At 52.5% G+C, this 57671-nt stretch carries 48 protein-coding genes and 1 pseudogene (2 of these 49 running past the window's edge); 13 read left to right on the top strand and 36 right to left on the bottom strand.

All coding sequences use genetic code 11. From position 1 onward, the window contains the following. Positions 1-43: the final stretch of a lipase family protein gene (locus tag NST04_RS16385; protein WP_341185106.1), read on the top strand. 755 nt of this gene lie to the left of the window's left edge; the window shows 43 of its 798 coding nt (coding positions 756-798); the start codon falls outside the window, past its left edge; its stop codon occupies positions 41-43. Here NST04_RS16385 and NST04_RS16380 read toward each other — a convergent pair. From NST04_RS16380 to NST04_RS16295, 17 genes and pseudogenes are all read right to left on the bottom strand, one after another. Next, the gene (locus tag NST04_RS16380) at positions 40-1362 is read right to left on the bottom strand and encodes an ABC transporter substrate-binding protein (RefSeq protein ID WP_341185105.1); all 1323 of its coding nucleotides are present in this window, start codon (positions 1360-1362) and stop codon (positions 40-42) included. The two genes, NST04_RS16385 and NST04_RS16380, sit on opposite strands and share 4 nt — an antisense overlap. A gap of 556 nt (positions 1363-1918) precedes the next feature. Beyond that, positions 1919-3970: an iron ABC transporter permease gene (locus NST04_RS16375; protein WP_341185104.1), complete on the bottom strand. Its 2052-nt coding sequence runs from the start codon at positions 3968-3970 to the stop codon at positions 1919-1921. Beyond that, positions 3967-4968, bottom strand: coding sequence for an ABC transporter substrate-binding protein (locus tag NST04_RS16370; RefSeq protein ID WP_341185103.1), 1002 nt, complete (start codon positions 4966-4968; stop codon positions 3967-3969). The genes NST04_RS16375 and NST04_RS16370 overlap by 4 nt, the downstream gene beginning before the upstream one ends. A 203-nt stretch (positions 4969-5171) precedes the next feature. Continuing rightward, entirely contained in the window at positions 5172-6875 is a 1704-nt protein-coding gene (locus NST04_RS16365) for a response regulator (protein WP_341185102.1), read from the bottom strand. A 1-nt stretch (position 6876) separates the two neighbouring features. Beyond that, on the bottom strand, positions 6877-8676 hold the full coding sequence (locus NST04_RS16360; RefSeq protein ID WP_341185101.1) for a cache domain-containing sensor histidine kinase: 1800 nt from the start codon (positions 8674-8676) through the stop codon (positions 6877-6879). Positions 8677-8782: 106 nt separating this feature from the next. Beyond that, entirely contained in the window at positions 8783-9595 is an 813-nt protein-coding gene (locus NST04_RS16355) for a carbohydrate ABC transporter permease (protein WP_341185100.1), read from the bottom strand. A 15-nt stretch (positions 9596-9610) separates the two neighbouring features. Beyond that, a complete protein-coding gene (locus NST04_RS16350; protein ID WP_341185099.1) occupies positions 9611-10534 on the bottom strand; it encodes a carbohydrate ABC transporter permease in 924 nt (307 codons plus the stop codon). Between the two features lie 94 nt (positions 10535-10628). Continuing rightward, on the bottom strand, positions 10629-11939 hold the full coding sequence (locus tag NST04_RS16345) for an ABC transporter substrate-binding protein (protein WP_341185098.1): 1311 nt from the start codon (positions 11937-11939) through the stop codon (positions 10629-10631). Positions 11940-12205: 266 nt separating this feature from the next. Continuing rightward, entirely contained in the window at positions 12206-13849 is a 1644-nt protein-coding gene (locus NST04_RS16340; protein ID WP_341185097.1) for a family 16 glycoside hydrolase, read from the bottom strand. Between the two features lie 142 nt (positions 13850-13991). Next, positions 13992-15761 carry a glycoside hydrolase family 2 protein gene (locus tag NST04_RS16335; protein WP_341185096.1) on the bottom strand — a complete coding sequence of 590 codons (1770 nt, stop codon included), beginning with the start codon at positions 15759-15761 and terminating at the stop codon, positions 13992-13994. Between the two features lie 202 nt (positions 15762-15963). Continuing rightward, positions 15964-16887 carry an ArsR/SmtB family transcription factor gene (locus NST04_RS16330; protein ID WP_341185095.1) on the bottom strand — a complete coding sequence of 308 codons (924 nt, stop codon included), beginning with the start codon at positions 16885-16887 and terminating at the stop codon, positions 15964-15966. Between the two features lie 301 nt (positions 16888-17188). After that, complete coding sequence (locus tag NST04_RS16325) at positions 17189-17914, bottom strand: MOSC domain-containing protein (protein ID WP_341185094.1); 726 nt, start codon at positions 17912-17914, stop codon at positions 17189-17191. Positions 17915-17957: 43 nt separating this feature from the next. Continuing rightward, a pseudogene (locus NST04_RS34030) lies at positions 17958-18308 on the bottom strand (Rpn family recombination-promoting nuclease/putative transposase); the annotation flags it as partial. A gap of 154 nt (positions 18309-18462) precedes the next feature. After that, positions 18463-20406: an ABC transporter permease gene (locus NST04_RS16310; RefSeq protein ID WP_341185091.1), complete on the bottom strand. Its 1944-nt coding sequence runs from the start codon at positions 20404-20406 to the stop codon at positions 18463-18465. Continuing rightward, positions 20403-21158 carry an ABC transporter ATP-binding protein gene (locus NST04_RS16305; RefSeq protein ID WP_341185090.1) on the bottom strand — a complete coding sequence of 252 codons (756 nt, stop codon included), beginning with the start codon at positions 21156-21158 and terminating at the stop codon, positions 20403-20405. The genes NST04_RS16310 and NST04_RS16305 overlap by 4 nt, the downstream gene beginning before the upstream one ends. 98 nt (positions 21159-21256) lie before the next feature. Further along, positions 21257-22261, bottom strand: coding sequence for a sensor histidine kinase (locus tag NST04_RS16300; protein WP_341185089.1), 1005 nt, complete (start codon positions 22259-22261; stop codon positions 21257-21259). Further along, positions 22258-22947, bottom strand: a complete 690-nt coding sequence (locus NST04_RS16295; protein WP_341185088.1) for a response regulator transcription factor — start codon at positions 22945-22947, stop codon at positions 22258-22260. Before NST04_RS16295 ends, NST04_RS16300 begins: the two co-directional genes overlap by 4 nt. 47 nt (positions 22948-22994) lie before the next feature. On the opposite strand from NST04_RS16295, the gene NST04_RS16290 reads away from it, so the two are divergent. The 6 genes from NST04_RS16290 (at position 22995) to NST04_RS16265 (ending at position 29846) form a co-directional block, all read left to right on the top strand. Further along, entirely contained in the window at positions 22995-23327 is a 333-nt protein-coding gene (locus tag NST04_RS16290) for a DUF6199 family natural product biosynthesis protein (RefSeq protein WP_341185087.1), read from the top strand. Positions 23328-23410: 83 nt separating this feature from the next. Continuing rightward, the gene (locus tag NST04_RS16285; RefSeq protein ID WP_341185086.1) at positions 23411-23992 is read left to right on the top strand and encodes a LysE family translocator; all 582 of its coding nucleotides are present in this window, start codon (positions 23411-23413) and stop codon (positions 23990-23992) included. A 16-nt stretch (positions 23993-24008) separates the two neighbouring features. Further along, on the top strand, positions 24009-24782 hold the full coding sequence (locus NST04_RS16280; RefSeq protein WP_341185085.1) for an AraC family transcriptional regulator: 774 nt from the start codon (positions 24009-24011) through the stop codon (positions 24780-24782). 255 nt (positions 24783-25037) lie between these two features. Next, positions 25038-26144 (top strand): ArsR family transcriptional regulator, encoded by a 1107-nt coding sequence (locus tag NST04_RS16275; protein ID WP_341185084.1) that lies wholly within the window; start codon positions 25038-25040, stop codon positions 26142-26144. Between the two features lie 29 nt (positions 26145-26173). After that, positions 26174-28021, top strand: a complete 1848-nt coding sequence (locus NST04_RS16270; RefSeq protein WP_341185083.1) for an ABC transporter ATP-binding protein — start codon at positions 26174-26176, stop codon at positions 28019-28021. Beyond that, the gene (locus NST04_RS16265) at positions 28011-29846 is read left to right on the top strand and encodes an ABC transporter ATP-binding protein (RefSeq protein WP_341185082.1); all 1836 of its coding nucleotides are present in this window, start codon (positions 28011-28013) and stop codon (positions 29844-29846) included. The genes NST04_RS16270 and NST04_RS16265 overlap by 11 nt, the downstream gene beginning before the upstream one ends. Positions 29847-29887: 41 nt before the next feature. Here the strand turns inward: NST04_RS16265 and NST04_RS16260 are convergent, their stop codons facing one another. The 3 genes from NST04_RS16260 to NST04_RS16250 form a co-directional block, all read right to left on the bottom strand. Then, positions 29888-30568: a hypothetical protein gene (locus tag NST04_RS16260; protein WP_341185081.1), complete on the bottom strand. Its 681-nt coding sequence runs from the start codon at positions 30566-30568 to the stop codon at positions 29888-29890. 297 nt (positions 30569-30865) lie between these two features. Beyond that, complete coding sequence (locus NST04_RS16255; protein WP_341185080.1) at positions 30866-31420, bottom strand: hypothetical protein; 555 nt, start codon at positions 31418-31420, stop codon at positions 30866-30868. 107 nt (positions 31421-31527) lie between these two features. After that, entirely contained in the window at positions 31528-32070 is a 543-nt protein-coding gene (locus NST04_RS16250) for a GNAT family N-acetyltransferase (protein ID WP_341185079.1), read from the bottom strand. A 502-nt stretch (positions 32071-32572) separates the two neighbouring features. Between NST04_RS16250 and NST04_RS16245 the strand changes: the two genes are divergently transcribed. After that, positions 32573-33520 (top strand): serine hydrolase domain-containing protein, encoded by a 948-nt coding sequence (locus NST04_RS16245; RefSeq protein WP_341185078.1) that lies wholly within the window; start codon positions 32573-32575, stop codon positions 33518-33520. Here NST04_RS16245 and NST04_RS16240 read toward each other — a convergent pair. The 6 genes from NST04_RS16240 to NST04_RS16215 form a co-directional block, all read right to left on the bottom strand. Beyond that, positions 33513-34586 (bottom strand): GerAB/ArcD/ProY family transporter, encoded by a 1074-nt coding sequence (locus NST04_RS16240; RefSeq protein WP_341185077.1) that lies wholly within the window; start codon positions 34584-34586, stop codon positions 33513-33515. The two genes, NST04_RS16245 and NST04_RS16240, sit on opposite strands and share 8 nt — an antisense overlap. Before the next feature lie 35 nt (positions 34587-34621). After that, positions 34622-34846: a hypothetical protein gene (locus NST04_RS16235; RefSeq protein ID WP_341185076.1), complete on the bottom strand. Its 225-nt coding sequence runs from the start codon at positions 34844-34846 to the stop codon at positions 34622-34624. Then, entirely contained in the window at positions 34843-36045 is a 1203-nt protein-coding gene (locus NST04_RS16230) for a Ger(x)C family spore germination protein (protein ID WP_341185075.1), read from the bottom strand. Before NST04_RS16230 ends, NST04_RS16235 begins: the two co-directional genes overlap by 4 nt. A 2-nt stretch (positions 36046-36047) precedes the next feature. Beyond that, on the bottom strand, positions 36048-37547 hold the full coding sequence (locus tag NST04_RS16225) for a spore germination protein (protein WP_341185074.1): 1500 nt from the start codon (positions 37545-37547) through the stop codon (positions 36048-36050). Positions 37548-37948: 401 nt separating this feature from the next. After that, positions 37949-38131: a hypothetical protein gene (locus NST04_RS16220; protein WP_341185073.1), complete on the bottom strand. Its 183-nt coding sequence runs from the start codon at positions 38129-38131 to the stop codon at positions 37949-37951. Positions 38132-38510: 379 nt separating this feature from the next. After that, entirely contained in the window at positions 38511-39269 is a 759-nt protein-coding gene (locus NST04_RS16215) for a CPBP family intramembrane glutamic endopeptidase (RefSeq protein WP_341185072.1), read from the bottom strand. A gap of 167 nt (positions 39270-39436) precedes the next feature. On the opposite strand from NST04_RS16215, the gene NST04_RS16210 reads away from it, so the two are divergent. Then, positions 39437-39805, top strand: coding sequence for a hypothetical protein (locus tag NST04_RS16210; RefSeq protein WP_341185071.1), 369 nt, complete (start codon positions 39437-39439; stop codon positions 39803-39805). A gap of 81 nt (positions 39806-39886) precedes the next feature. Here NST04_RS16210 and NST04_RS16205 read toward each other — a convergent pair whose 3' ends face one another. Genes NST04_RS16205 through NST04_RS16190 form a run of 4 tightly spaced genes read right to left on the bottom strand, consistent with a single transcriptional unit; the run spans position 39887 to position 44191 of the window. After that, positions 39887-40168, bottom strand: coding sequence for a hypothetical protein (locus NST04_RS16205; RefSeq protein ID WP_341185070.1), 282 nt, complete (start codon positions 40166-40168; stop codon positions 39887-39889). Then, positions 40143-42134: a chemotaxis protein CheW gene (locus NST04_RS16200; protein WP_445667922.1), complete on the bottom strand. Its 1992-nt coding sequence runs from the start codon at positions 42132-42134 to the stop codon at positions 40143-40145. The genes NST04_RS16205 and NST04_RS16200 overlap by 26 nt, the downstream gene beginning before the upstream one ends. 18 nt (positions 42135-42152) lie before the next feature. Beyond that, entirely contained in the window at positions 42153-42578 is a 426-nt protein-coding gene (locus NST04_RS16195; RefSeq protein WP_341185068.1) for a chemotaxis protein CheW, read from the bottom strand. A gap of 23 nt (positions 42579-42601) precedes the next feature. Continuing rightward, positions 42602-44191: a methyl-accepting chemotaxis protein gene (locus NST04_RS16190; protein ID WP_341185067.1), complete on the bottom strand. Its 1590-nt coding sequence runs from the start codon at positions 44189-44191 to the stop codon at positions 42602-42604. A 309-nt stretch (positions 44192-44500) separates the two neighbouring features. Here NST04_RS16190 and NST04_RS16185 point away from each other — a divergent pair, with 309 nt between their 5' ends. After that, complete coding sequence (locus tag NST04_RS16185; RefSeq protein ID WP_341185066.1) at positions 44501-45838, top strand: MFS transporter; 1338 nt, start codon at positions 44501-44503, stop codon at positions 45836-45838. A gap of 380 nt (positions 45839-46218) precedes the next feature. Beyond that, positions 46219-46974, top strand: a complete 756-nt coding sequence (locus tag NST04_RS16180) for a PIG-L deacetylase family protein (protein ID WP_341185065.1) — start codon at positions 46219-46221, stop codon at positions 46972-46974. Between the two features lie 555 nt (positions 46975-47529). Here the strand turns inward: NST04_RS16180 and NST04_RS16175 are convergent. Further along, on the bottom strand, positions 47530-48360 hold the full coding sequence (locus NST04_RS16175; protein ID WP_341185064.1) for a GNAT family N-acetyltransferase: 831 nt from the start codon (positions 48358-48360) through the stop codon (positions 47530-47532). A gap of 139 nt (positions 48361-48499) precedes the next feature. Here NST04_RS16175 and NST04_RS16170 point away from each other — a divergent pair, with 139 nt between their 5' ends. Beyond that, the gene (locus NST04_RS16170) at positions 48500-49537 is read left to right on the top strand and encodes an asparaginase (RefSeq protein WP_341185063.1); all 1038 of its coding nucleotides are present in this window, start codon (positions 48500-48502) and stop codon (positions 49535-49537) included. Here NST04_RS16170 and NST04_RS16165 read toward each other — a convergent pair. Then, entirely contained in the window at positions 49534-50913 is a 1380-nt protein-coding gene (locus NST04_RS16165; RefSeq protein ID WP_341185062.1) for a sensor histidine kinase, read from the bottom strand. The two genes, NST04_RS16170 and NST04_RS16165, sit on opposite strands and share 4 nt — an antisense overlap. Positions 50914-50942: 29 nt before the next feature. After that, complete coding sequence (locus NST04_RS16160) at positions 50943-51650, bottom strand: response regulator transcription factor (RefSeq protein WP_341185061.1); 708 nt, start codon at positions 51648-51650, stop codon at positions 50943-50945. 157 nt (positions 51651-51807) lie between these two features. Here NST04_RS16160 and NST04_RS16155 point away from each other — a divergent pair, with 157 nt between their 5' ends. Next, complete coding sequence (locus tag NST04_RS16155) at positions 51808-52479, top strand: hypothetical protein (protein ID WP_341185060.1); 672 nt, start codon at positions 51808-51810, stop codon at positions 52477-52479. 97 nt (positions 52480-52576) lie between these two features. Here the strand turns inward: NST04_RS16155 and NST04_RS16150 are convergent, their stop codons facing one another. The 3 genes from NST04_RS16150 to NST04_RS16140 all read right to left on the bottom strand — a co-directional run. Further along, a complete protein-coding gene (locus NST04_RS16150; RefSeq protein ID WP_341185059.1) occupies positions 52577-53218 on the bottom strand; it encodes a cupin domain-containing protein in 642 nt (213 codons plus the stop codon). Positions 53219-53323: 105 nt separating this feature from the next. After that, complete coding sequence (locus tag NST04_RS16145; RefSeq protein WP_341185058.1) at positions 53324-54190, bottom strand: methyl-accepting chemotaxis protein; 867 nt, start codon at positions 54188-54190, stop codon at positions 53324-53326. Positions 54191-54246: 56 nt separating this feature from the next. Next, positions 54247-57671, bottom strand: the 3' portion of a protein-coding gene (locus NST04_RS16140) for a diguanylate cyclase (protein WP_341185057.1). It continues 1999 nt past the right edge of the window; the window shows 3425 of its 5424 coding nt (coding positions 2000-5424); its start codon lies beyond the right edge, outside the window; the stop codon is at positions 54247-54249.

Here is a 57671-nt window from a genome sequence, read left to right as displayed (position 1 = left end):
CGCGAATCCCCGCTTCTGCCCGGTCCCGGAGCTGATCTCCTAGTTCGCCAGAATCTCGTTCAGACGCTCCTCCAGCTGCTGAAGTCCTGCTTCCGGCTGAATCCGGCTGTGGACGATATGCTGCAGCTCCTCGGACACGGCCGTGAACAGCGCCGCATATTTATCTGTCTGCGGTGCCGGTTTCACCTGGTCTCTGGCCTGAATGAACAGCTCCCGGTAGGGCAGGGCGCGGTATGTCCTGCTCTGTTCTATCATAAGATTCGCCGGGACATGTCCTGCTTCGCCCCAGATCATACTCCCCACCTCTGAGAAGTATTTCATGAAGTCCATGGCAGCCTCGCGCTGCTCTCCGTTCACATAGGCTGGGATTACAAGCGTGTGGGAGCTTCCCCACTGACCGTTGCTGCCGAAGACAGGCGGAAGCGGCATCATACCGATATCCTGTGCCTTATTGTCCAGATGATGGCCCGCCTCCCATACCCCGCCGAACCACAAGCCCGCCTGCCCTTTGTCAAAAGAATCCCAGGGCGTATTATCGCCCAGGTCGCTTAATCCCTCGTCAAACAGCCGCTGATAGAAGCTCAGCACCTGCACGGATTTCTCATTATAGATGGCGGCCCGCTTCCCGTCCCGGCTAAGCAGTTCCCCGCCCGCCTGATAATACAGATCAAGGAAGGATTCCTGGAAATAGGGCGTATTGACCGCCATAGGCTGCACACCCGGCACCCGTTCCGCGATCTGCCGCAGCAGGCGGATGAATCCCTCTGGCGTGTCCGCTTCAAGCAGCGGCTGCCCGTCAGGAGATAAGACGCCAGCCTTCGCCAGGATTGTTTTGTTGTAATAGAGCATATGGAAGTGGGTATCCAGAGGCACTGCATAGTATTGCCCTTCATAGCTGACACTCCGGAGATTCTGTTCCCTGATGCCGCTAAACTGGAATCCGGCTTGTACAGCGAGATTATCCAGCGGAGTGATCTGCTTCGCCTTGATGAACGGCGACAGCCGGTCGGCATGGATGACCGCCACATCCGGCCCCTTGCCGAAGGACAGAGCGGTGCGGAGCCGCGCATAATATTCGTTCGATTCCAGCCTGAGCTGCTTGACGAATACTTCAGGCTGCGAAGCGTTGTAATCGCGGATGATCCGCTCCACGAACTCGCCTTCCCCTCCGCCAAACGGATTCCAGAAGGACACCGTGACCGGCGCTCTGGGCTCCGGGGGCTCCGGGTCCCCGGAAGAGAGGTCTGTGCAGCCTGTGATCAGGAGCAGGCTTAACAGCAGAGCAGCAGGCAGGAAAGCAGGCCGGAGGGCGGGCCGTTGAGCGCGTGGATGGGCCGGCAACATTGATTTTATTTTGTTCATCCTCTCCTCCTTAATTCCTCTGATTTCACCATATAGCCCACTTTCAGCTCCACTAGTTCCTTCAACTGATCTAGTGGAGCACCTGAATTAAATAAGTAATTTTATTCCATAAATGAGATTAAGATACCCACTAAAGCATCAGCTTTAAACCTGTAAGATTGAAGCTCAGGGATGTTAAAGGCTGGAGCCTGAACATAGAGCTGATATTGGACTGATCCTGCACCCGTTACCGATTTCTGCTCTTACATTCCAATAGGTGATTGTATTTCCTACAATAGAAAACGCATAGCTGACCATAAAATGAGATTCTATTGTAGTTCATACAGTAGAATGTTGGGTTTTGGGTGAAAAATAGCCCTTTTTCAACATTCAATTGTACGGAATACAATAGATTCTATTTCGACGCCTTTTTTACAGCATTCTATTGTATAAACTGCAGTTACTATCGTTCCTGCGCCTACAGCATCTGAATGACTGCTCTGCGAATGAGACGCTGGCATGTTAAAGTCCGGTAATGGTCATATTCACAATGCTACAGTAGGGTTTTGTGCTTTTTTTATTTGACCGCTTTGCGCCAATTCGAACGGTACATCAGGTACAGGAAGTAGGGTGTGCCTATGATTGCAATCAGAATACCTGACGGTATTTCGGTTGGAGCCATTACCGTTCTGCCTATCGTATCGGCGAGCACCAGCAGAACGGCCCCGGCCAGTGCCGACAGGAACATGGACTGTCTCAGCTTGTGGCCTGTTAACAGCCGGACCATATGCGGTGCAATCAGACCGATAAATCCGACCGTACCTACACAAGCGACGGCGCCAGCCGCAAGCAAAACACCCGTTGCCATCGCGAGCAGGCGGGTACGCCGTACGTTCATGCCAAGCCCGGAAGCGCTGTTGTCATCAAACACCAGCAGCTCGAATCTGCGGGCAAGCCACCAGGCGACCGGAATCAGAATCAGCAGGAAGAGGCCAATGACCTTGACCTGTTCCCATGTACGGGCATACGTACTGCCTGTAAGCCAGATGTAACCGCTGCTGCCGTAGACGGCTCCGCGTACAATCAGAATTTGAATGCCCGCACCAGCTATAGCTGACATGGCAATCCCCAGCAGTACAACTGCGGATGGATTCAAGCCTTTGGTCCATGAGAGCGAAAATACAACGGCTGCCGCAAGGGCTGCGCCCGCGATAGCCGCAGCAGGCAGCATATACATCGGCAGACCAGGCCAGAGGATGAACACCATCATTGCTCCCAGCCCTGCACCCGAAGATACTCCGACAATGGAAGCATCAGCCAGCGGATTACGCACTGCCATCTGGATCAGTACACCGCTGACGGCGAGAGCAGCCCCTGACCCTGCAGCCACCAGCGTTCGCGGGATGCGAAGCTGCACAAGTGTAGAGAACATGCCATCGGACTGGAACAGGCTTGGCAGCAGCTCTGCTAGAGGAATACGCATTCCGCCAAACATCGTACTAAGCAACAGCAACAGAATCGTAATCGCTGAGAAAAGAATAGCCAGCGGCATGAAGGCGAAGCGGCGCACACGTCCGCCAGTGCTCATAGATGTGGTCATGCCCCCGCCATTCCCGGCTTTCATGCGGGTAAGCACCAGCCAAATCAGCCAAGGCGCACCAATGATGGCCATAACCGCACCTGTTGGCAGCTCCATGCTGGAGTTGTGTATCATTTTGGCAAGCACATCCGCCCCAACCAGCAGCGCTGCCCCCCAGATGAATACACCAGGGATCAACAGCCGATTGGAGCGCACACCACTCAGACGGACCAAATGTGGAGCCACCAGACCGACAAAGCCGATGGGGCCAATGACACTGACAATCACAGCAGCCAGAATAACCGCAATGATGAGTCCGCCCGCCCGGGCAAGTCCAACTCTCTGGCCGAGCGAGGAAGCAGTAGATTCATCCAGCTCCAGCATATCCCATTGCTTGGACAAAAGCAGCGCGAGCAGCGTTACTCCCGTAACCCACGGCCAGGCATATTGAACACCCGTCCAGTCATTTTGAACAAGTGTCCCTGAACCCCACAGAAATAACCCCTGTGTCTCCATGGAGTAAAAAATATGTAATGCGCTCGTAAATGAACCCAGTATCATCGACACAATCATACCGGACAATGCCAGTCTTACCGGAGTGGATTTCCGTCCGCCACCCATAAAATAAGCGGCAAACGCAGCGAACAGGCCACCCATGGCAGCAAAAAGAAATGGCGACTGACTGAGTACCCCCGGAAAAAGAATAGCGCCGAGCACAACGACAAAGTAAGCCCCGGCATTGATACCAAGCGTGTCTGAAGCAGACAGCGGGTTTCGCGTAATCGTCTGCAGCAATGCTCCAGCAACAGCAAGCGCTCCACCGGCAAGAATGCCAATAACGGTACGCGGCATACGCAAATCCCAGATCATATTATGCTCAAGCGTCCCTTGTCTGTTCGTAAGCGCACCCCAGACGTCCTGCAAAGAAATGGCGGCCTCACCATAACATAAACTTACAAAAAAAAGCACGATAAGGGCGGTCAGACCGCCCCCATAGATGCTTAACATACGCCAGCTCACTGCTGGCTTGGCTCCTTGAAGCGAGCTCATTTGGTAATCGCCTCAACTACACCGTCAACCAGCACTTTGGAAGAAACCGGTCCGCCAAAGGTCCATGTGGTACTCCCCAACTGGTACGTCCGTTTTTCCTTCACAAAGTTCAAACCGTTCCATACTGAATTATTCTTCATCGCCGTTCCAAACACGTCATCATCCGGTTGTGTAATATAGATAAAACTACTGTCCTGTACAGCGGATAAGGATTCGATGCCCACAGTAGAGAAACCGTAATTTTCAAGCTTGTCCGGCTGCCAATCATTGACCATGCCGATCTTGTTCAGGGTACCTGCTACGACCGAATTATCCGAGAACATCCGCAAGGAAGCCGCGTTTTGATAGGTGAATGCCTGTGTCAAAACATAGTGGAAATTTTCTTTACCGGCTGCAGCCAGCTTTGCTTTGGCATCCGCATAGTGCTGATCCAGACCGCTCAGAACTTCCTTCGCTTGATCTTCTTTGCCCAGAACGGCTGCAATGGTATTAAAAATGGTCGTCATCTTATCATAGTTATAGCCTTCACCATCGTATGGATCAAATTCGAGCGTTGGAGCAATCGCGTTCAGCTGATCATACACATTCTTATTGTTGTCCGCATTAGCAATAATCAGATCCGGCTTGAGTGCAGCAATAGCCTCCATATTCGGTTCACTGCGTGTTCCGATATCGGTTACGCTGTCATCCAGAGCAGCTTCATCGGTTACATACACTTTATAGTTTGCATTATCGGCATTGCCGACAGGCTGAACCCCCAGGGCAACAACATCCTCTGTATACGTCCATTCCAACGTGACAACACGTATAGCAGGCTTGTCCAGTGTAAACTCTCCACGCTTATGCTGCACCGTAATCGGACCAGCAGTCTCTTCAGCAGGCGCACCGCCGGAAACAGTCTCTTTGCTCGGTTCCGGTGCAGTAGCTGCCTTACCGCAACCTGCCAGCACCAGGATAAAAGTCATCATAATCAATAGTACGTGAATCCCTTTTCTCATATCTCTTGTCTCCCCAGTATGTATGTATTTAATTGATAACAATTATCATTATCACTAACGAGTGCTATTTTGTCAATACTCTTGCCTCTGTCTTTCCACTGTTTCACCACAGCAAAAAAGGAGTGGCATGGTTTGCAGTCCATCCTCTCCCAGCCCCTCCTAAAATATGCAATCGCTTTCAGTTAGTTCCGCCGGCCCCCGCCTCACTGCTCTTTCCGGGCCAGTGCGCGAAATTCCGAGGGAGACAGGCCGGTAATTTTTTTGAACACCTTGGAGAAATATTTCGGGTCCTGGATACCGACCAGGCTGCCTACGTCCCCGGCCTTCAGCTCTCCTGTCAGCAGCGTCATGGCCTTCTCGATGCGGATGCGGGTGAGATATTCGAGGAAGCTCTCCCCCACTTCCTTGCGGAACAAATTGGCGAAATAGTTCTTACTGAGATGGACCAAACGGCTGATCGACTGCAGCGTGATCTCCTGGTGATAATACTGCTGAATATACTGGGTCGCCTTAATAATGCTGTTACGGTCGCTATTATACATCTCTTTCATATGCGAAATAAGCGCCTGAAAAGCCTGCAGGAACCATAAACGGTTCTCTTCCAGCGTCTCCAGCTTCGACAGCTCGTCGAAATACTGCTTCTTCAGCTCCAGCACCTGCTCGGCGTCTCTTGACACATCCGGCCACAGAGTGGTTAGAATCATCAGCAGCTCCAGCGTAATAATCTGCACCAGCTCAGCATCCCGGCGCATGGCAAGCTGTCCGAATAGCTGCTCCAGGTATGCTTCCAGCTCCCTGGACTGGAATGCATAGACCATCGACTGAATCTGCAGACTGCTGATTTGAAGCGATTGAGCCTGCGGCTGAAGCTGCGTTGCGTCAGGGTGCGATCTATGGATATGAGTCTGTTGCGCTTGAGGCTGTGCCATTTGGAGCTGTGTCCCCTGCGCCCCAGGCCCCTCCTGCGCCAGCAGCTCCGGACTCCCGTGAACCAGCACACGCCCGGTCCCCAAGAACAGCTTCATCCCGGCAGCTCCGGCGGCCTCTTCATAAGCGTCCTTGAGCGCTCCCCACTGCTCTATAGGCCCGCTAATACCGATGGTCACTGTCCAGCCGTATTGTTCGCACAAGCGCTGAATGAGCTCTTCCCCCAAGCTCCGCAAGCGCCCGAGAACAGCCGGGCCGTCCGCCTGCCCGTTCATCCCGGCAGTCACGATCAATTGAACGGCGCCCTGCCTGTCAGGGATCAACTCGTACCCAAAGGCAGCATCCTGCCAGAGCTCTGCCAGAACGCTACGGATAGCGGCCGCACCCCGGGCGTACCTTAGCTCAGAGCCACTGCCCGGCACCACATGCAGCAGATAGAGCGGCGGCACCCCGGCCAGCCCCGCCTTCACAAGCGCCTCACGGCTGGCCTCCAGCCCATGGACTGCCCCACGCTCCAGCAGCTCCAGCAGCAGACTCTCCTTGTGCACAGCTACGGCCTCCGCCTGTACAGGTGCGGCATGAACCAGCACAGGCTTCAGCGCTTCATCCAGTCCTTGCTTCAGCTTCAGCAGTACCTGCTCGAAGTCACGCGGCATCATATCCGATTTGATAATATAATCGGATACGCTGTGCCTGATCGCTTCCTTGGCATACTGGAAATCCTCCAGGTTACTGAGGATAAGAATCTTCAGGTCCGGGGACAGCTTACGCACCTCGGCAATCAGCTCAATGCCGTCCATGACAGGCATTTTGATATCCGTAATCAGGATGTCGGGCAGTCCGGCGGCCATCAGCTCCAGCGCCTCCCGGCCATTCCCGGCCTCTCCGGTGACCTCCATCCCGATGGCTTCCCATTCAATCATCGACCGGATGCCATATCTCACGATAAATTCATCTTCTACGATAATGACCCGGTACATATCAGAGGTTCCCCCTTATATCATCTGTCATGAGCGGCAGCTTGACCCGTATCGTCGTACCTGTGCCCGGCTCACTGTGAATTTCGATCCCGTACATTTTGCCACAAATCAGCTTGACCCGTTCATCCACATTCGCCAGCCCGATGCCCCCCGGCTTCTCCTCTTCCCCTGCTTCCCCGTCTAGCAGACTGCTGGCCAGCGCCGGGTCCATGCCTTTGCCGTTGTCCGTGACCTCGAACCACAGCAGATTGCCCGCCGCCTTGGTGCAAGTGATGCGGATGATCCCGCCGGACTCCATCTCTCCAAAAGCATGGATGATCGCATTCTCCACAATCGGCTGAAGAATCAGCTTCGGTGTCCGCAGGTTGCGCACATCTTCATCTATCTCAACCACGGTGTCAATATTGAAGTTGAAGCGGAATTTCTGAATCCCCAGATAACACTGGACATGCTCGATCTCTTCCTCCACCGTCACCGTCTCTTCCCCCCGGCCCAGGCTGATCCTGAGCAGACGCGACAACAAGCTGACCATCTCTGCCGCGTTGTGAGCCTTCTGAATGAGTGCCGTCCATTTAATAATATCCAGCGTGTTGTATAGAAAATGGGGGTTAATCTGCGCCTGCAGCGCCTTCAGCTCTGCCATCCGTTTTTGCTCCTGCTCCAGATATACCGCCTTAAGCAGTCCGTCGATCTGTATCACCATCGTGTTGAAATTATCGCCGAGGATATCAATCTCGTCATGTCTGCTTTTCGCTTTGTAGCGCACGCTGAGCTCACCGGACATGACTTGGCGCATCAGCCGGATCATTTTTAGAATCGGGTTCGTAATTGAATTCGCCAGCACTAGTGCAGCAATAACGGAGAACACAATGCAGAGCAGCCCGACGAAGATGAAAATCTGCAGAAGACGGTTGGAATCCTGAAACAGCGCAGCCTTGGAGATCACATTCACAACCACCCAGTCATTCGTATGCAGCTTCTTGGCATTCACGATTAGACTGTCTCCCTTGTAAGCGAGCGGGAATCTCGTTTCCTCCTGTCCGGTACGCACGAGCTGCTCATATCCGGTCTGACCCAGCACCTCGCTCACGCTCCGGCCGATCAGCCCGCTGTCCGGGTACGAGACGAGCCTGCCTCCGCCATCGATCACGAAGCTTTGCAGATCACGGTTGTTGCTGACCGCCTTGGAGACCAGCTCCTTAATCACATCCTCACGGATATCCAGCACCGCTACAATCTTCAGGGGACTGTCATCGGATATTTTATAGAGCTGCTTGGCGACGGAGAAGACATGGGTGCTCTGCGAATTGAGACTATCCACATAAGTACCGTATCGGGTCGGATACCAGCGGAAATTGCTGCCGCCTGTAAGGGTCTCAAGGAACGGCTCCACCTCGGCGGGCGTACGCGTGCTCCAGCGGTAGATGCCTTTGATATAATGCTTATCCGATACGAAGGAGATGGACTGCACATCCTGATTAATCGCCACAATCGTGGACAGCTTCGTCGTCAGCGACAGACTATCCACATCATAGCTGGCCGGACCGGCCCCATCGAGGGCCCGCAGCATCCCCACAATCTCATGATTGTTCAGCACCTGCATCAGCATATCCTTGTAGATGCCCAAGCGCGTATCGAGATTATCAGCGGTTTGATCCAGCAGATGCTCCGAATACTCGGTGGCCTTGTCATTAATGGTAGATTTCGAGATGGAAAAAGAAATAATCCCCATGACCACCAGCGGTGTCAAGGAGAAGAGAACAAGCAGCAGCATCCACTTATAGCGCATGCTGCTCTTCATTTGAATGATCCAGGATATCAAGCGGAGCCGCAGGGACCTGGCAGAACTCTCAGGAGATGTACGCATGCTCTATATCCTTTCCCGTTATATAATCTGGTGGTTCAGGCTAACCCTTAACCCCTGACATGGCAACGCCCTGAACAATCTGACGCTGGAGCAGGATAAAGACAACAATCGTCGGAATCGCCGCAATGGCACTGGCTGTCATAATGAGATTGAGCGACATATTATTATTCGACAAAAAGGTGGGCAGCCCTGCCGACAGAATCATATTCTCCTCCGAGGTAATCGCCAGATAAGGCCACAGGAAGTTGTTCCACGAGAGGATGAAAAAGAAGATCCCCACCGACACCATCGCGGAGCGGGTCAGCGGCAGGCAGATACTCCACCAGAGCCGGAAGCTGCGGCTGCCGTCGATTTGAGCGGCTTCAATATAATCCTTAGGCACGCCGTCCATGAACTGCTTCAGCAGCAGAATACCGATCGGGTTGGTCAATCCCGGGAGAATAATGGCCCAGATATTATCGATCAGCTCCAGATGCAGGGCAGTTTCATAGAGCGGAATCAGAATGGCTTCTGTCGGAATCAGCAGGCCCGAGACAATCAGCACATAGAAGATGCCCCGTGTGCGGAATGGCAGCTTGGAGAACGAGAAGGCCGCCAGCGAGCTCAGCAGAATGGAGATCAGGGTAGTAAGCACGCCGATCACCAGACTGTTCCAGGTCCAGAGCAGAATCTGCGAATCCCTAATGACTTTTACATAATTACCGGTATTCAGATCCGACCAATCCACCCAATCGGCCAGCGTATAGACATTCACGCCATCGGGCTTCAGGGAGGTGAGAAACATCCAGATCAGCGGAAAAACAAACAGCAGGGCAAGCACCGTCGCCGCAGCATTTAAACCAAGCTTCTTCATGAATCTTCTCCTCTCCTATCCGTCCTTGCGGTCTGTAATTTTGAATTGAATCACGGCGATCAGCAGCATGATGAGGCAGAACACCATGGACTGCGCTGCAGCCATGCCGAACATATCCTTTTTGAACCCCGTGACATAAATGTATCGGATCATCGTATTCGTGGAATCGCCCGGACCTCCGCCGGTCATAATCTGTACCTGACCGAACAGCTTGAGACAGTTGATAATCTGATAAAAGATCTGGATCTTCATCACACTGGACAGTCCCGGCAGGGTAACGCTCCAGAATCGCTGCCAGGCATTCGCGCCGTCGATCTTCGCCGCTTCATAATGATCGGTCGGGATCTCCTGCAGCCCGGCCAGAAAGAGGACCATGACAAATCCCACGCTCCACCAGTCGGTCGCCAGCGTAATCGCCCACCAGACAAACCGGTGATCCGTAAGCCAGTTAATGTCTGCATGAATGCCAAGCATATGTAAGGCTGCATTGACCGGGCCGTTCTTCGCATCCAGCAGCCGCAGCCAGATGAAGCTGACCACGGAGACTGACAGCACATACGGCAGAAAGAACACCGAGCGGATCAGGGTCCGCAGCCAGATTCGCTGATTAATAATAAGGGCCAGCAGCAGCCCCAGGATAATGACTGTAGGCGCGCACAGCAGCACGAAATAGAACGAGTTCCACAGGTACGCATAGAAATCTGAATTCGTCAGAATTTTTGCATAGTTCGTTAGAGCCACGTACTTCTGCATCCCTTGAATGCCCCACACATGCAGGCTCATCCAGGCTCCGCGGATCACCGGCCACAGATAGAACACCGTGAACGGAATCAGGAACGGGATCAGATAAAGAATCGCCTTCAGTTCAGTCAGCAGATGTACAGGCTCTGCTCTGCGAAGAGCCGCAGCCGACCTTTTCTCACTCAAGCTCCGCTCCATTGTTATCTCTCTCCTTCAGGTGAAATGAATCATGAGCCGGATCGGGGCTGACCTGCCTCCCGGCAGGAGTTCCTCCCAATCCGGCCGGATAAGGCTAGTTCTCCAACACCTCGTTAATCTGTTTCTCCAGCTTAGCCAGGCCATCCTCCGGCGTCTCGCTGCCGAAGATAATGTTCTGCAGTCCTTCCGACACAGTGGTGATAATCGTCGTATATTTATCGGTTGGCGGCGCGAACTTCACCGTCTTCTGCGCCTCGATGAATTCACTGCGGTAAGGTAAGCTCTTGTAGGCTTCGCTCTCCGTAATCTTGCTGTTCGCCGGCACATGGCCCGCCTGACCCCAGATCTCCCCGCCCACTTCAGAGAAATACTTCATGAACTTGGCTGCGGCCTCTTGCTTCTCGGGAGTGACATATGACGGGATGACCAGCGTATGGGAGCTGCCCCAATGCGTCTGGCTGCCGAAGAACGGAGGCAATGGCATCGCGCCGATATGGAGTGATTCGTCTCCCAGCAGCAGCCCTGCTTCCCAGACCCCGCCGAACCAGAAGGCGGCTTTGCCGTTATGGAAGGTATCCCATGGCGTCTTGTCATTGAGATCGGCATATTTTTTATTGAAGACATCCATATAGAAGTTCAGCACATCCAGCGCCTGCGGGTTGTTGATGCTCGCCTTGGTCATCTCCGGGTTCAGCAGCTCGCCGCCGGCTTCATAATACAGATTAAGGAACGGCTCCTGGAAATAAGGCGTGTTCACCGCCATCGCCTGGACATCCGGCACCTTGGCTTGAATCTCAGAGAGCGTCTTCTCAAAGCCTGCCGGGTTTATATCGCCCAGCTTCGGCGTACCGTCCTCTTTCAGCAGATTGGCCTGTTTCAGAATATCTTTATTGTAGTAGAACATATGGAAGTGAGTATCCAGCGGAACTGCGTAAGGCTTGCCTTCATAAGATACGCTTTTAATATTGGAATCCGAAATCTGCTTCAGGTCGAATCCTACCTTGGAGGCCAGCTCATCCACCGGTACAATCTGCTGGGCTTTCACGAACGGCGAGATCCGCTCCACGTGAGCGACCGCGACATCCGGGCCTTTGGAAGACGATAGTGCTGTACCAAGCTTCGCGTAATACTCATTGGATTCCAGCCGGAGCGGCTTAACGGTCACCTCTTGCTGCGAGTCGTTGAAGTCCTTAATAATCTGGTCCACGAACTCCCCTTCTCCGCCGCCGAACATATTCCAGAAGGAGATTTCCACCGGACTGCTGCTTGTGCTCCCTGTTGCCGCCGGTTCATCCGATGCCTTGGCCCCTCCGTTCTCTGTATTTCCGGAAGAGCATCCCTGCAGGACCAGAGCCAGCGCCAGCCCGGCCGTAGCCACACTTGTTAAGCTTTTGTTCATCCTCATCTGTACAACCCTCTTCTCCGTAAAGTTTATGCAAGGAAAGCCGTCACCGCTTGATGTAAGGGCTTTCTTACCTCTAACTTTACAGCGAACACTGCTGTGCTTGAACCGACAAACCGCCGCTCCTTGGTGAACAAACGACAGATGTTAACCGGGCTAAATCCGCGGACAGGTAGACGATCTTACTGAGGGTGGAGAATCGACCGGTAGAGAACGCTCGTGTTCGCATGCAAAGAGGGACCTCTTGAGAGGTCCCCCTGAATTTCCAGTTAATTCACTGTAAAATTGTCGAAGCTGACGCTGTTGCCGAAGCCGCCGCGTACCCCAACCGTGCCTGAAGCGTATACCGCTTCATTGCGTTCAATCTTAGGCACCGTCATATCTCCGACATATACCTTGATGTTACCGTTATTGACCACAACCTTCATGTGGTACCAGGTATTGACGGCAATAGGGGTATTTACGGTCTGGAGAGAGGTCCAGTTATTATTGAACCGTCCAAGCCAGACCTCACCGGCAGAGTCAATCCCTGCTGCGTAACCCTTTTGCAGATCGGCCCCGGTTCCCGGACCGGTTACATTGAACAGAAGACTGCCCTGGCCTGCATTATTCAGCCGGATGTCGCCCTCCAGCGTATAATTCATTTTGGAAGGATACGGGGTGAGCAGCGATTTGTCGGCATTCACTGAATTCAGGTTATAGGTGCCGCCGCTCACCGCCCATGATCCGCCATAACGGGCCCATCCGTTGTCATTCGCCGAGAAATCATTGCTGTACGCGCCGCTGAGCGTCCCGAACCGCACCTGGACATTATGCCCGCCGACACTCCGGTCGACCGAATCCACGAAAGCGATCTCATTCGCGCCCGTCTGATACATCGCGGTCCACCATGAATTGCCAAAGGCCGGAATATCATTGTCCACCCAAGTATTCCCGTAATCGTTGCTAAGGGACAGCACGTTGGAGTTGGAGCTGAGCAGGAGACGCCCGTCCGCCAAGGACAGGATGTAAGGACCGCCCTGCTGGTTAGTGGAGACCTGGGTGCCGATGCCGCTGGACCAGGTCTTGCCATCCGCACTTTTTTTGGTGAAAATTCTGCAGTTCTGCGTCCCGCACACCTCAAAAGCTACAATATACTGCCCATTCGCCATCTTGGTCCAGACCGGCATCCCCGGGCGTGCCCCGGAATTGGACGGGTCCCAGGCCACATAGATTTCATTCCCCCAGCTCGCACCCCCATTGGTGGAGATTTTCTGGGAGATGATCTGGCTGTACGACGGATTCTCTGTCACGTGCTTCTCGCTTGCATACATCACGGCGACCGAGCCGTCATTCAGGAGCTGCATATGCGGCTCGTACACGCCTTTGTCGGGATTCCCCAGCGCGCCGGGAGCGCCGTTGTTCTCGTCGATGGTGCTGAGGAAGCTCCAATTCGCCCCTCCATTCGTGCTTTTATACACTCTTAGCTTGTACGATTCCTGCCAGCGGACAGAACGCATCGCCAGCAAAATATCGCCGCTCGGGAGCTGCACGAACTGCCCGTTGTCCAGGTCACGGCCGTCCTCCCACAGTGTGGACATCAGCGACCAGGTGCGGCAGTTGTCGGTGCTGCGGAAGACCTGGAGCCGGGTGCCGCCCCAGGACACCTTGGTATATCCGTTGTTGTCGTAGATGGCGGCGACCGCCAGCCAGTCCCCGTTGGCCAGCTTGATCATCCGCGCATATTCGGAACCGAAGGTTCCGGGCCTGATTCCGCGGGCATCGGGACCCGCATCGGTGAACGTGTTAATGTTGGTGATGGTGGACGAAGTCCCCCACACCACGGGACCATTCGCGGCCAAGGCCGGAACGGCGGCAAAAACCAGCAGCAGACACAGGGAAGCGGACAGCGAGATGAACCATTTTTTGAACACGTAAGCCCTCCTCTTAATCTTCATTGGTGAAGCCTGTTGAACAGCACCAGAATGAATGTAAGTGCTTTCACCAAAGATTCTAAAGGGCATCCCGTTGTCATTGAACCGATAATTCACCGCTATTTAGGCCACAATGTTACGATTATCTGCCCGCCTGCCGGTTAATCTTACGAATCTCTTCCAGTGGAATCTTCGGTGTCCGGTCCGCCGTCAATAGTCCGTTCACTTCCTGCTGCACATCCGTAACTTGGGTATAGCAATAACCGCAGATGTATGGGGTATCCTTGATCGCTTGTGTGATGCTGCGGAACCGCTCGATGAACGCCTCTGTGCTGCCCACCTGCTCTCCATAGCCCCACCCTTCGCCGGTGTCGAAGGCAATACCCCCGAATTCACTGACTATGACAGGCTGACCTCTGTATTCATAGCCCTGGGCCATCGCGTATTTCCAATTGTTGAACGAGGAACTGCCGCCAAGCAGACTGCCAGAGTCTGCATAACGTTCTAGTAACGCAGCACCGCTCTCCTCATAGTCATGTAAGGTTATAATATCGCTGATCGTATGCTCCCAGCCGTCATTGACGATCACCGGACGATCCGGGTCCATCGCCTTAGTCAGATGATAGATGCCCTCAGTGAATTGCTGTTGCCGCTTATTCGTGTAGACCTGCGGAATCCCCCAGGATTCGTTAAAAGGCACCCAGGTAATCACCGAGGGATGATTATACTGCTGCCGGACAATCTCTGTCCACTCCTTCGTGAACTGCTCCACTGCCTCATCGCCAAACTCATAGGTGGCCGCCATCTCCGACCAGACCAGCAGTCCCTTCACATCACACCAGTACAGGAAGCGCGCATCCTCAATCTTCATATGCTTGCGGACCCCATTGTAGCCCATCGCCAGAATCGCGTCGATATCAGCAATCAGCGCCTCCTCCGAAGGCGGGGTCAGATGGCTGTCCGGCCAATAGCCCTGGTCCAGAATCAGCTTCTGATACACTGGCGTATTGTTGAGCAGCACCTTGCCCTGTTCGATGGAGATTTTGCGGAGTCCGAAGTAGGAGTAGACCCGGTCTATTACCTGCTCCGCCTGGTACAGAACGAACTCCACCTCGTACAGCACCGGTGCCGCAGGCGACCAGGATTGGAGCTTCCACGGCCCGTTTGCTTCATGCGTCAGCTCTACATCCAGTTGCAACGAGGCCCGGTCTGCCTGCAGCGAGACCTGCTTGAAGGTCTTCTCCCCGGTGCTGATCCGGGTCTCCAGCCGGAGATCAGTGCTTGCCCCATGGGTGTTGTATTCAAAATGGACCGAGCGGTTATCGAGATCCGGGGTGATTTTGACAGACCTCAGGTACGAAGGGGATACATACTCCAGCCACACACTCTGCCAGATTCCCGTGGTCTGCACATAGAAGCACTCGAAATTCTCATCCACCCAGCGCTGCTTGCCCCGTGGTTGTGTACAGCTCTGGCTATCCTCAGCCTTGACCGTCAGACGGTTCACTGCTCCGGCTCCCGTGTTGAGATAATCGGTAATATCCAGTGTAAAAGCCGCATACCCGCCTTGGTGCCCCCCGGCATAGCTGCCGTTCACCCACACCTTCGCGATGTAATCCACCGCCTGAAAATTCAGCAGCACCCGCTTGTTGCCCAAGCTGCCAGGTAGTTGCACCTCCCGCTCATACCATACATATGGATGGAACGCGGTCTCACCGATTCCGCTCGCCTCCGTCTCATACGTGAACGGAACCTGAATCTTCAGATCGCCGTGCAGCTCCTCATGCCATCTCTCCCGTTCCCCCGTGTTGTCATCGTCATAGCGAAAATCCCATTCTCCGTTCAGACTCTGCCAGGCTTCACGGACGAACTGCGGCCGCGGATAATCCTTGATATAATGCCGGGTTGTCATGGAACAATGCACACTCCTTATAAACAATAATTTTGTTTTAATACAATAAATATGTATTAATTATTGCAGAATCCACTGAAATGTCAATGCACAATGCTTATCAGAACAAAATGCCTGCGCCATCGCCAATTTCTAATCAACAACGAAAAAGAACCCGCCGGAAGCAGCAGGTTCTTCACAATAAGCCCAATTCGTGTTCCTGTTAGGCCTTCACACTATAAAAAATCTTCATCACCAGGTCCTGCTCATGGTCGCCGAACTTCTTGCCGAACAAGTTCATTCCGCCCTTGTACCTGGCATCCTCCTTCACGCCCAGCCGCAGATCCACATGGCTCCGCCGGGGGAGGTTAAGCTGCTTCAGAGTCACAGCGGATAGCTCCTGATGGTCAATGGCGCTGCGGGTATGATCTACGCTCCAGGTCTTGAGTGCACCGAACTGGGTGCCCGAATCGATCCACCAGGCAGGGTTCAGCTTTCCGCGCCTGCCGCCGAAGTCGCCCGGTGAGGTCCAGGTGCCCACCTCAACCCCGTTGATCCAGAGCGTAATATCCGAAGGCCAGTCATTGGCATAATTCGGCGCTTCCGAACAGATCTCCATTGAGAACTGGATCTCGCGGATCTCTGCCCCTGACGGAATCTCCAGCGGGTAGCGGTATTCGAGATAACCCTTGCGCAGCCAGAGTAGCTGGGCCTGTACCCGGTCCGGGTGAAAGAACCCCGCCGGCGAGTCCTCCGTAATAATCGGCCCCGTCTCACTGACCATGCCGCAGGTCGGCGCCACCTCGCAGGCGGTGAAATTGCCGATCGGCATGGCAATCTCGTAGCAATACTCGCCCTGGCCGGCCTCAGCCAGGGGCTGCGGGGCATTGATGATGATCTTGATATCATCATAGATCCGGCTGCAGACCTTCATCGCACCGCGTGAAGCAGGCAGCAGCTCAGTCACGATTAGCCCGGCCTGCTCCAGCACCTTCACATTGGAGGCCGCTGTCGATACCGGGATCTCCAGCGCCTCCGCCAGCTCCGCCACATTCATTCTCCGGGTGTTGAGCAGCGCAAGCATTCTTAACCTAAGTTCCGTAGACAACGCATGTGTCACCTTCACCAGCTCATCCGCATGTTCCATGGATAGTTCCAGTATCTCGCTCACCCCCTTTAACTGTCCATAATTACATATCCTGCAATCCTGCACTAATTGCAACATTCCCCGGATCGAACACCCGCTAACCCGAGAATATTGCATAAAATGCAGCAATTCCTTCGCATAAGGCAGCTATTCCGGACAGTTCCTGCAATCTGTGCAACAATTCTCCCAACGGTGCCGCTGCTGAGATATCAAAGTTGTAAAACTTACAACATTATAGTCGCAAGAGTCATTATGTAGGTGACCGCTCACCTTTGACAGGAACGTAGGACGTCTGTCCAGCTTAGCTATCCAGCATCACAACCTGATCACCGAGCCGAACCTCTCCTGGAGTGATGACTGAAGCATAGACGCCGAACTGCTGCTTCAGCTCTTTGTAGACTTGCTTCAGCAGGGAGCTGTCCCGTTCGAGGGTATCCGGGTTCGTGGTAATCATCACACAGCGTTCACAATAGCTATCCACTTGCAGTACTGTACTGCCTATCGACAGACGGCGGCCGAGCCACTCTTCCTCCCCGAACGAGTCCTCACTTACTTCCACGAGGAAGTTGCCCCGGAAGCGGCGCTGATCGACCGGCTTGCCCCACAACGCCTCCAGCTTCTTCAGGCTCTTATCGGTCACCAGCAGAATACTCGCCCCATCTACCGATAACAGCTCCGGGTGCTTCTCCTCCGGGTGTGGTGCCATGAACTCAGACATGGTAATTTCCGTGGAAGTCAGGCTTTGAATTTCATCCAGCAGCTCCTGATCCCAGCCGAACACGCGGCCATCCGCAGCCGTCACCCGGATATCTTCACCCGTATATTCCGCCTTATAGGACATCATCTTGGGAATCTTCCGGGCAGTGACATACTGCGACCAGTCTTTTTTGGTCATATCATAAAAGGAACAATACCGGTCCCCCTCCACTCCGTAAGATACAACCTTACAAGACTCCAGCGCCTCCCCCGCAAAGGATTTCACCGGATAACGGTTAATTGATTTAATCTCCCCAACTGTAACTGACACGCCCCCACCTCTTCTGTCTATAATCTACAGTCCCTGGCTACTTTTACTGTATCGTCCTTAACTTCTGAATCTCTTCTATGGAAAGGCCCGTTGCCCCGGCGATTACAGATAGCTCTATACCTAGAACAAGCAGTTTATGAGCTGTTTCTTTTTGAGCGTCTGCTTTGCCTTCTGCTATTCCCTTAGCTATTCCCTTTGCCATTCCCTCGGCTCAACCCTTAGCCTCGGCCACCTTAGCCGCTTCATACATCGACGCTTCGTCATGCAGATAGCGTTGACGCGCTTCGTATTGTCTGCGCGCCTCCTCCTTCTGACTCAGAAACTCCAGCGTGTTCATGGCTTTTTTCAGCACAGGTTCGTTCATCGTAAGCACCTCCCATTGGGTTGGGTCTGCTACGTTTCAGCCTTATTATACCATTATCGCTGCCTGTTTTGCGTAAGGCAAGAGGAGGGCCCTTATGGATTGCAACAATATGATAATATACACGCAAAAAGAAAAGGACAGCCCGAAGGCCATCCTCTTTAATTCATTTTTTCACTTCATCTCTTTACAGCGACTCCCGGATCACCCGCTTGTAATACAGGACCGACAGGAGGCCGAAAATCGAATACAGCACGGTATATAGCCCCATAACTACGAACATCGGGGTCAGCATCTCGGTTCCAAACAGGAACCAGCCGGATTTTACCGCAAAATAACTGTGACATAAGCCGACAATCAGCGGAATACCGAAATTGAACAGCTGCTTGAACTGGATACCTCGCAGAAGGTCCCCTTGGGTGAAGCCCAGCTTGCGCAGGATCGTATATCCCTCCCGCTCCTCCTCGCTCTCGTCCATCTGCTTGAAGTAGAGAATACAGCCGGAGGTAATCAGGAACGTCAGGCCCAGGAAGCCGACAATGAACATAATCAGGCCCATACTGGTCCGCTGGTTGAACTCAAACTCATATTGCGAGAAGCTTTGCAGCTCTGGCTTTTGCTGCTTATAAATCTCGTACGCCTGCTTGACCTGCGAAGATTCCCTAAGGTTTAGACCGTAATAAATCCCTCCGCCTTTCACTCTTTTTTGCTCATCCGGGTCTTTATGCTGGAGTAATTCCTGGAAGACAGAATCATCCACCACGAACACCCCCAAGACTCCCCCGCCAAAATAGAACGGCAGCACAGTCTCCTCTGATAAACCCGCCAGCTGCTGCTTAATCACACCATCCCTAGTGGAGAATTTGAGTTCTCCCTTGTTCTTGAGCTGATGCATGGTTTGCTTCGTAGTCGTATATCCCATAATTCTTACCTCACCCGGCTGCAAATCCATGTCCTTCAGACTGCTGTCACTGATCACAGTTGCAGAAAGATTGGTGTCATTGTTGGGGTAATTTTTAGTCTCCAAAACTTCCTTAAGATCCACTTCTACCTGAACCGTTGGAATCTCCAGTGTGGTATAACCTATGCCGGCCTTGTCGAGCGCCCCCCGGAATCCGGCCTCATCCGCCTTCTGAAGGAAGCCGTAATCATCCGGTGAACTCTCTCTGGCAGAGGCTCCCACCGAATAATAAGAGATATAGCTTAGAGAGAGCAGGCCGATCGCCAGCGCAGATACCGTGGTGATGACCGTCAGCAGCAGGGCGTTCGATTTCATCCGGAACATAATGGAAGAGAGCGATAATACCTCCCGAATGGACAAGTAGCCCTTTTTGCTGCGGCGGATGAGATTGAAAAGAAAGCTGACCGAGCCTTTGTAGAACAGATAGGTTCCGATAATTACCAGTGTGAGTATGGCAATCATTGCATACATCAATCCGTTCATGCCCGTGAATTTGCCGCTGAACAGCTCCCCGGAGATATAATATCCCCCGAATATACTGCCGATCCCAAGGACGCCGATCACAACCTCCCACAGCGACATTCGCTGAATACGCGTCTGGGAAGTGGCCCTAGCCTTGAACAGCGACAGAATGCTCTGGGCCCGGATGAAGGTGTAATTCATGATCATAATCAGCACGTACACGGCGGCAAAAACCAGCACCGTCCGCTGCAAAGCCTCGGGGGAGAAGCGCAAGGCCGCCAGCCGGTCGACCTCCAGAATTTTGAACAGAATCATCAGGATCAGCCTTGACATCACAAACCCTGCACCGATTCCCGCGAACATCGATCCGAAATACAGAATCAGATTCTCGGCGCTCAGCAGCATGAAGATTCTGCTCTTGGTCAGCCCGATTAGCTGGAACAGCCCGATCTCCTTACTGCGGCGCTTGATGAAGATGGTGTTCGCATACAGCAGAAAGATAGCCACAATCGCAACCAGCAGGACGGAGGATGCGCCGATGGCAGCCCCGCCTTTGACGGAACCCTTGACCTCATCCATGGAAGGATCGAACTGAAGAGTCACGAAGGAGAAGTACAGGGCCACACTGAAAATAAGCGCGAACACGTAGAGATAATAGTTTTTAATATTCTTTTTGAGATTCCGCAGGATAATATAATTCAGACTCATTGCGTGACACCACCAAGTACGCCCTGCGTGCTGATAATATCACCCAAGAAGGATTGCCGCGATTCCTCCCCCTTGTTCAGCTGGGTGTAGATTTGCCCGTCCCGGATGAACACCACGCGGCTGCAGTAGCTTGCGGCAACGGCATCATGCGTAACCATAACAATGGTAGCTTCGCGCTTGCTGTTCATGGCAGCCAGCTTGTTCAGCAGATCGGACGCAGATTTGGAATCCAAGGCTCCCGTAGGCTCATCGGCAAAAATAATGCTCGGATCATGCACGAACGCCCGCGCCGCCGACGTACGCTGCTTCTGCCCGCCGGAGATTTCCGCCGGATATTTGTCCTTCAGCTCATGGATTCCCAGCTCACCCGCTACCTGGTCGAATTTCTGATGCGCCTCCTTCTTGGACATGCCTGTAATCGACAGCGGCAGCATGATATTCTCCTTGACCGTCAAGGTGTCGAGCAGATTATAATCCTGGAAAATAAACCCGAGATGATGCTTGCGGAACTCGGCCAGCTGCTTCTCCTTCATCCCCGTGAATTCCTTGCCCTCAATTTCGATCGTGCCTTTGCTCACCCGGTCAATTGAGGAGAGTACGTTCAGCAGCGTCGTTTTACCTGAACCGGAGGGTCCCATAATTCCTACGAACTCGCCCTTGTCGACCTGAAGATCAATGCCCTTGAGAACTTCCTGTTTATTGAATTTGTTGCCATAGGTTTTATAGATTTTGTTAGCCTGCATGATAAGCATCTGTTCCCCACTCCTTTTCTATAGCTCTATCATAAGCGGGTGGATGATCATTTTCCTGCGCTTCGCCGAACAAATGGAACAGGCATGTGACAATAGTGTCACATGCCGGTCAACCGCTGAAAGTCATTCTCCCTTGGAAAAGTCAGCGTAAATACACTTCCCTGCCCAAGTATGGAAGCAGCGTGAAGTCTGATCATCAGCGGCTCCGCAACCTGCCGGGTCAGGTACAGTCCCATGCCGGTAGCTGCCCCCTCCTGGCGGAAGCGCGATGAGGTGAAGCCCTTATCGTAGATCCGCGGCAGATCCCTGGGATCAATCCCTTGTCCGCTGTCTTCAATGACGAGCACAACATGGCCGCCCTCTTCACAGCACCTGATCACAATATCGGAAGCTTCGCTGTATTTCACAGCATTGGTCAGGAGCTGCCGCAGCATGAAGGCCAGCCATTTGCCGTCTGTCAGTACAGTCTCGGCTTCAAGCTCCACGTCGAACCCGATGCGTTTGGAGATGCACCAGGATTTCAGTGCCCGGATCTCCTTATTAAGAATAGGAGCAAGACTGACCTTCTCAATGAACAGATCATTGCGGATGAAGGGAATCCGCTTCTGATGCAGCTGCTGGTCAAGCAGATGGTGGATGCGCAGCCATTCGTACATCATCTGTCTTTGCAGAGTCTCATCCGGCAGACGCTCTATCATGAGCTGCATAGCAGTCAGCGGAGTCTTGACCTCATGTATCCAGGCCAGCAGCTCGTCCTTCTCCGATTCCAGCAGCTGGACATTCATGGAGGATTCACGCTTGTAGCGGTCCGTCTGGGCGCTCACCGCCTCATGGACCAGCCGCTCCATCGGACTACCCGGCTCGAGGACCGCCTGCAGCTCATAGATCTGATCCCAGGAGGCAAGGCTCTTATAGAAACGGGTCTCCCGGGAATAGCGCAAGAAAACGAAAGCCAGGCAGAGCAGCGTATTGAGGAGTACAATGTATAGGACCGGCAGCAGCGGAATGGCAGAGTCAATATAGGCCACGAATAGAATAATCAGCTGGAAGACTGCCAGCAGGAGCAGCCAGCTCCGCTTCTCTGTGATGTATTTCCTTATCATTGCTCCGCCTCTTCTGTCGCCATATACCCTTGCCCGACCTTGGTCTCAATGTACGTATCCAGGCCGAGCGGCTCCAGCTTCTTGCGCAGCCGGTTCACATTCACAGTCAGCGTATTATCGCTGACAAAATGCTCGTTGTCCCACAGACTGGTGATGATCTCCTCACGCTCTACAATGGTGTTTTTGCGCTCCAGCAGGATTTTGAGAATCAGCATCTCATTCTTCGTGAGCAGCGCCGCTCCCCCGCTCCCCGTAACCGTATTCTTCACGAACTCAATCGCCGCTCCGCGCCAGGTCTTCAGCTCCGTGCCTTCCATGCTATAATTATAGACCCGGCGGAGGATAGCCTGAATCTTGGCAATCAGCACCTCGAAATGGAACGGCTTCTGAATGAAATCATCGGCCCCCAGTTGCATCGACATCACCATGTCGCTCGGATGGTCCCGGGAGGAGAGGAAAATAATCGGCACCTTGGAGTGGCTGCGCAGAATCCGGCACCAGTGGAAGCCGTCGAACTGCGGCAGCTGGATATCAATCACCACCAGATCCGGCTTCACCTCCGTGAATTCCTGCAGGACCTTGCCAAAATTCGTAATCCCGTACACCTCGTAGGACCACTGGGCGAGCCTTTCTTTAATCTCCCCGAACAGGGTGATGTCGTCTTCGATCAGCATAATTTTGAACAAACCGGACTCTCCTTCAGAAGAATTACTATCGGACTATTATACTTCACATGTATTACTTTTGTGAAACCTGCCCTATGCCAAGTAACGTATTAGATACTGACATCCAAAAATTTAAACATATCAGGGAGCTGATTATCATCGGAACGTTTAGCGCAATCTTCTTCTTGTTATTCGGAATTGCCATCAACTTATTTAGCTTATATGTACGCCGAAATCCCACTTTCACCTGGCAGTCGAGTGAAAGCTGGAAAATGAAAGGCGACGGAGAACCCAGTGACGCCTACATCAGCTCCATGCGTTTCAGAGGGGCCGTGGGCTTATGGATCGGATCATTCGTGATGGTGATGGGGATATTGACACTGTGGAGTTCTCTTAGCTAAAGGAATAGCAGACTGCAATAATGTACTATAGCGATTCGCAGACCCGGTGTATATTCATAGAACTACTTTCACCGGAGGTCATCATGAATATCCTTTCCTTTATTATCTATTGTATTGTGGTTACCTTCACACCGGGCCCGACCAATATTGTGATCCTCTCCTCTGTGCAGCACCATGGGGCCAGAAAAACAATGGGATACGTCGGCGGAGCCACACTCGCGTTCGGACTGCTCCTTGCCGCATCCGCTCTGCTGAACCGCCTGCTTACGGGCATTCTCCCGCATATTCTCGGTGTCATGCAGATCATCGGCAGCTTGTACATGCTCTACCTCGCTTATCAGGTGTACAGAATGGGCCGTTCTGACGCGGCAGGCCGGCAGGCCTCCGGTTTCCGCTCCGGGCTGCTGATGCAATTCGCCAATCCGAAGGTGCTGCTGTTCACGCTGACCGTGATCCCAACTTATGTTATGCCCTATTATAGCTCACCCGCAGCAGCCTTCATCTTCGTCATCGTCATTACTGTGATTGGTTTCCTGGCCTTTATGGCCTGGGTTGTATTCGGCTCCGTATTTAAGAGCTTTCTGCAGCGGCATCAGCGGGTGATGAATAGTATAATGGCTCTGTTTCTTGTATACTCTGCTGTAATGGTATCCGGTATTTTATAGAACGGCGGTGATTCAGGTGGAGCAATTCAATTATAAAAAGTCAGCAGAGATCCTCGCCTTATCGGCCAGCATGACGGATTTCACCTACAAAAAGCATTGCCACGAAGAATACGCCGTCGGCGTTACCCTGCGCGGCATTCAGCAATATACACTGGACGGCAGCCGGCAGGCTTCGCACAGGAATGGGGTCATGCTGTTTAACCCCGAGCAGATTCACGACGGAAGCTCCTATGACCGTGCAGGCATTGACTATGTCATGCTGTATCTTAAGCCTGACCTGATGGCAGAGCTTCTGGGCAAACAGGAACTGCGCTTTACCACTCCCATCGTCTATGACAGAGAGCTGGCGCAATGCATCTGCAACCTCAGTCACGCTGTCCAGAGCGGGGCCGATGAGTCACTGGGCAGCGAGCTGCTTGTTCAGCTATCCAACCTCTTGTCCCATACGGAAATTCAGACCCCGCGGCGGATGAACAATGCTTTTGTCACCAAAGCCAAAGAAATGATGTACTGCAGCCTGGGCCAGATACTGCGGCTCGATGACCTGGCGCGGGAGTTCAATTTATCCAAATATCAATTCATCCGCGAATTCAAAGCCCATACCGGAACCTCCCCCTATCAATTTTTCCTGAACTGCAAGGTCGAACATGCCAGACAGTCCATCGAGAAGAATAAGGATATCTATTCCGCAGTGGCTACATTCGGCTTCACAGACCTGACCCATCTGAACCGTCATTTTAAAAGTGTCTTCGGCATTACGGCTTATGAATATATGTCGCAGTTGACATAACTGTTCCCTGTCTCCTCCATTAAAACTCTTCATAATCCGCAACTCAGCGGTCGAACTGGCTCATCCAAGTCCTACGTAGGGCTTACGGTGAGGCAGTTTTTTGGCGTTCCACCCGTTTGCTGAATGAAACACACCTAATTTCCACTTTACAAACTTCTTTTTTTAGCTTATTTTAACATTAAGTCATTACTGAATGTTGACGATGAATAATTAATATTCAATATTTTTATTACAGAGTACAAAAGGGAGGAACAAATGAACGATTCTTTGCAAGAGACACTACTGAAAAATATCCGTTTTGCGTACAACGAGGCTATTGAGTTTATTCTTTCCATGGGAATGTTGGCCTGTGAGGATCAGCTGGCAGATCTGGCAGCGGAATATAAAATCGAAATTGATGAGCTGCTGGGAACCTATTTTGAAGATGCCCGCAAGTTATTGTCACCTCATTTCACTCGTGAGCTGATGTTTTTTTTCCGCCACAACTTTTTTCACAATGCACTGGATTTCCCGTTATATGAATCCGCCTGTTCCTATCCAGAAGCGCAGACTGCCGAAGAATGGATCAACAGACTGGAGAAAAGCCCTGCTGAGCATATCGTTTCAGAGATGGTCTATGGCGTCTACCACGATAATTTGGAGGCATTGTTGAAGGGCAACGATTGGGAGGTGGTCAAAAAGGATCTCAATAAGCTCTTAGAACTTGCTTCCGACACGCATCCTCAGCCTGAGGTGGTAGAAGCCCATGGTCCCCTGCTTGAATGCCTTGCACGTCCGCAAGAAACCAAGCAGCGTTACATACAACTCCTGCGTCAATTCCATCAGGATGTTTTCATTCACTGGAAAGACCGGATTCAAGCAATTTCTGAACAGGCCTCATTCCGTTATGAGGCCCAGTTCCGTAGTAATCCGGAGGTTTTTATTCGTGAACTTCATAAGAATGAGCCTGCAATCTTTGACTTCCCTGCCACCTTCCATGTCAGCTTTGTTTCACAGGTGAACAACAGCTTCTACAATTTCCATACAGAAACCGGGCAGATAGGCTGGGTCATCTTCGGCGTACACAATGACCGCGTATACGGACCCGTTGCCGACCGGGAGAAGACCGAACTGTTCCTCAAAGCCTTCTCAGATAAACGGCGCCTGGATCTCCTGCTTCTGCTCAAACAGCGGCCGCACTATGGTAAGGAAATTGCGACTGCGCTCGGTATCACACCTGCTGCTGTGAATTATCATGCCAACTTCCTGTTTTTCCTGGATCTTCTGGACATCGAACGGGTGGATCACCGCCTGTATTATGTGCTCAGAACCGATACTTTGCGCAATCTGCTTGCCTTAACAACAAAAGTCATGCTGGACTAAGACCCAATTATTAACTGGAGGGGTTCCCCTTGATTCGGACCACTAATACCGGAGCAGTACCACTAGATAAACAGCCCGCCGCTGCCCAGAATATCTTTATCCGTATGCTGAAGCTAGGCAAACCTTATACTGGCTGGTATATCATCCTTTGTTTTTTTGCAGCCATCACCTCACTTACAAGCGTAGGTATTGCTGAAATTCTACGGCGTATTATTAATGCGGCTACACACCATGACACTTCCGGTCTTGCAGCCGCGATGACTTTGGCCGTTGTCATTATAGTTATCGATGCTGGAGTCCACTTTCTGAATACCTATCTCTCAGGACTGCTGGAGATCAAATCCACCTCCAGGCTCCAGGTCTCCCTGCTGACAAGATTAATGAACATTCAGATGAAAGAGCTGGACCGTTATCATTCCGCCGATCTGATCAGCCGGATGAACGATTCTGCGCCAGCCGCCCAGCAAGGAATTAACAGGAAGACCATCGAACTAATCAGCAATCTATTGCAAATCGCATTTCTGCTGACTTATCTTCTGTCTCTGCAGTTTGTTCTAACCCTAGGTACTATACTCATCTGTTCGCTAGTCCCGCTGGTCATGCTCCCCTTTACCTCCAGGCTTCGCAGGATGAATGAGCAGCGCCAGAGTATCGAGAGTGAACAACAGGCATTCGTTCAAGATTCGATACAGGGCGCTGAGGTCGTGCGTGCTTTCTCCCTTGCTTCCCGCCTGCTAGGGCAGTTCAACTATAGAGTCCGTCAATTTAACACTGTTCATTCGTCAGTCTCACGTGTTGAAGCCGTAGGATACAATATGCCTCTGGCCGTTACCCTCGGCGGATTACTCTATGTTCTCTCTTATGGTGGCTATTTGGTAGTCGGAGGCCGGCTTGATGTAGGGGCCGTTGCCGCTTTTCTTATCTGTTTTGAGCAAATTTCTAACCCGATATCCAAGCTTGCCAATCTATGGACTGAATTACAAGCTTCACTGGCACAAGGTAAACGTTTATTTGAGATTATGGATCTGCCCTTGGAAGGCGAGAGCCCGGCTAATACAGACGCTGCAGAACAGCACTCTGAAGCATGGACTGAAGATAATCAGCCTGTAGCCGGTCAGCTGCCCCTTGTATTCCGTAATGTCACCTTCGGGTACGGACAACACAAAGTATTAACCGGCATCCATCTGCGGATTGAGCCCGGAAAAGTAACTGCCTTTGCAGGTGCGAGCGGCAGCGGCAAAAGTACCATTCTTCAGCTAATGCTTGCAGCTTATGTGCCTGATGGAGGGAGCATTCATCATGGCGGCATGCCTTTACATACGATTCCACCGCATAGCTGGTGCAGACATATCGCCTACGTATCTCAGGAGCCTTATCTATTCTCCGGTACGCTATACGAGAATATTGCTTGGGGACGACCCGGGGCGTCCCGTGAAGAAGTTATATCCGCTGCCAATAATGCGGGTATTCACGAGTTCATTATGGGAACTCCCCTGCAATATGAGACGATTATCGGTGAAAGGGGGCTTACTTTATCAGGAGGTGAACGTCAGCGGCTATCCATTGCCCGGGCCTTCGTCCGCGAACCGGGGCTGTTGCTGCTTGATGAGCCTACTGCTGCCCTTGACAGCCATAATGAGGAGGTTGTTCAGCAGGCTTTGCAGGTGCTGATGATGAACCGGACCACGGTGGTGATTGCTCATCGGCTGTCAACCATCAGGCATGCGGATCATATTTACTTCATGGAAGCAGGAGCGATTGCTGAACAAGGGACACATGAAGAACTGATGGCCATGCAGGGCAAGTACCACGCTATGGCCCAGGCAGGTGTCCAGACAAAGGCAATTGCCGGAGGAGGATTACAAAATGAATGCTAATTTATCTTCAACTGGGCGAATCCGGCTTCGGGAAGCGCTCAAGCGGCTACTCCCTTATATCAAGCCATACCGGCTCGGATTTCTGACAGCTGTAGTATTGCTCACAGCCAAGCTTGCTCTGGATGTAGGGTTTGCAACGATTCAGCAGGTTTTCATTGATACTATTAACAATACCGATATGCAGTCCTTGACAAGGATAACCGTCATTTGTTCTCTGGCTTGTCTAGTGACTATCATCTGTCTTATGCTGCAGCATTACCTCCGCTTCACCATTCACAGCCGTATGTCCTGGGATTTCCGGGCAAAGCTCTTTGACACCAGTCACCGGCTGCCCTATAGCCAGCTGCAAGCTATGCACTCCGGCGATCTGACCTCGCGTAATACTAAGGATGCGGGAACAGCCATGGGAATGATCAGTAGTCTGGTTTACGATCTGGGTTATAATCTATTGCTCTGCCTGGTAGCATTTCTGTATTTAGCCAGTATGGATGTATGGCTCGCACTGCTTGCCCTTGGCACGGGACCTGTGGTCTTTCTGTCAGGACGTTTCTTTGACCACAGACTACGCAAGCTGTTCACGCAGATCTATGCCCAGGAAGCTCTGTTACGGGGAATTCTGCAGGAGACTACCCAAGGGATGAAGGTCGTCCGTTCATTTTCACTGGAGAATATGCTGCTGAGCAGGTATGCCACTGAGCGCAGAAAGCTGAACCAGCTTCAAAAGCAAAGAACCTTGCTGAATGCCCTGCTCTGGCATTCTTCCGCTTTCATCAACAACGCTATAATGATTGGCTGTGCTGTACTTATTGCAAGATCAGCGATGCGGGGAGAGACCACGGCAGGTGAAGTGCTTGCCTTCATCCTCCTGATGGGACGAGTTCAATGGCCTTTCGTCGAAATGTCGCAGACCTGGGGCGGGGTACAGGAATCACTCGGTGCAGCTGATCGTGTATTTGAAGTTCTTGATGCTGCTTTGGAAGGAGAAGCATACAGCGACCGCTTCTCTTCCCCTGGAGAAGTTGCCACTACTGAGGGGAGTGCATTAAGAATACAAGGGCTGTGCTATAGCTTCGCTGGGCCTCAGTCCAAGGAGAAGACCGGCTTATCAGAGATTAATCTCCAGCTACAGCATGGCGAGACCGTCGCTGTTGTCGGACCCAGCGGCTCGGGTAAAACAACGCTGGTGCGCTTATGCTGCGGACTGTATGAACCGCAAGCCGGCAGTATTAGTGTGTGCGGTTATGCCGTAAACGGTCAGTTAGAAGAGGCCCGCCGAATGATTTCCTATGTGCCGCAGAACCCCTATCTATTCTCTGGCAGTATCCGGGAGAATATTGCATTCAGCGTAGCTGAGACAAGTGACGTGGAGATACGAGAAGCTGCCCGTTTGGCAGGTGCAGATGAATTTATCATGCGCCTGCCGAAAGGCTATGACACAATGATTGGTGAACATGGCTCCTCGTTATCCGGTGGTCAAAGGCAACGCCTGGCTATCGCCAGAGCATTCCTGCGTAATGCACCGCTCCTGCTGCTGGATGAAGCTACATCAGCACTTGATAATGAGTCCGAGCGGCTGGTGCAGCAATCACTTGAACGGCTAATGACAGACAGAACAACCCTCGTGATAGCCCATAGACTGTCAACGATACGGGATGCCTCACGGATTATAGTTCTTGACCAGGGAACAATCGCCGAGGAAGGGACACATGATGAACTTCTGGAGCAAAACGGACTCTACGCTGGCCTCTACCATAAACAATTCAGCCCTACAGAGGCTGGAACCATAGGTTCGGGACTACTAACGGAATCTCTTACTACAGGATGACTCGGAGTCTATCAACATTCCTCATTCGGAAATTGATTCATTCACCGGCTTGAGTCAATCGACCCGCTGCCCTGGACATCTGTAATAACCTTGGCAGCAATTATTTTCCCGGTCTGGTCCAGTCCTTCGATCTCGAACGGAACACCCGCCGTCGCCGCTTGAAAAGCAAACCAGATCGTCCGGCCGGATACCGTCCTAATTAGCTTAGCTTCGGATTTGTCAGTCCCGGCTTCCTTCTGCTGAACAATGATTTGCTGAATGGCCGGGTCCGGCACCTCTCCGAATACCATGGGAAACGGCGTGGACACCTGCTCAACTTCAGGCACCCTCATATAATTCATGGCCGCTGGGGAAGGAGCTTCGCCCTGTCCATACCCTGCTCCCCAGACCCATTTCCATCCAAGCCAAGTTTTGCGGACATACTCTACCTGAAGGTCGCCGCCTTCCTGCTGGCCTGACCGGGTAAGGAACACAAGCTCTCCCCTGCCGACAGTCTCCTTATGTACCACCGTCGTGGAATCCGACTCACGGAACAACCGCACCGCTTCCTCCGGAGTGCCGCCAAGTGGAATCTGGAGGGTCTGCGCAAGTCCTAAGGCTTGCGACATCCGCCGGTCAGACCAGCCGCCTGGTTTTTCATACATATATAATAAGATATAGAGTACCGCTACCGAAGCAAGAATCACTCCGGCTGCTATCCCCCATCTGCGGGTAGTTTTCATCTCTTTATACATCCCCAATCCCAAGTGATTGCGCTTACAATGGCTTCCATCTAACTATAGAATATTTCCGGACAGATTACAAAAGTACCCCTGCAGCAAGCTGTAAACATTTATTTATTCATCAAGTGGAAACGGTACCGTCCTTTTAAAGGACGGTACCGTTTCGGCGAGAAATAGAAGGACAATGTATAGGGTGAAACATATACATTCTTATATTTGCAAAAAGCCAGCAGACCAGGCTCCAAGTGGGCCTTCATCTGCTGGCTTATGTCATTCACATCTATGCTGTGTATTATATTATTTAACTTCAGTAGCTCCGGTTACTTTACCTTCAAGTACAGCCGTTGCCTTCACATCTTCGCTGGAGAAGTACAGGTTGCCGTCGATAGTAGCATCCTTGTACACGTTGAAGCCGTTAGCTTCTACATATACATCACCCTTGATCGTACCGCCTTGAACGCGGAAGTTCTCGCTCTGTACAGTTACTTTCGGTGCTGTAAGGGTGTAAGTAGCTGTAACTTTGTGGTCTGCATCCTGTGCGTACAGGGCCAGCTTACGGTAGATTGGCTTAGCTGTATCGTTCTTGTCGTGGAACTCGCCTGCTACCACTACATCCTTGTCCACAGTCAGATCATTGAGGATAGCAACGATCCAGGTTCCCTTATCGCTTACTGCACTGATGAAAGCATCTGCCTGGTTCACGATTGAAGCGGTGGTAACTGCATCTGTCTGTTCTGTTGCTGGTGCAGCTGTCGCTGCTGTCCCTTTGTCTGCATTGTTTTTATCCGATCCACAACCCGACAACAAAGCTACCGATACGCCTGCTACTACTAATACTTTAAATAATTTCATTTTAATTCCCCCTGTTTCTTTAAGTTAACTTTATTATATATTAAAATTTTATGAATACAACGTGATAATTTTCACGAATTTGTGTCTTTTTTCACAAACATTCATATTTACTCTTTCAAAGTATCCTCCCACTCCTCTCTAAGCAGCCCCATCCGGATAGAATCATAGAATATTCCGTTATAATATCGGCATTTTCTCAGCCTGCCCTCCATGGTCATGCCCAGCTTCATTCCTGCCTTCATCATGCGCTCATTCCCGGACCAGGTGGTGTAGCCGACACGGACTAGCGGAAGGGCAGTGAATAAATGACCGATCCACAGCTTCAGAGCTCTAGTCCCGTAACCGCTGCCCCAAAAGGCAGGATCATAGATGACAATCCCCATTTCCAGCCAGTATGACGGCTTATGCTCCCAATAGTAGCTGACATCACCTATAATAGCGCCCTCTACTTCTATTACCCAATTGTTCCCACATCCAATAATTTCGGCTCGCTTCTCGTAATACGTCTCCCATGTAATGCGTTTGTGTTCATAATAAGGCGCATCCCATTTCTTCCATTCCGGGGTCTCCTCTTTATAAGCGAGCTCCCATAGCCTGGGCAAATCCCCTTCAGCTATTGGACGTATCCGTAATTGGTGATCCTGAACCATAAATCTCCTCCGCTCCTGTAGGCCTGTCGTTAACTTCTTGGCGCTTATTATATATTCTTATAATAACTGACTATGGCAAGCCGTGACTGGTAATAAATGTGTATAAACAAATTGGACTTCCCGGTGTCAGATTGAGATAATACAGTACAACTAAATCTTCCCTAAATGGGTTCGAACTAGTAGCTCATCAGATTAAAAAGGATGGATAAGCTTGTTAATCCCTATCCACCCTAAATCTAACGGACCGAAGAGACCTTATCCCCGCGAAAACGCCACTTTTTGCAGCGTAACGGACTCAGGCGACCTTATAGTCTCTCTATGAGACGTTTCGGAGCTGCCGTGCAAAGGATAAGGCCTGTGGAGTCCGTTACTCGCCCCATTGGCGGCTTTCTTCCCGGATAAGAGCACCTCAGTCCGTTAAGCTAAGCCAAACGCCCCTGAAGAACTACGCCAGTTTGGTAAAAACGTACCAACATATGTATATATAGAAAGGATAATCCCAATGAACCTGTCCACCCTATCAGCCTCGCTTGCGCCGCTGAATCTGCGGAGCTGTCTGATTCAGCAGCAAGGCAAGCTGATCTTCGAACATTATAGAGATCAGCGCACGGCCTCCGAGCTGGCGAAGATCAACTCCTGCACCAAGAGTATCCTCTCCGCGCTGATCTGCATCGCCATGGACCAGGGGCTGCTGCCCGGCCCTTCAGCACCGCTGAGCGGCTTTTTCCCGCAGGTCCTACGCGATAAGGACGCACGGAAGCCAAACATTACGCTTGAGCAGCTGCTGACCATGTCTGCAGGCTTTCGCTGGACGGAGTTCGGCGGGGCTAACTCCTTCCCGAAGATGACCCGCACCCCGCACTGGGTGAATTATGTGCTGGAGCAGCCGCTCGCGGATGAGCCGGGTACCCGGATGGAATATAATTCAGGAATCTCGCAATTGCTGTCTTCGATTCTGGTACAAGCCACAGGACAGAGCACAGCCAGCTATGCCGAACAAGTTCTCTTCGGGCCGCTCGGCATCAGGGACTATGACTGGGAATCCGACCCCCAGGGCATCCATACCGGCGGCTTCGGGCTGAAGCTGCGGCCGGCAGACCTGCTGAATTTCGGACAGCTCTATTTGCAGCAGGGGGTATGGAAGGATTCGCAGATCATCTCCGGCAGTTGGGCTGTACGTTCGGTTCAGCCAGTCATGCACACGGAGCCCCCCCGCCATGGAGGGTATGGCTGGCACTGGTGGACAGATGCCCTGTCCCGCAGCACAGCAAGCGGAGAATTCAGTCTGGTAGACTACTATTACGCCCGCGGATACGCCGGACAATTCGTGTATGTAGTGCCGGAGCTTCAGCTCGTCGCTGTGCTGACCCAGGATAACAAGCGCGGGAAGAATAATCCTCCGCCGGATGTGTTCCGTGACTATATCGTGCCTCTGCTTGGATCTATTTAGGCTTGCTTCTGAGCTTGCTGGCTGCATACCATATTAACGGGCACAGCAGGTTGAAGAAGAATACATTGAGATACCAGATTTCATTCAGCTCGGCAATCACCGAGGGATTATCCCAGACATTCATCGCCAAGGGAATGCTGGCCAGGGCCAGAGGAATCAGCAGTTCCTTGTATTGCTTAATTCCGAATAGATCAGCACAGCCATAGGCAACGATGAAGAGGGTAAGAATCAGCCGGTAAAAAATAACGATGAACCAGATGATTGTGACGATAGTCTCAATCCGCTCATAGAATCCGCCTATCGTTACTGTTTTGGCCGCAAACTGGCTGACATAAGGCATGTTCGGCGGCAGGCTTTCGCCCAGCACCGCAATAATCAGCACCGTCAGCAGAAGCAGGGCGATACTGGTAATCCAGGTGCTGTGGACGAGCGCTTTTCGATAAGAAGCTTTGTCCTTGAGGAAGGGAACCAGGAACAGGCTTAAGGCTACTTCGCTGCTCGGATAACCAAGGAACATAACCGTGCCCTGAAATACGGGCTGCCCCCCCTTCTCAAAGACGGGCAGGAAGTTCGTCCATTCCGTACCGTGCAGCAGGGACAGTAAGAACAGCAATAGCAGAGCCATTGCAACCGGGAAAGTAATCTCAGCAGACCGGCCGACCGCAATAATCCCTTTATACAGGCAATAGACCAAGGCGAACAGGATCAGGACATAGATCGCTGATGGCGGAGTCTCAACAAAGAGGTCGTTGCTGGTAAAGTCGCCGAGGCTGCGGAGCGTCAGAATAAAGATGAGAAAAGGCACACAGAATATATATAGGGCCAGCATGATTTTACCGCCCGCATTCCCCAGTACACGGCTTAGAAATTGCCCCAGGGTATCGCCGTTCATCTGGGAATACAGCGCCACGAATAACCGGATGACCAGCAGCTGAATCAGCATGCCCAGCAGGATCGGCGCCCAGGAATCTTTACCGGACAATCCGATGACCATGGAAGGCAGCCCCAGCAAGGCACTTCCCCAATAATGCAGAGTCAGCAGCATCATTAACTGCCGGGAGCTCATCTGTACATCCCCTCCTTTGTTGAATCTACTCCCAGTTAGCCTAGAATGTCGCCCGGCTTCAAGAATTGCAGCAGGTTAATGAACGGCCGCAGCAGATCAGGGGTGAACCCGTCTTTGGCCGACACAATATTTAAGCCCAGTGCCAGTGCGTACAGAGCATACACAAGCGTTTTCTCCCGGAGTCTGCCCCGTCTCTTGCGGTAACGGCTGAATTGCCACATCCATAGCAGCACATTGATTGAGATTAGAAAAGCATTCATGCGTCCGGTTCCTTTAATGGCGGATTTACGATTCTTCCCCGGCCCTTAATGATGTACTCCACAACCACCTTCACATCCATCCTGCTGAATTTCTCATTCCACTGATCCTTCCATTTACTCCAGTACCGGGGATGCTTCTGATGAAATTTATTTCCGAACCCAAAGATATCGACGCCGAAATTACTCTGCACATCCCGGATTCCAGTGGCAATCAGGGCCTCCGTACGTGCAATGGCCATCTCTTTCATCTTCTCAAGCGTCTCCCTGCTATTCAAATCAAGGTTACACTCCACCTCTCCCACATTAGCCTCAATTCTCACCTTGACAGTGGCTGATGGCTCCCCGTTTCGCAATTCAGGCTTAATCGAGGTCTTGGCATCCAGTACCTCCATCACAAAATCTCCATCCAGGTCCGGACAATCCACCTTGCCTACAGTCGATTTAACCTTGCCGGTCACATAGTTGTAAGCCTTACTGTCCGATTCATTCAGCCAGCCGAGCAGAACATCATCCTTCATCACTCCGATGCCCCGGTACTCAAATTTGAGCGGGCTGTTAATGGAATCGACGTTTTCCTTCGTCTTTCCCTTCTCCAGATCCCCCACCAGATGCAGACCGGTCAATACGGCCTCCTGGCCGTCCAGATCGAACCATTTCATCAGATCAAGCAGACGTACCGCCGAGGTTGGTGCCCAGTTCCGCTGAGACCCGTTAAGTGAATCATATAGATCTCTGGCCGGCAGCCGCTCCAGCGGGGTCATGATGGATAAGGCATCGTAAGCCGTCCCTTCCCGTACGATGGCCACATCGAAATCCGGCCGGACCTCGTGATCCCTGAACAGGAAATCCAGCGGCTTGCGGATGCCCTCCCTGGCCATGCTCTCGTCCAGCAGCAGCATGCTCAGATGGGATAGATATACCTTACGCGGCAGCATGGTGGTCAATTTGCGCAGAGCTTCCATAATGGTTGCCGACTCCGTGGCAACTACAAGAGCCGGAGGCCCGCCCGCGCCTCCGCTGCTGGCAGCCGCCAGACTGGGCGCGACAATCTGCACGGTTACCCGGTAGCCCTTGTCCGTACGGTCAATGCCAAGACCGATGGCGACCGCCAAATCACTAAGTTCTTTGCGGCTCCAGCAGCCCGTTAACGGTATACTTATCAGAACCAGCACACAGATTAGGATTACCATCCTTCTCATGGCTAAGCCCCGTTCCTGGTGCGTTTATTCCGCGAGCCGGACCAATAAGGACTACGGAAGACACCATCTCCCTGCTCGCTCTTCAGATAAGGTGCATAAGGCCGCATGTAAGGAACGCCAGCAGACTCCAGGCTGCAGATATGCACGGTCAGAATGACGAATCCTACAGTAATCCCGTATATGCCGAAGGAAGCTGCCGCCCCCATGAACAGAAACCGGATGAGCCGGATGGGAATCGACATATTATAGGCCGGAATAACAAAGCTTGAAATTCCGGTAATCGCCACCACGATCACCATCCCTGCCGATACAATTCCGGCGTCTACCGCCGCCTGTCCGACAATCAGCGTCCCCACAATGGATACCGCCTGGCCGATGTTGCGGGGCATACGGATTCCGGCTTCACGTATGATCTCGAAGGTGATCTCCATGAGCGTGGCTTCAACAAATGCCGGGAACGGCACGCCCTCACGCTGAAACATAATACTTAGCAGCAGCCGGGTGGGCAGCAGATCCTGGTGGAAGGTTGTAATGGCAATGTATAGTCCGGGAGCAAAGATGCTGATAATTACAGCGGTGAGCCGCAAGATCCGAATCAGACTGGAGAACAAATAAGGCTGATAGCTATCCTCCGCCGACTGGATGAAATCCAGGAACAGGGAGGGAATAATCATGACAAAGGGTGTCCCATCCACTATAATGGCAACCCTGCCTTCAGCCAGGCCTGCCGTGATGCTATCCGGCCGCTCCGTGTTCAGCACTGTCGGAAACACCGTGTATTTGTTGCTCTGCAGATACTCCTCGATGAATTCGCCTTCCAGGACAGTTTTCAGCCCGATCTGATCGAACATCTCCGTTATCCGGTTCAGCACCTGCTGATCAGCCACCCCCTCGACATAGAGGATAGAAATATCCGTCTGTGTCACCTGCCCCACCGAGCGGGTTACAATTCTCAGACGCTCGTCCTTCATTTTCCTGCGGATCATTGTAATATTAGTGCGCAGATCATCGGTGAACCCTTCTTGAGGCCCCCGGATGACTGTTTCCGTCTTGGTTTCATCAATACTCTTCTTCTCATAGCCCTGGATCGCAAGCGCAAGCGCCTTATCGCAGCCATCAATCAACACCAGGACACAGCCGGATAAAATATCCTTGACCGCTCCGCTCACGGTCTCAGTCGTTTGAACCTGTCCCGCACTCAGGATCTGGTTGCTGAAATAGTCCAGCAGACTGTGCCCTTCCGGGGCAGGCGGTGCAGACTGAATCGCTGGAATGAACGACTCCTCCAAGACCTGATTGTTCACCATTCCGTCCAGGAAAATTAATTGAATAACGCATTCCCGCTGTGGATGGCCCCAATCCAGACGAAGCGAGCGGACGCTTACATCCGAGCTGTTCCCCAGTCTGCGGCAGATCAGCTCCGTATTGATGTGAGACTCCCGGCTCAGGCGCTGTGGATGCTCATTATGCAGATGACCGGGTTGCTGTTCATGAAATTTCATGTGTAGACTCTCCCTGCTGTGTCGTCGCGTAGTTATGTATCCAGTGTTGCCTAAATTGGTTTATTTCTAAACCATGTAGCAGCGGGTGCAACTTGTATATCAAAAAAAGCCCCTTCCCCCGGCAAGGAGAGAAGGAGCTTATATGTACATACGCACGAATCCCCGCTGCCTGATTGCTTAAGGCCCGGGGATTCATGTGTTGATTACGCTATTCAATTCAATCATTTCCTCCAAGTAACAAAAGCCATATCCCTGACATGGTGATTGTTCTCAATTTCATGTTCACTTCATACTTCCGTGTTGCCCGTTCGCTCCATTTCGGAGTGTTGCTCCATGTCATGCATATGGGGTGGATTCCCGCGTACACGATTTCACGAAAAACGTTTTCACGGACGTTTTCCCTACTGTGATGAATCGCAGTTGTACGCTTCGCTAGCCTTTTTCATTGGAATCACGCTCTTTCTTCCGCAAGAACCTTCTCTTGCTTGAATAATTAGCTTCGTTCTTCTTCCAATAAAGATTTGCTCCTTGGGTTCCCGCATACCCACGATCTGCCAGAAGATGTTATCATCCACCTTCTCCATCAGCAGCCGATTCCGGCATGCTTCGCTAACGCTAGTACATCGGGGCTCTCTCCTTTCCTTCATTCATTGCTAAATTTAGGAATGAGACTATCACCTGCAGTACCACTTATAATGCTTAGTGCTCTTGTAGCTTGTGGTTCCTGTGGTGATGTCTACATTATACCTGAGAAACACCCAAATTTAAACTTTCAAAAACCTGCATATCCCCGCTTAATCTGCGATATTAGAGGAGGACTGTAAATAAAATGCCTATCCCTAATAATTGCTTGGTTTACGGAATATTTGCTCCCGTTAGCTGCTTTTTCTCATGTATGCGCTATCATTCCTTCAGAAAAATACCGGCCAGACTGAAGATTTGTCTACAGGCTGGCCGCGTAACTCACCGGGCGAGACTATGGCCTTTATATTTGCGGATTAATACCACTAACAGATAAATTCCGTATAGAAGATATAGAATATTAAGAATAGCGACGATAAATACCTCATGCTCCAGATTCTCATTGCTGACCATGGCCAGGGCATCGTAGATGAAGTGGAACGCGATCAGCGGAACAATATTCCTGCCGGTCTCGATCAGCAAGGCGAGCACACAGCCCAGCAGCAGGGCATTGATCACCTGGAGAAGCGTATGTATAAGATCATTTCCGCCAAACGCGTTAGCCATATGTAGAACCCCAAAAACAATAGACGAGAACACAATATAGAACAGCGGGCCTTTGGATTTCAGAGCATTCCAAATCACTCCTCTAAAAATGGCTTCCTCAGTATAGCCCACCAGCAGTGTCATAATGACGATACTGATTACTTCAGGCGCTCCCAGCTCTACGTTGATTCCATTCATCAGCGGCTGGGCCACCGCAATAATGAGCAGCGGGATATAGAACAGCACCGCCCGGGACGGACCAGCCTCCAGCTTGCGGAAGCCGAAGCTTACGAGCGAAGAATCCTTTCTTTTCATATATACCGTTACAATAATGCCCATTACCAGGTAAGCGCAGGCTTGAGCATTCCGTATCCCCATGTCGCCAAATTCCATAATCGTGGCTACAGCGGAGGCAACGGATACAACCAGGGTCAGGACCACTCCCCATACCAGCGAATAAACGATAGGACGTCCTTGTGCAGCAGTGTTTTTCATTTAAGATCTCCTTTATAGTAGGCTAACGTATTGCCGCTTCAGGACAATAATGGATTAATTGTATGCTATGATGCCAAATTATACGATTTCTATATAAACTTCCAGTGGGCATTGCAGTCTGTACATGCTATAATCTCTGAATCCTGCAATGAGAATGGAACAACAACATGAACAGTCCTATCAAAATCTTCAAAGTGACCGTGCAGCTGGAAAAGGATGAATATGGCCTTGAGGTAAGCCATTGGCGTCTGCTGGCGGAAACCAACCGCTATTACGAAATTAAGCCGGAGAGCGGACCGGTAAAACGCATCTACAAAGAAAAACTGAATACGGTGATGGATGATACCAAATTCTATACGGACGGCTATCTGGCTTGTTCAGCGTTCTGCATAGAGGACCGTATTAATGATATGCATACAGAAATGCTGCATACGCTCCAAGTTAAGATCAAGGCATATATGGCGGAGCTTCATTTGAACCAGCAGGCCATTGAGCTGCAGTTCAAGAACCCCGGGCCTATGAGCGGCCTGAAGTAACCTGTTCCCCCTTGTGCTCTAACACCAAAAAACCGGGAGGGCCGCAGCGGCCCTTCCGGTTTTTTGGTGTTGTATATTCTGTTACAGCAGTCCAGCATTCTTCACGGCGTGTTCCCAGCTTGGAAAATAATACAGCGCACTTCTCATCAGCTCGGGCTCCTGCTGCTTGATCTGCTTCTTATTCATGTTGCCCCCACCAGATTGAAGCTGCTTGATCCTACTGATAACTTCATCGGAAGCCATTGTAATATCCAACTCTTCACCCCTTTCCGGTGTTTCTTTCCATATTTTTACCAATTCATTCAATTCTATACCCGCACCCGGCCATGGAATGCCTTCAATGGCTGACCAGATAAGAGGCATCCAGAATCAGAGCGACCCGCCCGTTGCCCAGGATGGTTGCTCCGGACAGATGGTTCATCGTCCCGAGATACGCACCCAGAGATTTAATGACCACCTCCTGGTTGCCGATAATCTCATCGACCGCGAAGGCGGCGATCCGGTCAACAGATCTTACAATCACGAGCGGAATCGTCTTGGAATGGCGCTCTGTGCGCGGATAATGCAGCTTGTCTCTGAGCCAGGAGAGCGGAACAATCCGCCCGTGGTTAATAATCGCCTGCTCCCCTTGAACGACCTGAATCTCTTCGGGAGCGATCCGTACAATCTCGGCCACATTATACATCGGGACAACCAGCACACGCCCGGAGACCTTGACCAGCAGCCCCTTGATGATAGCCAGTGTAAGCGGCAGACGGATCGTAAACAGAGTACCTGCTCCCGGCTCGGTCTGAATATCTATGATTCCGTTGAGACGTCCAATCTGACTGCGGACAATATCCATCCCCACGCCCCGCCCTGACACTTCGCTGACTTCGGAGGCTGTGGAGAAGCCCGGCTCGAAGATCAGGCTAACGGCTTCCTGCGCGGTTAAGTACCCTGCCTGCTCTTCCGTAATGATCCCTTTACTGAGCGCAGAGGCTGTAATTCGGGCGGCATCGATGCCTTGTCCATCATCCTCCAGACGAATAACGACCTGATTCTCCTCATGAAAAGAAGTAAGCGTAATTCTGCCCTTCGGAGCCTTGCCCTGCTGTACACGCACCTCTGGACTCTCGATTCCGTGATCGGCGCTGTTACGGATCAAGTGGATTAGCGGATCACTTAGCTCTTCAATGATCATCCGGTCCAGCTCGGTCTCGCCTCCCTGAATCTGCAGCTCAATATCCTTGCCCAGCTTCTGGGCCAAATCCCTGACCAGCCGCGGAAAACGGTTAAACAGCTGATCCATCGGCAGCATCCGGGTCTTCATGACCCCTTCCTGTAGCTCTTTAATAATCCCGCCCATATGATCCGAGATCGAGCCAATATCCGGCAGGACCTTGGCGGGATCATTACGTTGTCCATTAGCGCTCAGATCGGCCAGAGAGGTCTGCTCGATCAGCAGCTCTCCCACCAGATTCATCAGGTGGTCCAGCCGTTCCACACTCACCCGGACCGTTGACTGTACCTCGTGGGATGTACCTTTGCCCGTAGCTGAGGTCGAAGATTCAGCTGGTGCCGGTTCAGCCGTAGTCTGGATGTCAGTCCCGGCAGCAGGTGCAGGCACGAACGGTGTAATGACAATGCTCTCGACATCTGTCTCCCCTGCCAACTGATCCGACACCTGCCGGATCTCGCGCGGGGAAGCAGCGACTACAGCAAATTGGCTGTAGCGGGCGTCTTCATCGGATCCAGGCGCCGCCGGGGGCGCTAAGGCAGCAGCAATCACCGGTCCGCAGACCTCTTCCATACGCTGCAAGAGGATATAATGCCGGGCCGCCTTCATCTGGCAATCCTCTCTTAAAGTAACTACCAGAGCCAGCAGTGTGTAGCCCGCTGCGACAGCCTCTTCCGCCTGAAGCAGCTCCGCTGCATTGAGGACCGGGAGCCGGACCGGCTGAAGTTCAGCCGGCTTATTAATCAGCGCCTTGATCTCCGCAACCACAGCGGAGCAGTCTGTGAAGCCCTCTCCGCGGACATACTGCGTGCGCAGCAGCTTCATCGCATCCAGCGCCCGGAAGAGTGTGTCAATCAGATTGCCGGTAATTTCCGGCTTCTTCGCACGCACCCACTCCAGCGCATACTCCACCTCGTGCGTGAGATCGCTCATCTCGCGAAAGCCCATAGTGGAAGCGGAGCCCTTGATCGTATGGGCTGCGCGGAAAATCGTCTGAATCAGCTCAGCGGTTGGAGCATGCTCCAGCGCAAGCAGGGACTGGTCGATCCGCTCTAATTGCTCGTTCAGCTCTTCTATGAATATATCGCGGTAAGCCGACAGTTCCATCATCATTGCTTGTTCCCCTTTTTACCCGCCCAATATTTCTTCGAGCTTCAGAATACCGATCAGCTGGTCATCCCGCTGCCCCACTCCGTGGAACACTGCATCGCGGCTGCGGTTTTGTCCGCCTGCCGGTGGATGAATCTCGGCGTACGTAGTCACCTTGTTCACCTTATCTACAATCAGTCCGACGAATTCCCCGCGGTAGTTGACCACAATAATTCTTGTGCTCCGGGTATAAGGCTCATCGGCCATTCCCAGCAGATTGCGCAGGCTCATGACACAGACCACCTTGCCGCGCAGATTGACTACACCTTTGACTTCATTCCGGCTGAAGGGGATATCTGTAATACTGAGCATTTTGATAATCTCATGAATCTCTTCAATACGGATGGCGCAGGTCTCGGCTCCTACCGCAAGCTCGATATATTGTTCCTTCTGTAAGGATGACATGACTTCACCTTCCGTCTGTTGAATTAATGGGTCTTGAACGCCGCTGCCGATTGGGCTAGATCCTCGGACAGCAGTGCTAAAGCCTGGCAGGTTGTCGCCGTCTCCTCAGAAGCCGCTGCCGATTCCTCACTGGAGGCCGCAATGGATTGAACCGAGTCCATCACTTCCGCAGCCTGGGCGGATTCCTCTTCACAGGCGGCAGCAATCTCGTTCACCTTGAGTGAGGAGGTATTGACCATCTTAATAATTTGCTCGAAGGCCTGGCTGGTCATCGAGGCCTGATCTACACTCTCAGCCACCGCGCGGACGCTCTGCTTGGTATTCTCCTGAATGACCTTGATAATCTTTGTAATCTCCTTCGTGGCATCGCTGCTGCGTTCAGCAAGCTTGCGGACCTCGTCCGCCACCACGGCGAAGCCGCGTCCCTGTTCTCCGGCGCGCGCCGCTTCAATCGCTGCGTTCAGGGCGAGGAGATTGGTCTGCTCAGCGATATCGTCGATCACTTCGATGATATCCCCGATTTTGCTGGAGTCATCTTCAAGCTGCTTCATCTGGTGATTGACGCTCTGCATCCCCTGCAGCGAAGTCTCCACCACATATCCGCCTTCCCGGGCGGTCCGCACGGTATCATTGGACAGCTCTGCCGCTTCCTCGGCGCTGGAGGCTACAGAATCAATCGCCAGCGACAGCTCCTTGAACAGCTCGGTGATATTGCCTGCCGCCGCCGACTGGTTCGTGCTGGTGCTGGCAATCTCCTGGGTGCTCGCTGAGATCTGTTCGGAAGAGGCCGCAACGCTCTGCGAATTCATCACAATTCCGTTGATTAGTTCCTTCAGGTTATGAACCATCCGGTTCAGGGCTGTAGCTAACTGTCCGACTTCATCCTTAGTTGATATATCCGCTTGCTGCGTCAGATTGCCATTAGCCACTTCAGTAGCCACATGCAGCATCTGCATCAGAGGTCTTGCGATTGATCTTGCGATCAGGTAGCCGATAATAATACTAAGGATAACTGCCGCGATGACCACTGAGATCGTAAGAATGAACGCCGAGGAGTAAGCAGACTGTGAATGGTTGTTCGTCGCCTCTGCCAGCTCCACATTCACCTTGATCAGACCATCAAGACTCTTCAGCACGTTCTGCCCCTGGACGGTCAACTGAGTAGTCAGAAATGTATTGAAAGCAGCAACATCGTCTTGCTCCGCCAGAACCAGCGCCTGCTCGAACAGCTTCTCATAGCCCGCATACTCCTGGTCAAAAGAGGCCAGCAGCTCAACTTCGCGGGGAGTCGTCGCCAGTGGACGGTAGTTATCCACCTTGCGGGTGATTTCCTCGCGGCCAGCAGCAATTTTTTGTTTAAAATCAGCAATCTTCACCGTATCTGTTGTATTGCTCATATCACGGATATACACCCGGTTAAGCTGATAGCTAATCTGGGCGGCAGACAGATCCCTGACCGAGATCAGGTTATTGCTGTACATTTCCTTCATATTCTGATTGCTGGTGCGCAGGGATAAGACCGAATAGACTCCAAGTCCTGCCAGGATTAAAGAGACGATCAAAAAAGCGGAGATAATCTTTGTAGCTGTTTTCAAATTCCCGAACCATTTCATGTGGCTTCCCCCTGTGGTTAACATCATCGTGTCCATCGTGCCCGGCGTTATTTTCACACTCCCCTATCAGCCGGCGGGACATCATTAGCTATATTTCGACATTTTATATCAAAAAAATTATATTCTACTTTTAGTTTTTTCATATTTTTTTCGTTAAAGCCGGTGCAATCCGCTCTTTACAAATGGAAATGTTCACTATTCCGTAGTTTGATGCAGAATCCGCTTGACAGAACATAGAAATAAGTTATAAATAAACATAATTAGCAATCGATTCAATCCTATTTTATCCACCGCGAAAAGAGGCTTGTCATGTCAGCAAAAGTACCTGTTGCCGAAAAACTGGTGTTCTCAGGCGGTCTGCTGGGCCAGAATATGCTCTACAGCTTCATGTCGATGTACATCCTGTTCTTCTATACGGATCTGCTGGGAATTCCGGCAACCACCGCCAGTGTCATTCTGGTAGCCGCAAGCATTATCGATGCTTGTCTTGATCCGCTCATGGGCATGATTACCGATAAAACACGCTCCAGATGGGGGAAATTCCGGCCTTATCTGCTGTTTGCCCCTTGCCTGATCGCGCTGGCGACCATCCTCTGTTTCTGGGACTTCGGCGGCTCCCGGACGGTGACTGTTGTAATCGCTACCGTCTCTTACCTGTTATGGGGAATGCTGTACACGGTCTGTGACACACCGCTCTGGGCCTTGTCGTCCGTAGTCTCCACCGATCCGGGGGAACGCACCTTATTCGTCACACTGGGCAAAATCGGCGGAACGCTCGGCGCGGTCGTCATCACCATCGGCGGTATCCAGCTTCTGCTCGCCTTCGGCGGTGAACGGAATACGCAGGCTTATCTGTACTCGGCAATCATTATCGGGGTCATCGCGGCGCTGTCGATTGTTCTGACCGGGATACTCACCAAGGAACGCGTCATCCCTTCCGCTGAGAAGATATCCTTCCGCCAGAACCTGCAAACGGTGTACAAGAACAAGCCGCTGCTCACCCTGCTCGCCTCTCTCTTGATTATCAACCTGGTGAACGGCATCCGGCAGAGCATTCAGCTCTATTATGTGGTCTATGTCTGGGGAGATGCGGGGTATGCCACACAGGTCGGGATCGCTCTGGTGGCCGGTATGCTGCTGGGGATGATCGCTACGCCGCCGCTGCTGCGACGCTTCGCCAAGAAGAAGGTATTCATTGTCTCCTGCATTCTGGGGAGCGCAGCCTGCATCCTGCCTTATCTGCTGGGTGACCATAACGTATTGAACACCCTAGTGTTCTTTGGGGTCAGCTTCTTCTTCTCCGGCATGACGACGATTGTCAGTACCTCGATGCTGCTCGATACGATTGATTATTCGGAATGGAAGCTTGGCTTCCGGGGCGAGGGCATTGTGTTCTCGACGAACACCTTCATTACCAAGTTCAGCGGGGCGGTGTCACGGATGATTATCGGAGCCAGTCTCGGCCTGCTCAGCTACGTGGAGAATCAGCCGGCTACTCCGCAGCTACAGCACGGCCTTAGCTTCGTGATGTTCCTGCTGCCTGCCCTCTGCTTCCTGGCCGCTATTCTGCCAATCCTGTTCTACAATATAACGGAGAAGCAGCGGGTGCAGATCCAGAGCGATCTGAATCACAGCCGTTCGTTGTAGTGGGGCTGGCGGGAGGATGGTAGCGGATGGAGGAGAGATGATGGCGGGGAGATACTTTTCCCTGTTTGAATCGTTCATGCTCATGCTTTGGGGTGCGGCTAGGTGTAACGGACTCAGCTGCGCTTATTTCTGCCAAAAGACACGATTGGAGCAAGTTACGGACTCCATGGCCCTTATTGCCGGATTTTCCGCGCCGTAACATTGATTATGGAGCAATTAAGGGCGCCTTAGTCCGCAAGGCAACCAAATAAGTCTGTTTCTTGTAAATAACGGCTCCCTGGTCCGTAAGGAGCAGGCCCGGTTGAGTAATTTCTCTTCATCCAACCTTGAGAGGGACTAACTGTACCCTTACCCTAGATTAATAAGGAGGTATTTGGAATATGGATGCATCCACAATAGCCACACTGCTGTCCCCTCCCGACCTGTCTCAATGCCGGAGGATTTTATGTATACAACCGCACCCTGATGATAATGAGGTTGGCATCGGCGGCACCATTGCCTCCTTCGCGGAGCGAGGCTGCGAGATTCATTATCTTACCGTCACGAACGGAGATCTCGGCGCGGTGGACGAGCAGTTGTCTTCCGCCGGGATCGCCGCAATCCGTGCAAACGAGCTCGAAGCAGCAGGAAGGTCGCTGGGAGCTACGGTGTTCCACCAACTGGACCATGGCGACGGAACACTGGAGCATATCCCTGCCCTCGCGGGGGAGATAGCCGAGGTGATCCGGAGGGTTCAGCCGGATCTGGTTCTATGTCCTGATCCGTGGCTGAGCTATGAAGCGCATTATGACCATATCGTTACCGGCAGAGCCGCAGCCCAGGCTGTCTTGTCCTCCGGGCTGCCCCTGTATCCGCGAGGTACCCTTACCCGGCCATGGCAGCCGAAGGCCATAGGCTTCTACTTCACCGCTGAGCCTAATACGGTCGTCGACATCACGGACCACTTCGAGCGCAAGTTCGCGGCCATGGCCCTGCACATCAGCCAGTTCAATGAAGAGCAGCTCGCCATGTACCGGTTCTATTTCGGCGAGCAAGGCCGCCAGCTGGCCGAAGGCAGAGGCTTCGGACTGGGCGAAGGGCTGAAGGTGCTGTCGCCGCTGCACCTGCACTGCTTCGTGGATGCCCGGCGGATTTAAGCCGGGAGCTAGGCGTTGCGGCGCTGGTAGCCAAGCATTGCGGCTGAGGCATTGCAGCTTATGGCGTTGTGGCGTAGGGCGCTGGGGGATTGCAGCTTATGGTGTTGTGGCGTACGGCACTGAGGCATTGCAGCTTATGGTGTTGTGGCGTACGGCGCTGAGGCATTGCAGCTTATGGTGTTGTGGCGTACGGCGCTGAGGCATTACAGCTTATGGCGTTGTGGCGTACGGCACTGAGGCATTGCAGCGCCGGGGCATGTGCTGCAGGATTCGCAGGAACGTCGGCCCTCCTTTTAACTAACAAGTGGAAAAACGTATCCTAATTCAGCTATTCCCGGCACTTTCAGGCAGATAAGTGGAAAAACAACATCTACTATTGTCTATTTTTCCATTTCAGCGTAATTGTGATTTATTAAGTGCCGTTTTTCCAACTATCATCCTAGCACCCCTCATTCGTTCATCAGCAAGTGTAGAAAACCCACCTATCGTACCGCACACTTAACGAAAAAGAGCAGCAATCCCCATCCATAGGAGGGAGATTTGCTGCTCTCTTTCTTAAGCAGGAAGCTCGGACAAACGGTAATAAGGTATGTTCAATACCGGCTTGAAGCCCAGCTTCTGCGCCAGTCTGTAAGAGCCCGCATTCTCTTGGCGGCAGCCCCAGACCGGCTCCAGTCCCTGCTCCAGACAGTAGTCGATTAACTTGCAGCACACTGAGAAGGCGAAATGCTTCCCCCGGTGACCCGGTGCCGATTCAATCCCAATCTCCAGCTGATCCGATGTCCGGTAAGCCGAGAATGCGCTGGAGGCCTGCTCGCCCTCCCATAGTAACGTGTATCCTCGGCCTGAAGCCAGGAAGCGCTCCGCGTCAAGCCAGAAATACCGGGGAATAACCGCACCCGCCTGCTCGCCGAATCCCTCTCCGTCCATCTGAACAATCTCAGCATCCTGCCGGAACCATTGCGCCTTCGCACGGTAGTAGGCCTCTGGATCAAACGTAAAATTCACCCGGGTCTGTATGTACATTCTGCGTGAATCCGCCGCATCAAGCCGTGCATTATGCTCAGTAAGCATTGCTTCAATCAGCGGGTCCCAGCCCCCTGCCGGATCAGCCTGCAGCCATTCCGCTGAATGCCGGTGCCCCGTCTTGTTCGTAATATAGTCCGATAAGCTCCGGTTAAACTCCGCATTGCCCGAATCCCCATAGACCAGCGACATCCCGTATTCGTGAGCCACGTAGAAGGTGCGCGGGTTATGTAGAGAGTCCACATACACACTGCCTGTTGTCTGCCCGCTCAGAACTCCTTCAGCGAACAGGGTATTGATCTTCACATCCTTTAACAGCGGCAAGGCAAGAGCGTAATCCCGGCTATCCAGCTTCAGCATGCTTATCTCCCTCTTATCCCATCTATATTTTTCTACTTATTATACCTCACTATGTCGCGCATAGAGGAATGAATGTTATAATACACTCAATGTCATGCGAATGACTTGAATCCTGGCTCAACCTGAAAGGAAACGACCTATGATTAATACTATTCCTGAAGTGAATTTCACGGCTTCCCCTTACTATAATCCCGGCCTCAAAAATGTAGTCATTCTCGCCACCGGCGGCACCATTGCCGGCAGCGGCGAAGCCCATAAAACCTTGAATTACGAGCCCGGCGCCCTGCCCGTGCAGGATCTGCTGGATAGTGTACCGCACCTGGAACGGCTGGCGAACTGTGCCGGGGTACAGGTCAGTAATCTGTGCAGCGCCGATATTACCAGCGAACATTGGCTTACCCTGGCAACCTACATTAACACGCTTGCTCTCCGTGAGGATGTGCACGGATTCGTCATTACCCACGGCACCGACACTCTCGATGAGACGTCCTACTTCCTGAACCTGGTGATCAAGACCGACAAGCCGGTAATCATTACCGGATCTATGCGCCCGGCTACCGCAATCAGCGCCGATGGGCCTCTGAATCTGTATCAGTCCGTAGCACTTGCAGCGAATCCCGAGGCTTTCGGCCAAGGCGTGATGGTTGTCTTTGCTGAGGGAATTTACAGCGGACGGGATGTACAAAAGGTAAACACCTTCAAGGCCAACGCCTTCGACGAGCGCGATTTCGGCTGCCTGGGATATATGCGTGACAGCCATGCCTTCTTCTATACGCGCACCCTGAAGCGGCATACTACCGCAACCCAGTTCGACGTATCTGTAATCCAGGAGCTGCCGGAAGTGTCCGTAGCTTATTTTCATGTGGATGCCAATCCCGGGATTCTGGATTATCTGGCTACGATCTCTAAGGGGATTGTCATTGCCGGAGCAGGCGGAGGGATCTACAGCAAGCCTTGGATTGACAAGGTGGGGGAGCTGAAGAACAATAACATCCCGGTAGTCCGCTGCTCGCGGATTTCCAGCGGAATCACACTCAAGGATTCCTACATTGATTTGTCTGCCAATTCTATTCCATGCAACAGCCTGGTCCCGCAAAAAGCCAGAATCCTGCTCTCCCTCGCCCTTACGCAAACTACCGGCTACGATGAAATTGCCGCAATGTTCAACGAGTACTAAACGCTGCCCGCAGATGGCGGGAACACAAACGTGAAGACTGCGCCGCCCTCCGGGCGGTTCCGGGCACTAAGCTCTCCGCCGCAGCGTTCCACAATAGCACGTGCGATGGCGAGTCCCAGCCCGGATTCGCCATTTTTCCCTTTGACGAACCTGTGAAACAGGTTGGGCAGCAGCTCCTCTGCGATGCCCGGACCATCGTCAGCAACCGTTAATGTAATCCTCTCTCTGCTTGTATGCACCTCTACATCAATACGCTTCCCGGCATAACGGGCCGCATTGGATAACACGTTCAGCAGAGCTTGCAGCAGCTTATCCCGGTCTGCTCTTACCATCCCCCCACGGTCCCCGGAGACTGCCGGATGCAGCGACAGCTTCCTTGCCGCCAGCAGCGGATTGACCCGCTCCACCGCCTCGCTCAGCAGCTCCTCCAGATCCGTATCCTCCGCCTGGTAAATATCCTCTTCACTGTCCAGCTTCGCCAGAAGGGTCATTTCGCTGACCAGATCACGTAAGCGTCCGCTTTCACTCAGAATAATATCCAGTCCTTTACGGACGCTCTCTCCTTCAAATACTCCATCCCTAATGCCCTCCGCATAACCGGCTATCGACATCAGCGGAGATTTCAGCTCATGCGAAGCATTCTGAAAAAACTGCTTCTGCACCCGGTTGAACCGGTGCAGCTCACCGGCCATCTCGTATACCGCCCTGGCGACAGACCCGATTTCACCGCCTGCCCGGACCAGATTCACTTCGGCAAACCGGCGGTTTTTCACTTTCCCCAGCTCCTGACGCAGGCTGATCAGCGGATCAATCAGCTTCCGCGTAATGAACAGGCTGAACAGGAGCATTGCTGCCGCTCCCGCAGCAAAGACAAGGATCAGCCGTTTCAAGAGCGACTGCTCAATGACCTTGATTCTGCTGACAGGAGTCAGCAGGGTGAGCTTACCTTGAGGAAGCGTGTTGACCTGCACCAGATAACGCGGATCATTGCCAGCCCATAAGCTCTGCAGGCTCCCCTGCTCCATAGCTGTGACATCCACCGTTACCCCGGACTGCACAGGCAGAGCCGGGAGATTTCCCGAGACGACATTCCCCTGCTGGTCGCTCACGATGGCCTGTACTCCGCTGGAGAGCGTAGGATATGGAGGCGTAAGCGGCTCGCTTTTCCCCAATGTAAATGCCCCTCCTTCCGCGGATGGAGCCCTCTCCAGACTCGCGCTAAGGGAAGCGCCCAGCGTCCTTAATCCCTCTTGCTCCGTGCCAATGAAATGGTCCATCAGCACATAATGGATCATCACTCCCGTGATGGACAGGACCAGCAGCAGAGACAGCCCAAAAGCAACGTTGATCTGATGCACCAGCTTCAGCTTTTTCATCCGCAGGTTTAGCCTTTCCGCCATCCCCTTCATTCCTGCACCTCTCTCATACGGTAGCCGTGACCCCAGACCGATTCCAGCGGCAGGCCGTCCATTTTTTTGCGGATGCGCTTGATCAGATGGTCGACAGCGCGGTCGCTGCCGAAATAATCCTCTCCCCAGACATGGCCCAGCAGCTCTTCGCGCGTAAAAGCCCGGTTCGGACTTCCCGCAAAGACCATCAGCATCAGGAACTCCTTACTGGTCAGCTCCACTTCATCTCCCCGCCAGAAGGATCTTCTCTCCTCGGGATGCAGCAGCAGACTGCCCAGCTCTATCCCTGTATGCACAGCAGGCAGAACAGCCGCAGACTGGGACTTCTGAAGACGTTCCCACCGTCTCAACTGGCGGTTGATCCGGGCTACCAGCTCACGGGGACTGAAGGGCTTGACCAGATAATCGTCGCTGCCAAGCTCCAGACCCAGGATTTTATCCACTTCATTATCCTTGGCAGAGATCATAATAATCGGCACCTCCGCCTCATCGCGGATACGCCTGCACAGCTCATAGCCGTCCATTCCCGGAAGCATAATATCGAGCACCCACATGCCGGGAGGGTCATTCCTCCATAAATCCCACGCCTCCTCGGCACTTCCAAGGCCAATCGTCCGGTAATTCTCCTTATGTAAATAAGCTTCCACCAGATTGCGTATATTCTCGTCATCGTCCACAATGGCAATGACCGTTTGATTGTTCATTCAGCTAACCTCCGTAATTTGTGTCTTCACCATTATAGCAAGCGGCTGAGCGGGATAGGGCCCTGCCATTGTTTTTCCACATTACTGACCCTCTCCTGCCACAGAAGCCCGCTATAGTGAGAGCTGTAAGACAAACCACCTGAAGGAGTGTTCGTACATGAATCGTCTAATCGTGAAAAGAATGGCTCTATCCACCCTGCTGCTGTCCAGCATCGCCACCCCGGTCTTCGCGGATACGGGAATCGCTCCGCCTCCAGTACAGGGACCCACTGCCACCATAAGCACGGCCGCTGCAGCCACAAATGGCAGTAAGCTGCTCCCCTTGCTAGAACCGCACGTTCTGGAGCTGGTGAACAGCTATGCACCGGAAACAGCCCAGGACTGGCGGGATACGCTCAGCCGCTACCATGCATTAACAAGCACCAAAGCGCTTAGCGTGGATATCACCACGTCAATGTCTGCCACTCCATGGACAGAAAAAACCGGCATGATGGAGGTGCAATTAGCCACGCCTGGAACGTTAACAGACGAGGAATCGGTTGCGCTTGCCACTGTGTCGGAATACGGGTCAACCGGGGGCCACGTTGAGGCAGTCCTATCTGCCTCAGAAGTTGCAAACCTCACACTAACGAAACCTGACTCTCTGGAATCCGGGAAGCTTGCCAATGTGGTAACCTTACATGCGGCGTATATCAATGGCTTATTCAAAGCACAGGCTGACCTGGCAGAGGCTGCACAAGCCACAGATGCCGCAGCCATTAAGCAGGCACTCTCCGAACTGCTGAGTCAATATAAGGACCTTAACCACAAGCTGGAAGAAGCAAAATAAACCGCGCAGACCCTGTATCCATTAGAAAAGCAGGCCAAGGAATTCCTCCCTGGCCTGCTTTTTCTGTTCAGATCAATTCGTATAGCTTAGCCGCCGCCTAACGGCGCGGATACATTTGATAGGGGTAGAATGCCGCCGCAGGCTGCTGGGCAGCGTAGGCGGGCATACTTTTGGCAGACGGGTCCATGTTGGTTCCCCCGGCAGTCCCTGCTACGGCGCAGCCCGGAGGCGGTCCAAGAATAATCGATTCCTTCAGCGGGGCGACAGCCTTAGCGTATTCTTCTTCATTGATGCAATAGGCGCGCTGGATGACCTCTGCGGGAACGGCCCGCAGGAAGTCTGAACCATACACAATATCCGGTGTCGGCGCATCAAAGATCGCCAGGAAATGGGCTTGTTCGCTCTCGGCCAGAATCCAGTGGAACCAGCCCTTCGGGAAGACAGCAATTTGTCCGGCCTTCAGGTGATAGGTCATCAGCTTCTGAGTGAACGGATCGAACACAGAGGCAATCAGCTCCCCGCTGATCACGAAGATCATCTCCGTCACATTCGTATGCCAGTGCGGCTGGACGATGAAGCCTTTGCTCATATGGGCATTGAAGAAACCGTTACGTATCGCCGGAAGCTGTTCACCAAATAGCTGGGTAATATAATTGTTCGCATCCCGCTTATAATTAAGCACCTGGTTAGAATCGGCGGCTAGCTTCAGGTCCGGCGCCTGCAATACTGGATCTAGCATGATTAGTTCCTCCTCAGACTGGATTGTGGCCTTAATGTACACTGGGCATTCGTCCAGATACTGTATGCAGAGGAGGAACTCTTTGACACTAGAGACGGGTGCAGACTAGATCAGACGGGCGATACTCTCAATCTCCACGGCGGAAGCTGCGAGCTGCTGCATCGAGGCGGTAATCTCCTCTGTGGCTGCGGCCTGACGTTCACTTTGCGCCAGACAATCCGTAAGCACGGCATCCATCTGGTTAATCTTCTGCTTAATCATCTGCAGAATACCGGCAATATCCTTGGCCGATGAAGCACTGGACACGGACATTTTGCGGATCTCCTGGGCTACGATGCCGAAGCCCCGTCCATGCTCAGCGGCATGCGCCGCTTCAATGGCTGCATTCAGCCCCAGCAGGTTGGAATTATCTGCCACCTTGCGGATGAAATCGAGAATCTCGTCCGTCTGCTGCAGATCCTCAACCACCTTTTGTCCCAGCTCTTTCAGATCCCCTACTGTATTCGCCAGATCCGAGGCCGTGCCTGCAATCTCTACCGAAGTCGAGCTGATCTCGTCAGAGGTCACCGCCAGCGCATTCGCCGCATCGCTAAGCGTTACCTGATTGCTGAGGCTGATTCCGATCGTGAATACTCCTGTCACAACCCCGTTCCGGTCCCGGATAGGCATGGATGACGATTTAAAAGGGACTCCGTAGATTTCTCTTGGAATCGTAGCGCTGACTTCTTCCCCGCTCTCCAGCGCAGCCCGGATTCCCCCGCTGGGCGGTACCGGAGAACCCAGTTCAATCTTGGCTTTCAGTTCCTTCCCTTGCAGATAATAAATGAACTTGTCCCGATCTGCCAAAGCAAACATTACATCCAGCGGGAAAAGCCGCTGCACCAGCGGCAAAGATAGTTCTAGCGCCTTCCGCAGCTGGTCCATTTCTGATTCCTGTCCTGTTTCCTGTCCTGATTCCTGTTCGGTATTCATTGCTTCAACAGCTCCCTAATCTTATTTATTTATGTACATCTCTTATCGCTCTAATCCTATCGCCCGAACAATGTAACACAGTTGCGGCCTTCTGCCTTGGACTGGTACAGTGCATCGTCACCCAGCTTGTAGATATCCTCCTCGCGCAGACCATCCACAAGGACGGCGGCTACGCCAATCGAGACGGTAATTCTTCCGTATTCCGGACTTAGATCATGCTGTATCCCCAGCTCCGCAATGCTTCGTCTGATCAATTCAGCGAACACGCGGGACTCTGGCGGAGTCAGCCCGGCAGCCACAATCCCAAATTCCTCCCCGCCCAGCCGGAACGCGGTTCCATCTGCCTGTTCAGCCAGTTCCTTTAGAACCCCGCCTATTCTGCGCAGTACCGTATCGCCTTCATAGTGCCCGTAGGTATCATTGTATTTTTTAAAATAATCAATATCCAGCATCAGGTAGGTTAAATACCGTTTGCCGGCAGCAGCCTTGTCCACCTCTTCCAGGAACAGCTTATTGAAGTATCTGCGGTTGTACAGCCCGGTTAATTCATCGGTGATGGAGATCCGTTCAATTAGCCCGATATACTTGCTGAGCTCCCCGTTGTTAAACTCCAGCTCCTTCGTCCGCTCCGCCACCAGTTCCTCCAGATGCTCCTTGTGCCGCCGCAGCTCCTCCTCCGCCTTCTTACGCTCAGTGATATCCTTAATCGTTCCCTGAATGGCCGGCTTATCCTGATACATGATTCTGACGACCTTGTGAATGGCGATGACTTCAAGGGACTTATCCTTATGCAAAAGCCTTGTCTCGTACTCTTCCGGTGCCTGCTTGCCCTCGACCCGTCTGGCATAATAATGCATCACCTTCTCCCGCTCCGGGGGGGTAATGAAATTCCCGAAGGGCTGCTCCAGCATCTCGCCCGGCTGGTAGCCGAGCATCTGCTCCAGAGCCTCATTAACATAGACACAGCGCATATCCTGGACCACGAACACCCCGTCCTGCAGGTTGTTGACCAGTTGGCGGTACTTCTCCTCAGAACGCTCAAGCTCATTATACAGAGTGGCATTCTCAAGCGAGAAGACCATCTCTCTGGACAGCAGATTGATAATCTTCATCCGTTCCTCAGTGAATACGCCGGTCACCAGATTATTCTCCAGATAGATGATGGCAATCGTCTTATTCTGGTTAATCAGCGGCATGCAGACCATCGATTTCGGCTGCTGCCTCACAATATAAGGATCATTCACGAATGGAGTCTCGGAATAGGCATCATTGTAGATCAGGCTCTCCCGGCTCTCCTCCACCGCTCTGATGATCGAAGCAGGCAGATTATCCAGCTGATGCGACTCATGAATGGCCACTGAGATCCGGTCCGTATCCGCTTTATATTCCCCTTCGACCAGAAGATTGGCCTTGGAGGTCATCAGGATGCAGCCCCGCTGCGCCCCGGCATTCTTGATCACGATCTGCATCAGCGCTTCCAGCAGGTGGTTCAGTTCAATTTCTTTGGAGATGGCCTGCGAAGCCAGAATAATGGAATTGAGGTCGATGCTCGCCGTATAGTCCGTCACCGTCCTGCCGTGCATGAACTCCTTGGTGCTGATTTTTTGAGCCAGGGCGGGGTAACGCTCCTTGATGAACGCGATCTTCTCCTTGGCGCCCCAGACCGAATAATAATATTCGGATTGTCTGAGCAGATAGGCGGCGAACTCATTGAAGCCTTTGTCCATATAGTACCGGGCCGCCAGCTCGTTGCAGAGTGCCTTATAGCGGATGAAGCTGCCCTGCTCGCTGGCCTCAATGGCCAGATCATAATAATAGCCTGCGCGGGTGCTGTTCCCGGAGATCCTAGCCCATTCGGCCCTCATCAGATATTCATGCTGGCGGAAGGTTCCCGGTGCATTGCTGGCCCATTTGCGTACCCGGCCAAGCTCCTTGCGCATTCTGGATCTGGCCTTCCGCTTGCCGCCTACCCCCAAACCCTTGTAAGCATAAGCCAGATTCAGGAACGTGTACAGTGCGAACTCCTCCATAAAAGCCGATCCGGCCAGCGTCCCGATAATCGGATACGCCCGCTCAATGTACTCCAGCGCTTCATCATGCTTTTCGTAGAGAAACAGCAGCTTCATTTTGTAGATATAATAGATGGCAATTCCCGAGTAATACCTTGCCCCCTGCAATTCGTGCAGATAAACCTCTTCACTAAAGACTTCATTATTGAATGAGGTACGCTCCGGAAGCTCACCGGCAAGACTGAGATAATACTGGCGGGCCAGCTGTGCGGTGGCAAGCGACTCCTTATATTTCGTATTCTCGATCATAGAGATCGTACGGGCACTTTCCTGAATCAAGGCCGGGATGTCCATCGACGGATTCCAGAGATTCACATAGAAGGCAGAATGGGCGAGGTAGAGCAGATCCCCTGTCCGCAGACTGGCTTCAATCGAGGTGCCGAACCAGTCCTGGAGCGTATCCCAGGGCTCAGTCCAGGCGTGGCTGAATAGCGTATACAGAACATGCGCGGCACCTTTCCACTGCAAATCATTGAATTTGTCGTTAATTCTGATCCCGAGTCGTCCATAAGCGAAGGCCCCCGGGGTATCCCCGAAGCCTGACAAGAGCATGGCATAGCCGATAAAAGCAAGCGCCGACTCCGGCGAGTTGCCGTATTTCAGTGTCAGACCCACCTTCTTCAGCACCACCAGCCCGAACAGTGAGGTCTCCCCCGAGATAAACGCCGGCGGTATAAAGTTAACCAGCAGCCGCATCACCAGCTTCATCTCCGGGTCCTGCATCTCCGGCAGTGCAAAAATCGTCTCCGGCGTTCTCCCCCGCAACGCGGCCTTAACGGCCAGCAGTTCCTTAAGGACTGCGGGCATTCCAACCTTGGCCGGAATCTTAATTCCGAGCGCCTTCAGTCCCTGTCTCCCCGAAGCAATCGACTCGGGCATCATACCGAGGTACATATAATGATTGGTCTGCATCTCGTAGATTTCCGCAATAGCCATCCGCTCCGTAGTCTGCTCAAGCAGCAGACGGCAAGCCTGATCCCCCTGACCGATATGATGGGTGAGATAGCTGCATTCCGCATACAGCCTGTAGATCTCCGCTGCCTGCCCCGGATCTGTGCTCCAGATCTGCTCCGGGAGCAACTCCATTGCCGCTTCCAGCAGCAGGAAGGCAGAATCATACCCGTATCCTGCTTTGGCCTTATGGGCTGCCCGCAAATTCAGAGCGACCACCTCACGTGCCTCCGAGCTGTCGGTGATTAACCCCAGTCCTTGATTGATGTGGGTGGCGATATCGACCAGCTTGTCCTCCACTTCGTCCTCTGCCAGATTCCGCAGCAGGAGCCGGCCGATACTAAGATGAAGCCTCTTCCCCCGTTCAGGATCAAGCAGCTGATAGAAGGCCTGCTGAATCCGGTCATGGGCGAATTTCAGCCGGATCCCCATCTGGGCAGCCTCGCGGCCGGATTCGGCAA

This window comes from Paenibacillus sp. FSL H7-0756 (genome assembly GCF_038006765.1).
GTDB lineage: Bacteria > Bacillota > Bacilli > Paenibacillales > Paenibacillaceae > Paenibacillus_AQ.
This window is presented reverse-complemented; position numbering and strand designations above follow the sequence as displayed.

Coding starts and splice junctions, on each gene's coding strand:
- NST04_RS16375 (WP_341185104.1), bottom strand. CDS start 3,970: ATGAGCTCGCTTCAAGGAGCCAAGCCAGCAGTGAGCTGGCGTATGTTA.
- NST04_RS16215 (WP_341185072.1), bottom strand. CDS start 39,269: ATGAAAAACACTGCTGCACAAGGACGTCCTATCGTTTATTCGCTGGTA.
- NST04_RS16250 (WP_341185079.1), bottom strand. CDS start 32,070: ATGGTTCAGGATCACCAATTACGGATACGTCCAATAGCTGAAGGGGAT.
- NST04_RS16245 (WP_341185078.1), top strand. CDS start 32,573: ATGAACCTGTCCACCCTATCAGCCTCGCTTGCGCCGCTGAATCTGCGG.
- NST04_RS16370 (WP_341185103.1), bottom strand. CDS start 4,968: ATGAGAAAAGGGATTCACGTACTATTGATTATGATGACTTTTATCCTG.
- NST04_RS16365 (WP_341185102.1), bottom strand. CDS start 6,875: ATGTACCGGGTCATTATCGTAGAAGATGAATTTATCGTGAGATATGGC.
- NST04_RS16190 (WP_341185067.1), bottom strand. CDS start 44,191: ATGAAATGGTTCGGGAATTTGAAAACAGCTACAAAGATTATCTCCGCT.
- NST04_RS16310 (WP_341185091.1), bottom strand. CDS start 20,406: ATGAGTCTGAATTATATTATCCTGCGGAATCTCAAAAAGAATATTAAA.
- NST04_RS16160 (WP_341185061.1), bottom strand. CDS start 51,650: ATGAACAATCAAACGGTCATTGCCATTGTGGACGATGACGAGAATATA.
- NST04_RS16240 (WP_341185077.1), bottom strand. CDS start 34,586: ATGAGCTCCCGGCAGTTAATGATGCTGCTGACTCTGCATTATTGGGGA.
- NST04_RS16165 (WP_341185062.1), bottom strand. CDS start 50,913: ATGAAAAAGCTGAAGCTGGTGCATCAGATCAACGTTGCTTTTGGGCTG.
- NST04_RS16285 (WP_341185086.1), top strand. CDS start 23,411: ATGAATATCCTTTCCTTTATTATCTATTGTATTGTGGTTACCTTCACA.
- NST04_RS16275 (WP_341185084.1), top strand. CDS start 25,038: ATGAACGATTCTTTGCAAGAGACACTACTGAAAAATATCCGTTTTGCG.
- NST04_RS16290 (WP_341185087.1), top strand. CDS start 22,995: ATGTATTACTTTTGTGAAACCTGCCCTATGCCAAGTAACGTATTAGAT.
- NST04_RS16185 (WP_341185066.1), top strand. CDS start 44,501: ATGTCAGCAAAAGTACCTGTTGCCGAAAAACTGGTGTTCTCAGGCGGT.
- NST04_RS16330 (WP_341185095.1), bottom strand. CDS start 16,887: ATGGAACATGCGGATGAGCTGGTGAAGGTGACACATGCGTTGTCTACG.
- NST04_RS16235 (WP_341185076.1), bottom strand. CDS start 34,846: ATGAATGCTTTTCTAATCTCAATCAATGTGCTGCTATGGATGTGGCAA.
- NST04_RS16300 (WP_341185089.1), bottom strand. CDS start 22,261: ATGATAAGGAAATACATCACAGAGAAGCGGAGCTGGCTGCTCCTGCTG.
- NST04_RS16180 (WP_341185065.1), top strand. CDS start 46,219: ATGGATGCATCCACAATAGCCACACTGCTGTCCCCTCCCGACCTGTCT.
- NST04_RS16380 (WP_341185105.1), bottom strand. CDS start 1,362: ATGAACAAAATAAAATCAATGTTGCCGGCCCATCCACGCGCTCAACGG.
- NST04_RS16335 (WP_341185096.1), bottom strand. CDS start 15,761: ATGACAACCCGGCATTATATCAAGGATTATCCGCGGCCGCAGTTCGTC.
- NST04_RS16225 (WP_341185074.1), bottom strand. CDS start 37,547: ATGAAATTTCATGAACAGCAACCCGGTCATCTGCATAATGAGCATCCA.
- NST04_RS16150 (WP_341185059.1), bottom strand. CDS start 53,218: ATGCTAGATCCAGTATTGCAGGCGCCGGACCTGAAGCTAGCCGCCGAT.
- NST04_RS16230 (WP_341185075.1), bottom strand. CDS start 36,045: ATGAGAAGGATGGTAATCCTAATCTGTGTGCTGGTTCTGATAAGTATA.
- NST04_RS16175 (WP_341185064.1), bottom strand. CDS start 48,360: ATGCTGAAGCTGGATAGCCGGGATTACGCTCTTGCCTTGCCGCTGTTA.
- NST04_RS16195 (WP_341185068.1), bottom strand. CDS start 42,578: ATGTCATCCTTACAGAAGGAACAATATATCGAGCTTGCGGTAGGAGCC.
- NST04_RS16360 (WP_341185101.1), bottom strand. CDS start 8,676: ATGAAGAGCAGCATGCGCTATAAGTGGATGCTGCTGCTTGTTCTCTTC.
- NST04_RS16200 (WP_445667922.1), bottom strand. CDS start 42,134: ATGATGGAACTGTCGGCTTACCGCGATATATTCATAGAAGAGCTGAAC.
- NST04_RS16345 (WP_341185098.1), bottom strand. CDS start 11,939: ATGAGGATGAACAAAAGCTTAACAAGTGTGGCTACGGCCGGGCTGGCG.
- NST04_RS16305 (WP_341185090.1), bottom strand. CDS start 21,158: ATGCTTATCATGCAGGCTAACAAAATCTATAAAACCTATGGCAACAAA.
- NST04_RS16350 (WP_341185099.1), bottom strand. CDS start 10,534: ATGGAGCGGAGCTTGAGTGAGAAAAGGTCGGCTGCGGCTCTTCGCAGA.
- NST04_RS16205 (WP_341185070.1), bottom strand. CDS start 40,168: ATGCCTCTTATCTGGTCAGCCATTGAAGGCATTCCATGGCCGGGTGCG.
- NST04_RS16260 (WP_341185081.1), bottom strand. CDS start 30,568: ATGAAAACTACCCGCAGATGGGGGATAGCAGCCGGAGTGATTCTTGCT.
- NST04_RS16145 (WP_341185058.1), bottom strand. CDS start 54,190: ATGAATACCGAACAGGAATCAGGACAGGAAACAGGACAGGAATCAGAA.
- NST04_RS16170 (WP_341185063.1), top strand. CDS start 48,500: ATGATTAATACTATTCCTGAAGTGAATTTCACGGCTTCCCCTTACTAT.
- NST04_RS16355 (WP_341185100.1), bottom strand. CDS start 9,595: ATGAAGAAGCTTGGTTTAAATGCTGCGGCGACGGTGCTTGCCCTGCTG.
- NST04_RS16155 (WP_341185060.1), top strand. CDS start 51,808: ATGAATCGTCTAATCGTGAAAAGAATGGCTCTATCCACCCTGCTGCTG.
- NST04_RS16265 (WP_341185082.1), top strand. CDS start 28,011: ATGAATGCTAATTTATCTTCAACTGGGCGAATCCGGCTTCGGGAAGCG.
- NST04_RS16255 (WP_341185080.1), bottom strand. CDS start 31,420: ATGAAATTATTTAAAGTATTAGTAGTAGCAGGCGTATCGGTAGCTTTG.
- NST04_RS16220 (WP_341185073.1), bottom strand. CDS start 38,131: ATGGAGAAGGTGGATGATAACATCTTCTGGCAGATCGTGGGTATGCGG.
- NST04_RS16210 (WP_341185071.1), top strand. CDS start 39,437: ATGAACAGTCCTATCAAAATCTTCAAAGTGACCGTGCAGCTGGAAAAG.